Annotated in this window: 53 protein-coding genes and 1 tRNA gene (2 of these 54 cut by a window edge); 23 read left to right on the top strand and 31 right to left on the bottom strand. The window is 64.0% G+C overall.

The features are described 5' to 3' along the window. On the bottom strand, positions 1–480 hold the start of the coding sequence (locus tag DDE20_RS03570; RefSeq protein ID WP_165814409.1) for a trypsin-like peptidase domain-containing protein. Its footprint begins 1464 nt before the window's first position; the window shows 480 of its 1944 coding nt (coding positions 1–480); its start codon is at positions 478–480; its stop codon lies beyond the left edge, outside the window. A 284-nt stretch (positions 481–764) separates the two neighbouring features. On the opposite strand from DDE20_RS03570, the gene DDE20_RS03565 reads away from it, so the two are divergent. The 3 genes from DDE20_RS03565 to glyS are packed head-to-tail and all read left to right on the top strand — an operon-like array spanning position 765 to position 4473. Beyond that, positions 765–1694, top strand: coding sequence for a glycine--tRNA ligase subunit alpha (locus tag DDE20_RS03565; RefSeq protein WP_116557253.1), 930 nt, complete (start codon positions 765–767; stop codon positions 1692–1694). Further along, positions 1691–2218, top strand: coding sequence for a DUF6446 family protein (locus tag DDE20_RS03560; RefSeq protein ID WP_240607826.1), 528 nt, complete (start codon positions 1691–1693; stop codon positions 2216–2218). Before DDE20_RS03565 ends, DDE20_RS03560 begins: the two co-directional genes overlap by 4 nt. 8 nt (positions 2219–2226) lie before the next feature. Further along, complete coding sequence (gene glyS / locus DDE20_RS03555; RefSeq protein ID WP_116557032.1) at positions 2227–4473, top strand: glycine--tRNA ligase subunit beta; 2247 nt, start codon at positions 2227–2229, stop codon at positions 4471–4473. Positions 4474–4552: 79 nt separating this feature from the next. Here glyS and DDE20_RS03550 read toward each other — a convergent pair whose 3' ends face one another. From DDE20_RS03550 to DDE20_RS03525, 6 genes are all read right to left on the bottom strand, one after another. Continuing rightward, positions 4553–5527 carry a quinone oxidoreductase family protein gene (locus DDE20_RS03550; protein WP_116557031.1) on the bottom strand — a complete coding sequence of 325 codons (975 nt, stop codon included), beginning with the start codon at positions 5525–5527 and terminating at the stop codon, positions 4553–4555. A 181-nt stretch (positions 5528–5708) separates the two neighbouring features. Further along, positions 5709–6107 carry a PaaI family thioesterase gene (locus tag DDE20_RS03545; RefSeq protein ID WP_116557030.1) on the bottom strand — a complete coding sequence of 133 codons (399 nt, stop codon included), beginning with the start codon at positions 6105–6107 and terminating at the stop codon, positions 5709–5711. Next, positions 6104–7120, bottom strand: coding sequence for an acyl-CoA dehydrogenase family protein (locus tag DDE20_RS03540; RefSeq protein WP_116557029.1), 1017 nt, complete (start codon positions 7118–7120; stop codon positions 6104–6106). The genes DDE20_RS03545 and DDE20_RS03540 overlap by 4 nt, the downstream gene beginning before the upstream one ends. A 24-nt stretch (positions 7121–7144) precedes the next feature. Further along, on the bottom strand, positions 7145–8335 hold the full coding sequence (locus DDE20_RS03535) for an acyl-CoA dehydrogenase family protein (RefSeq protein WP_116557028.1): 1191 nt from the start codon (positions 8333–8335) through the stop codon (positions 7145–7147). Between the two features lie 13 nt (positions 8336–8348). Further along, on the bottom strand, positions 8349–9524 hold the full coding sequence (locus DDE20_RS03530) for an acetyl-CoA C-acyltransferase (RefSeq protein ID WP_116557027.1): 1176 nt from the start codon (positions 9522–9524) through the stop codon (positions 8349–8351). Positions 9525–9527: 3 nt separating this feature from the next. Next, positions 9528–11618: a 3-hydroxyacyl-CoA dehydrogenase NAD-binding domain-containing protein gene (locus DDE20_RS03525; RefSeq protein WP_116557026.1), complete on the bottom strand. Its 2091-nt coding sequence runs from the start codon at positions 11616–11618 to the stop codon at positions 9528–9530. A gap of 240 nt (positions 11619–11858) precedes the next feature. Between DDE20_RS03525 and DDE20_RS03520 the strand changes: the two genes are divergently transcribed. The 3 genes from DDE20_RS03520 to DDE20_RS03510 all read left to right on the top strand — a co-directional run bounded on the left by DDE20_RS03520 (position 11859) and on the right by DDE20_RS03510 (position 14510). Next, positions 11859–12428 (top strand): sigma-70 family RNA polymerase sigma factor, encoded by a 570-nt coding sequence (locus tag DDE20_RS03520; RefSeq protein ID WP_116557025.1) that lies wholly within the window; start codon positions 11859–11861, stop codon positions 12426–12428. After that, positions 12425–13078: an anti-sigma factor gene (locus DDE20_RS03515; RefSeq protein WP_165814408.1), complete on the top strand. Its 654-nt coding sequence runs from the start codon at positions 12425–12427 to the stop codon at positions 13076–13078. Before DDE20_RS03520 ends, DDE20_RS03515 begins: the two co-directional genes overlap by 4 nt. Positions 13079–13949: 871 nt before the next feature. Further along, positions 13950–14510 carry a fasciclin domain-containing protein gene (locus DDE20_RS03510; RefSeq protein WP_116557023.1) on the top strand — a complete coding sequence of 187 codons (561 nt, stop codon included), beginning with the start codon at positions 13950–13952 and terminating at the stop codon, positions 14508–14510. A gap of 90 nt (positions 14511–14600) precedes the next feature. Here the strand turns inward: DDE20_RS03510 and DDE20_RS03505 are convergent. Continuing rightward, positions 14601–14676, bottom strand: a tRNA-Val gene (locus tag DDE20_RS03505). Positions 14677–14777: 101 nt separating this feature from the next. Between DDE20_RS03505 and DDE20_RS03500 the strand changes: the two genes are divergently transcribed. Together DDE20_RS03500 and DDE20_RS18960 are read left to right on the top strand one after the other, a co-directional pair. After that, positions 14778–15095, top strand: coding sequence for a hypothetical protein (locus DDE20_RS03500; protein ID WP_116557022.1), 318 nt, complete (start codon positions 14778–14780; stop codon positions 15093–15095). Between the two features lie 124 nt (positions 15096–15219). Beyond that, positions 15220–15393, top strand: coding sequence for a hypothetical protein (locus DDE20_RS18960; protein WP_165814407.1), 174 nt, complete (start codon positions 15220–15222; stop codon positions 15391–15393). Positions 15394–16125: 732 nt separating this feature from the next. Here DDE20_RS18960 and DDE20_RS03490 read toward each other — a convergent pair. Both DDE20_RS03490 and glyA read right to left on the bottom strand, forming a co-directional pair. Beyond that, positions 16126–16902, bottom strand: coding sequence for an alpha/beta fold hydrolase (locus DDE20_RS03490; protein WP_116557020.1), 777 nt, complete (start codon positions 16900–16902; stop codon positions 16126–16128). A gap of 135 nt (positions 16903–17037) precedes the next feature. Next, the gene (gene glyA / locus DDE20_RS03485) at positions 17038–18324 is read right to left on the bottom strand and encodes a serine hydroxymethyltransferase (RefSeq protein ID WP_116557019.1); all 1287 of its coding nucleotides are present in this window, start codon (positions 18322–18324) and stop codon (positions 17038–17040) included. A gap of 175 nt (positions 18325–18499) precedes the next feature. Between glyA and DDE20_RS03480 the strand changes: the two genes are divergently transcribed. Beyond that, positions 18500–19282, top strand: coding sequence for an NAD kinase (locus DDE20_RS03480; RefSeq protein ID WP_116557251.1), 783 nt, complete (start codon positions 18500–18502; stop codon positions 19280–19282). 341 nt (positions 19283–19623) lie between these two features. Here the strand turns inward: DDE20_RS03480 and DDE20_RS03475 are convergent, their stop codons facing one another. The 5 genes from DDE20_RS03475 to DDE20_RS03455 all read right to left on the bottom strand — a co-directional run bounded on the left by DDE20_RS03475 (position 19624) and on the right by DDE20_RS03455 (position 24820). Beyond that, a complete protein-coding gene (locus DDE20_RS03475; protein WP_116557018.1) occupies positions 19624–20352 on the bottom strand; it encodes an alanyl-tRNA editing protein in 729 nt (242 codons plus the stop codon). Then, on the bottom strand, positions 20349–22841 hold the full coding sequence (locus DDE20_RS03470; protein ID WP_116557017.1) for a DUF3772 domain-containing protein: 2493 nt from the start codon (positions 22839–22841) through the stop codon (positions 20349–20351). The genes DDE20_RS03475 and DDE20_RS03470 overlap by 4 nt, the downstream gene beginning before the upstream one ends. 9 nt (positions 22842–22850) lie before the next feature. Then, the gene (locus DDE20_RS03465; protein WP_116557016.1) at positions 22851–23873 is read right to left on the bottom strand and encodes a cysteine synthase A; all 1023 of its coding nucleotides are present in this window, start codon (positions 23871–23873) and stop codon (positions 22851–22853) included. 63 nt (positions 23874–23936) lie between these two features. Continuing rightward, on the bottom strand, positions 23937–24362 hold the full coding sequence (locus tag DDE20_RS03460) for a hypothetical protein (protein ID WP_116557015.1): 426 nt from the start codon (positions 24360–24362) through the stop codon (positions 23937–23939). A gap of 77 nt (positions 24363–24439) precedes the next feature. Then, positions 24440–24820 (bottom strand): hypothetical protein, encoded by a 381-nt coding sequence (locus DDE20_RS03455; RefSeq protein WP_116557014.1) that lies wholly within the window; start codon positions 24818–24820, stop codon positions 24440–24442. 165 nt (positions 24821–24985) lie between these two features. Here DDE20_RS03455 and DDE20_RS03450 point away from each other — a divergent pair, with 165 nt between their 5' ends. From DDE20_RS03450 to DDE20_RS03435, 4 genes are all read left to right on the top strand, one after another. Further along, the gene (locus tag DDE20_RS03450; RefSeq protein WP_116557013.1) at positions 24986–25270 is read left to right on the top strand and encodes a hypothetical protein; all 285 of its coding nucleotides are present in this window, start codon (positions 24986–24988) and stop codon (positions 25268–25270) included. A gap of 54 nt (positions 25271–25324) precedes the next feature. Further along, complete coding sequence (gene hisF / locus DDE20_RS03445) at positions 25325–26086, top strand: imidazole glycerol phosphate synthase subunit HisF (RefSeq protein WP_116557012.1); 762 nt, start codon at positions 25325–25327, stop codon at positions 26084–26086. Then, positions 26083–26397, top strand: a complete 315-nt coding sequence (locus DDE20_RS03440; RefSeq protein ID WP_116557011.1) for a phosphoribosyl-ATP diphosphatase — start codon at positions 26083–26085, stop codon at positions 26395–26397. The genes hisF and DDE20_RS03440 overlap by 4 nt, the downstream gene beginning before the upstream one ends. Before the next feature lie 136 nt (positions 26398–26533). After that, positions 26534–27325, top strand: a complete 792-nt coding sequence (locus tag DDE20_RS03435) for an inositol monophosphatase family protein (protein WP_116557010.1) — start codon at positions 26534–26536, stop codon at positions 27323–27325. A 275-nt stretch (positions 27326–27600) separates the two neighbouring features. On the opposite strand, the gene DDE20_RS03430 is transcribed toward DDE20_RS03435, so the two are convergent. From DDE20_RS03430 to DDE20_RS03420, 3 genes are all read right to left on the bottom strand, one after another. Beyond that, positions 27601–28971 carry an aminotransferase gene (locus DDE20_RS03430; protein ID WP_116557009.1) on the bottom strand — a complete coding sequence of 457 codons (1371 nt, stop codon included), beginning with the start codon at positions 28969–28971 and terminating at the stop codon, positions 27601–27603. Positions 28972–28994: 23 nt separating this feature from the next. Next, positions 28995–30461, bottom strand: coding sequence for an NAD-dependent succinate-semialdehyde dehydrogenase (locus tag DDE20_RS03425; RefSeq protein WP_116557008.1), 1467 nt, complete (start codon positions 30459–30461; stop codon positions 28995–28997). 123 nt (positions 30462–30584) lie between these two features. Next, a complete protein-coding gene (locus DDE20_RS03420; RefSeq protein ID WP_116557007.1) occupies positions 30585–31064 on the bottom strand; it encodes an Lrp/AsnC family transcriptional regulator in 480 nt (159 codons plus the stop codon). Between the two features lie 89 nt (positions 31065–31153). Between DDE20_RS03420 and argE the strand changes: the two genes are divergently transcribed. Continuing rightward, a complete protein-coding gene (gene argE, locus DDE20_RS03415) occupies positions 31154–32311 on the top strand; it encodes an acetylornithine deacetylase (RefSeq protein ID WP_116557006.1) in 1158 nt (385 codons plus the stop codon). A 19-nt stretch (positions 32312–32330) separates the two neighbouring features. Here the strand turns inward: argE and DDE20_RS03410 are convergent, their stop codons facing one another. Continuing rightward, a complete protein-coding gene (locus DDE20_RS03410; RefSeq protein WP_116557005.1) occupies positions 32331–32735 on the bottom strand; it encodes a hypothetical protein in 405 nt (134 codons plus the stop codon). 66 nt (positions 32736–32801) lie between these two features. Next, complete coding sequence (locus tag DDE20_RS03405) at positions 32802–33812, bottom strand: alkane 1-monooxygenase (RefSeq protein WP_116557004.1); 1011 nt, start codon at positions 33810–33812, stop codon at positions 32802–32804. Between the two features lie 135 nt (positions 33813–33947). Here DDE20_RS03405 and ftsY point away from each other — a divergent pair, with 135 nt between their 5' ends. After that, on the top strand, positions 33948–35039 hold the full coding sequence (gene ftsY / locus DDE20_RS03400; protein ID WP_116557003.1) for a signal recognition particle-docking protein FtsY: 1092 nt from the start codon (positions 33948–33950) through the stop codon (positions 35037–35039). Between the two features lie 54 nt (positions 35040–35093). Here the strand turns inward: ftsY and DDE20_RS03395 are convergent, their stop codons facing one another. The 5 genes from DDE20_RS03395 to DDE20_RS03375 all read right to left on the bottom strand — a co-directional run bounded on the left by DDE20_RS03395 (position 35094) and on the right by DDE20_RS03375 (position 39907). Continuing rightward, positions 35094–37424 (bottom strand): tetratricopeptide repeat protein, encoded by a 2331-nt coding sequence (locus tag DDE20_RS03395; protein WP_116557002.1) that lies wholly within the window; start codon positions 37422–37424, stop codon positions 35094–35096. Continuing rightward, entirely contained in the window at positions 37424–38293 is an 870-nt protein-coding gene (motA, locus tag DDE20_RS03390; protein ID WP_116557001.1) for a flagellar motor stator protein MotA, read from the bottom strand. The genes DDE20_RS03395 and motA overlap by 1 nt, the downstream gene beginning before the upstream one ends. A 69-nt stretch (positions 38294–38362) precedes the next feature. Next, positions 38363–38953 (bottom strand): MotE family protein, encoded by a 591-nt coding sequence (locus tag DDE20_RS03385; RefSeq protein ID WP_240607825.1) that lies wholly within the window; start codon positions 38951–38953, stop codon positions 38363–38365. Beyond that, entirely contained in the window at positions 38950–39366 is a 417-nt protein-coding gene (locus tag DDE20_RS03380; RefSeq protein WP_205961608.1) for a hypothetical protein, read from the bottom strand. The genes DDE20_RS03385 and DDE20_RS03380 overlap by 4 nt, the downstream gene beginning before the upstream one ends. Before the next feature lie 10 nt (positions 39367–39376). Next, the gene (locus tag DDE20_RS03375) at positions 39377–39907 is read right to left on the bottom strand and encodes a flagellar basal body-associated FliL family protein (protein WP_116557000.1); all 531 of its coding nucleotides are present in this window, start codon (positions 39905–39907) and stop codon (positions 39377–39379) included. Positions 39908–39957: 50 nt separating this feature from the next. Between DDE20_RS03375 and fliF the strand changes: the two genes are divergently transcribed. The 4 genes from fliF (at position 39958) to fliP (ending at position 43292) form a co-directional block, all read left to right on the top strand. Beyond that, positions 39958–41619 carry a flagellar basal-body MS-ring/collar protein FliF gene (fliF, locus tag DDE20_RS03370; RefSeq protein ID WP_165814406.1) on the top strand — a complete coding sequence of 554 codons (1662 nt, stop codon included), beginning with the start codon at positions 39958–39960 and terminating at the stop codon, positions 41617–41619. After that, positions 41619–42215: a flagellar biosynthesis protein gene (locus tag DDE20_RS03365; RefSeq protein ID WP_116556998.1), complete on the top strand. Its 597-nt coding sequence runs from the start codon at positions 41619–41621 to the stop codon at positions 42213–42215. The genes fliF and DDE20_RS03365 overlap by 1 nt, the downstream gene beginning before the upstream one ends. 94 nt (positions 42216–42309) lie before the next feature. Further along, a complete protein-coding gene (locus DDE20_RS03360) occupies positions 42310–42567 on the top strand; it encodes a FliM/FliN family flagellar motor switch protein (RefSeq protein ID WP_116557249.1) in 258 nt (85 codons plus the stop codon). Next, positions 42567–43292 (top strand): flagellar type III secretion system pore protein FliP, encoded by a 726-nt coding sequence (fliP, locus tag DDE20_RS03355; protein ID WP_116556997.1) that lies wholly within the window; start codon positions 42567–42569, stop codon positions 43290–43292. The genes DDE20_RS03360 and fliP overlap by 1 nt, the downstream gene beginning before the upstream one ends. A gap of 5 nt (positions 43293–43297) precedes the next feature. On the opposite strand, the gene DDE20_RS03350 is transcribed toward fliP, so the two are convergent. Genes DDE20_RS03350 through DDE20_RS03340 form a run of 3 tightly spaced genes read right to left on the bottom strand, consistent with a single transcriptional unit; the run spans position 43298 to position 46555 of the window. Further along, positions 43298–44002, bottom strand: coding sequence for a response regulator transcription factor (locus tag DDE20_RS03350; protein WP_116556996.1), 705 nt, complete (start codon positions 44000–44002; stop codon positions 43298–43300). A 9-nt stretch (positions 44003–44011) separates the two neighbouring features. Then, positions 44012–45976 carry a hybrid sensor histidine kinase/response regulator gene (locus tag DDE20_RS03345; RefSeq protein ID WP_116556995.1) on the bottom strand — a complete coding sequence of 655 codons (1965 nt, stop codon included), beginning with the start codon at positions 45974–45976 and terminating at the stop codon, positions 44012–44014. Between the two features lie 27 nt (positions 45977–46003). Beyond that, entirely contained in the window at positions 46004–46555 is a 552-nt protein-coding gene (locus DDE20_RS03340) for an SH3 domain-containing protein (protein WP_116556994.1), read from the bottom strand. A gap of 167 nt (positions 46556–46722) precedes the next feature. Between DDE20_RS03340 and DDE20_RS03335 the strand changes: the two genes are divergently transcribed. Then, positions 46723–47709: a 2-hydroxyacid dehydrogenase gene (locus DDE20_RS03335; RefSeq protein ID WP_116556993.1), complete on the top strand. Its 987-nt coding sequence runs from the start codon at positions 46723–46725 to the stop codon at positions 47707–47709. 403 nt (positions 47710–48112) lie between these two features. Here the strand turns inward: DDE20_RS03335 and DDE20_RS03330 are convergent, their stop codons facing one another. Together DDE20_RS03330 and DDE20_RS03325 are read right to left on the bottom strand one after the other, a co-directional pair. Then, the gene (locus DDE20_RS03330) at positions 48113–50362 is read right to left on the bottom strand and encodes a DEAD/DEAH box helicase (RefSeq protein ID WP_240607823.1); all 2250 of its coding nucleotides are present in this window, start codon (positions 50360–50362) and stop codon (positions 48113–48115) included. A gap of 326 nt (positions 50363–50688) precedes the next feature. Further along, positions 50689–51648 carry an L-malyl-CoA/beta-methylmalyl-CoA lyase gene (locus DDE20_RS03325; protein ID WP_116556992.1) on the bottom strand — a complete coding sequence of 320 codons (960 nt, stop codon included), beginning with the start codon at positions 51646–51648 and terminating at the stop codon, positions 50689–50691. Positions 51649–51945: 297 nt separating this feature from the next. Between DDE20_RS03325 and dgcN the strand changes: the two genes are divergently transcribed. The 3 genes from dgcN (at position 51946) to DDE20_RS03310 (ending at position 54925) form a co-directional block, all read left to right on the top strand. Further along, positions 51946–52947 (top strand): N-acetyltransferase DgcN, encoded by a 1002-nt coding sequence (gene dgcN / locus DDE20_RS03320; protein WP_116556991.1) that lies wholly within the window; start codon positions 51946–51948, stop codon positions 52945–52947. A gap of 146 nt (positions 52948–53093) precedes the next feature. Continuing rightward, the gene (gene dgcA / locus DDE20_RS03315) at positions 53094–54056 is read left to right on the top strand and encodes an N-acetyl-D-Glu racemase DgcA (protein ID WP_116556990.1); all 963 of its coding nucleotides are present in this window, start codon (positions 53094–53096) and stop codon (positions 54054–54056) included. An 8-nt stretch (positions 54057–54064) separates the two neighbouring features. Next, positions 54065–54925, top strand: a complete 861-nt coding sequence (locus DDE20_RS03310) for a D-amino-acid transaminase (RefSeq protein ID WP_116556989.1) — start codon at positions 54065–54067, stop codon at positions 54923–54925. A gap of 128 nt (positions 54926–55053) precedes the next feature. On the opposite strand, the gene DDE20_RS19325 is transcribed toward DDE20_RS03310, so the two are convergent. Further along, positions 55054–55713 carry the final stretch of a calcium-binding protein gene (locus tag DDE20_RS19325; protein WP_116556988.1) on the bottom strand. It continues 729 nt past the right edge of the window, so 660 of the gene's 1389 nt are visible here — the last part of the coding sequence; its start codon lies beyond the right edge, outside the window — the gene reads right to left on this strand; its stop codon occupies positions 55054–55056.

Genomic DNA, 55713 nt, shown 5'->3' with positions numbered 1-55713 from the left:
TGCCAGCACCTGCGCCACCGCATTGCCGGTATCAGTGGCCGTGGTCGCGACATCTGCCGTGGCATTCGCCTCGGCCTCGGGTGCGGCAGCAAGAGCGACACTTGCGCCTTCGACGCTCAGCGGCTGCAACGCGGCGGCCTGACCGCCAACCGGCCAGAACTGCTGGCCGTAGATCGCATTGTCGGTGACATAGGCATCACCGCGGATCTCGCGCGAGGCCAAAAGCTGCGCGCGGCGGGTTTCGGCGTCATCCTCGCTGGCAAATGGTCCCATCGCCAGCGCATACCAGCCACCGGCAATGCGGAAACCGGCGATATTGCCCAGCCGCTGCTGGTAACGGGTGGCGAAATCTTCGGCGGTGCGTAATGTCGCATGTGCTTCGATCTGGACCCAGTAGGACGCCTGCGCAATTGCAGCCACCGGAGCCAGAAACAGCACGAGCAGGGCGGTGAATAAACTTCTAAAAATACGATCTGTCACGGGTGTCCCACAATTTGTTGATCTTATGATTCCCAAGCGACCGTAGCAGGGTCACGCGGTTATTACTGATAAAATCTTGGTTAGTTCGGGGCTTCAACCGTGTAATTGGCTATTTTTTATCGGCTCTGCATGAAATCGGGCAGGGGGCTGGCGTTGACCCTGCGCAGTGGCTTGCCTATTGAGGCGGCAACGCGCGTACCGCCCGCCCGCCAGTGTCTGACCAGATGCCGAGGGCCCGCCGGTGCATGACCCCTTCGCAGACCCTGCCATGGATCGAGGCTTTGATGCTTGAGAGCACCACCAAACCCCGCAGTTTTCAGGAAATCATCCTGCGCCTTCAGGCCTATTGGGCGCAAAAGGGCTGCGCGATCCTGCAGCCTTACGATATGGAGGTCGGCGCTGGCACCTTCCATCCGGCGACCACCCTTCGCAGCCTTGGCAGCCAGCCTTGGGCCGCCGCCTATGTGCAGCCCTCGCGCCGCCCCACCGACGGGCGCTATGGCGAGAACCCGAACCGTTTGCAGCATTATTACCAGTATCAGGTGCTGATCAAACCCAGCCCGCCGGACCTGCAGGAACTCTATCTCGGCAGCCTGCGCGCCATCGGCATTGACGACGCGCTGCATGATATCCGCTTTGTCGAGGACGACTGGGAAAGCCCGACGCTCGGCGCTTGGGGCTTGGGCTGGGAGGTCTGGTGCGACGGGATGGAGGTCAGCCAGTTCACCTATTTCCAGCAGGTCGGCGGCCATGACTGCAAGCCGGTGTCCGGCGAATTGACCTATGGGCTCGAGCGGCTGGCGATGTATGTGCTTGGCGTTGACCACGTGATGGAGATGCCGTTCAACGACCCCGAGGCGCCGATTGCCCTGAGTTACGGCGATGTGTTCCGCCAGACCGAGCAGGAATACAGCCGCTGGAACTTTGATCAGGCCGAGACCGCGATGCTGCTGCAGCATTTCGAGGATGCCGAGGCCGAGTGCCAGCGCATTCTTGACGCGCCGCATGACGATCCGACCACCAGCAAGCGCATCATCATGGTGCATCCGGCCTATGATCAATGCATCAAGGCCAGCCATCTGTTCAACCTTCTGGACGCGCGCGGGGTGATCTCGGTCACCGAGCGGCAGGCCTATATCGGTCGCGTGCGGGCGCTGGCCAAACTCTGCGCCGATGCCTTTGTGCAAACCGAGGCCGGAGGGTGGGCCGCGTGACCACGCCTGTCACCAAACGCGTGACCAAAGGCCAGCTTGCGGTGCTGGCGCTGGTGCTGCCAGCGGTGGTTGTCGGCGCGGGGATCTATTACACGCAGGTCTACGGCTATTACGACCGGCTCGAACCGCAGATCGGCTATGCGATCGCCACGCCCGAGGGTGTCGCCAATCTGAGTATCGCGGGTTTCGAGGGGATCGACAGCGACTCCTCGCCGCTGCGCTACCGCGCCTGTTTTGAAATTACCGGCGCGCTGCCCGAACTGGTCGATTATACGGATGCCGAACCGCTGATCTCGCCCTCATGGTTCGATTGCTTCGACGCCGCCACGATTGCCGCCGATCTCGAGGCGGGCGCCGCGCGCGCGGTGCTGGTCGAGCAAGACGCGCCCTACGGCTTCGACCATGTGATGGCGCTCTATCCCGATGGCCATGCCTATGTCTGGCCGCAACTCAATGCCTGCGGTGCGGCGCTGTTTGACGACGATCCGCTGCCCGCCCACTGTCCGCCCCCGCCTGAAAGCTGAGCCAAGCCATGCCCGATGTTCTGATCGAACTCTTCTCCGAAGAAATCCCCGCCCGTATGCAACGCCGCGCGGCCGAGGATCTGCGCAAACTGGTCACCGATGGTCTGGTCGATGGCGGGCTGACCTATGCCCATGCCCGCGCCTATTCGACGCCGCGCCGTTTGACGCTGGCCATCGAGGGGCTGTCCGAGCAAAGCCCGACGCTGCGCGAAGAGCGCAAAGGCCCGAAGGTCGCAGCGCCCGAGAAAGCCATCGAGGGCTTTCTGCGCTCGACCGGACTGACGCTCGAGCAACTGGAGCAGCGCGAGGATAAAAAGGGCGCGTTTTATCTGGCCACGATCGAAAAGCCGGGGCGTGCGGCGCCGGTGATCCTTGCCGAAGTTCTGGAAAGCGCGATCCGCAATTTCCCATGGCCGAAGTCGATGCGCTGGGGCGCGGGCAGCCTGCGTTGGGTGCGCCCGCTGCATTCGATCCTCTGCGTGATGACCCGCGACGACGGCACCGAGGTGGTGCCCTTTGAACTCGACGGCATCACCGCGGGCGACACCACCCGCGGCCACCGTTTCATGGCGCCCGATGAGATCAAGGTCACCGGCTTTGAGGATTACGCCGCCAAGCTGAAGCGCGCCTTTGTGGTGCTCGACGCCGAAGAGCGCGCGGCGAGCATCGCCCATGACATCGAGACCCGCGCCTTTGCTTTGGGGCTGGAACTGGTCGAGGACTCCGGCCTCTTGGCCGAGGTCTCGGGGCTGGTCGAATGGCCGGTGGTGCTGGTCGGCGAGATCGAAGAGCAATTCCTCGACCTGCCGCCCGAAGTGCTGCAAACCTCGATGCGCGAGCACCAGAAGTTCTTTTCCCTGCGCGATCCCAAAGACGGGCGAATTGTTCGATTTGTGACAGTCGCCAACCGCGACACCGCGGACCAAGGCGCGACGATTCTGCGCGGCAACCAAAAGGTGCTGGCCGCCCGCCTCGCTGATGCAAAGTTCTTTTGGGAGAATGACTTACGCGTGATTGCGAATGTCGGACTTTCGGGCATGGCCGAAGGTCTGACAAATGTGACTTTCCACAACAAACTCGGCAGCCAGAAAGCGCGGATAGATCGCATTTCTGCACTTGCCCGCGAGATCGCGCCCTTGGTCGAAGCTGATCCCGACCTTGCCGAACAGGCTGCACAGATCGCCAAGGCCGACCTGCAATCCGCGATGGTCGGCGAGTTCCCCGAGCTGCAGGGCACCATGGGCGTCTATTACGCGCGCGCGGCGGGGCTGCCCGATGCGGTGGCGAATGCCTGTAAAGCCCACTACCAGCCGCTTGGCCCCTCGGATGACGTGCCCAGCGACCCCATCTCCGTCGCCGTCGCGCTGGCCGATAAAATCGACACGCTCACCGGCTTCTGGGCGATCAATGAGAAACCCACCGGCTCCAAAGACCCCTTTGCCCTGCGCCGCGCTGCGCTCGGGGTGATTAGGCTAGTAGTGACCAATGCATTGCGCCTTTCGCTCTACGAGCGAGCATTTCTTGCGCTCGCGAAGCATGTGGGCCATTTAGCCGCGGAGGAAGATTTCGCCCCAGTTCGTCCTGCGATCGAAGCTCTCAGGGGCCAAGTTAATGATGACGTTCTTCAAGCTTTCGCGGCACAATTTGAAGATGAAAAGATCCGAGCCAGAGAATTGGACAAGGCGCCGACAGAGGCGCGCCCAGACGTTGCTCTGGGGCTCTCTTTGGCACAAGACCTCCTCACTTTCCTCCACGACCGCCTGAAGGTCTACCTACGCGATCAGGGCATCCGCCATGACGTCATCGACGCCTGCCTTGCCATGCCCGGCAACGATGACCTGACCTTGCTGGTCAAACGCGCCAGGGCGCTCAGTGAACTGCTGAAAACCGCGGACGGCCCGAACCTGCTGCAAGGGTTCAAACGCGCCAATTCGATCCTTACCCAAGCCGAGGAAAACGACGGCGTCGAATACTCCTTTGGCGCGGATGTGAAATACGCCGAGACCGACGAGGAGCACACCCTGTTTGCCGCCCTCGACAGCGCCGAAGCCGCGATTACGCCTGCCATGCAAGCCGAGGATTTCGCCGCGGCGATGCACGCGATGGCGGGGTTGCGCGCGCCCATCGACGCCTTCTTCGAGGCGGTGCAGATCAACACTGACAGTCAGGTGTTGCGCCGCAACCGGCTCAACCTGCTCAGCCGCATTCGCACGATCTGCGGCGGGGTGGCGGATTTCACCAAGCTGGACGGCTGACCCGCTTCATCTTGCGAAAAATACTCTGGGGGTGAGCCCGCAGGGCGAGGGGGCAACGCCCCCTCTCTTTTTCACTTGATCACAGTGTCAGGATTGTCGAACCGGTGGTTTTCCGCGCCTCGAGCGCCTCATGCGCCGCGCGCACATCTTCCAGCGCGAACCGCTGGTCGATCTGCACCCGCACCGCGCCGCTGGTGACTTTCTCAAACAGATGTTTCGCCATCGCCTGACAATCCTCATGTTTGGCGATATGGCTGAACACCGTCGGACGGGTGATTTGCAGCGAGCCTTTGGCGGCGAGTTTGGCGATATCGAAGGGCGGCACCGGCCCCGAGGCATTGCCGAAGGAAATCATCATCCCGCAGGGCCGCAGGCTGTCGAGCGAGCCCTCAAAGGTCGAAGCGCCGACCGAATCCATCACCACATCGACGCCGCGGCCTTCGGTGATCTCGCGCACGCGGGCGGCGAAATCATCGGTGTTGTAATTGATCGCATGGGCCGCGCCGTGCTCCAGCGCGCGGCGGCATTTGTCGTCGGAACCGGCGGTGGCGATCAGCTTGATGCCCTCGGATTTCGCCCATTGGCAGGCGATCAGCCCGACGCCACCGGCAGCGGCGTGAAACAGCACGGTGTCACCGGCCTTCAAGGGCACCGTGCGGTGAAACAGGTATTGCACCGTCAGCCCTTTGAGCATCATTGCCGCCGCCGTGTCGAAATCCACCGCATCGGGCAGCGGGCAAACCTGCGCGGCGGGCATCACCCGGGCCTCGCAATAGGCGCCCGGCGGCTGCGCGGCATAGGCGGCGCGGTCGCCGGGCCTCAGATGGGTGACGCCCTCGCCGACCGCCTCGATGGTGCCCGCGGCCTCCATCCCCAAAGCGGTGGGCAGTTGCATCGGATAGAGCCCCGAGCGCTGGTAGCAATCGATGAAATTCAACCCGCAGGCGGCGTGGCGGATGCGGATTTCGCCCGGGCCGGGCGCGCCGACCTCGCGGTTGCTGAGGGTGAGGACCTCGGGTCCGCCGTGTTCGGAAATGATGATTGTTCTGGCCATATCGGCTGCCTCCTGAGTTTGGCGGCAGAATGGCGGTTTGGCGGGATATTGGCAAGCAGGGCCCAGCGTCTGGCGACGGCCGGGCGGAGGGGGGCGAGGGGCTGCCGCCCCTCGCGCTCCCTGCCTTAGGGGGGCACGCCCCCCTAAGAACCCCGTGGATATTTATCGACAGATGATGGGGTTAGGGGATGGGGGCGCGTTTGAACGTGCCGGTGGCTTGGGCGATCAGGGTGTTGTTTTGGTCGTGGGCTTCGCCTTCAACGAAGACGGTTTTATAGCCGCCGCCCATGATGCGGCCGGTGGCGGTGATAATGCCCAGCGGCATCGGCGCGATGAAATTCACCGTCATCGAGATCGTCGAAAACGGGATACGCCCGCCGTCGCCCTTGAGGAAACTGGCGGTCGCACCCATCGCGGTGTCGAGCACGGTGGCGATGAGCCCGCCGTGCATATTGCCGTGACGGTTGGTGTGGTCGTCATGGACCTCCATGATCACCGCGATCCGCCCGTCGGCGCGGTCAGTCTCGATGCGCCAGTTGAGCAACCTGGCGGTGCCCGAGGCGTCGGCGGCGACGCTCATGCCGAGAGGCGGATGAAGCGCTCAAGGTGCCAGTCTTCGTCGCCAAAGCGGTGATCAGCGGCGATCAACCGGCGGGCGATGGGGGCGAGGGCGTATTCCTCGGTCATCGCGATACCGCCGTGCATCTGGATCGCCTCTTCGGCGACCAAAAGCGCGGTGCGGCCGATCAGGTTTTTCGCGGCCGAGGTCTGGCGGTCGCGCTCTTTGGGCTCGGCGTTGATCGCTCCAGCGAGGTTGATCACCGCGGAACGGGCCATCTCGATCTCGATCGCGACATCGGCCATCCGGTGTTGCAGGGCCTGAAATTTGCCGATCGGCACGCCGAACTGGGTGCGGGTGCGCAGGTAGTCGAGGGTCATGTCCTTGGCCGTATCCATCGTGCCGATGGTATCGGCGCAGAGCGCCAGCGTGGCCATGGCAATGCGCGCCTCAAGCTGCGCTTGGCCGCCGCCGAGAGGGGTGGCGGGGGCGGCGTCGAGGGTGACTTCGGAGGTCGAACCGCCCGCGAGTGAGGGCGTGGTGTGCAGGGTTACGCCCTTGGCTTTGGGGTCGACGCTGAACAGGGTGACCTCGCCGTCCAAAAGCGCCGAGACCACCAGCAGATCGCTGTCCTCAGCCGCTGTGACCACGGTTTTGCGGCCGGTCAGCGTATTGTTGTTCGCGGTGGTGGTGATCGGGCCGAGGTCATAACGCAGACCGGGTTCAAGATAGGCCGCAGTGACGCGCAATTCGCCCGCGATCACCTGTTCCACAAGGTCGGATTTTCCGCAATCGGCGAGCAGGCCGCCGGCGAGCCCCGCCTCGAGCACCGGCAATTCACAGCCGGCGCGGCCTAATTCCTCGAACACCACGGCCAGGTCAAAACCGGCGCCGCCAAAGCCGCCTTCGTCTTCCGTGAACAGCGCGCCCAAGACGCCCAATTCGGCCAGAGCCGCCCAATCGGCGCCGCGTTCCAGCGTGCGGCGCAGGCTGTCGGCCAGCATCCGGCGCTCTTCGGTATGGTTGAAATCCATGATTTTTCCTCCTCGGAGCGGCGCTTACAGGCCGAGAATCGCTTTGGTGATGATGCCGCGCTGGACCTCGTTCGAGCCGCCGTAGATCGAGATTTTACGGTTGTTCATATAGGTGTTCGAGGCTTTGGCGGCATAGTCGGGGCCGGGGTGATAGAGGTTGCTGTCGAGGTCTTCAGAGACAAAGGGCACCGCCCATGGTCCCACCGCGCGGCGTGCCAAGTCGTTGATTTGCTGGCGGATAATCGAGCCTTTGACCTTGAGCATCGAGCTTTCTGCGCCCGGGGCCGCGCCCTCGTCGGCGCCTGCAACCACGCGCAGGTTGGTGGTGGCCATCGCCATCAGGTCGATCTCGATCCGCGCCAGACGGGCGGCGAAATGAGGGTTCTCGATCAGGGGTCGCCCGTGGTGCATCTCGGTCTTGGCGACACGTTTGAGCGCATCCAACCCGGCGTTGCAAAAGCCGACGCCAGCGATACCGGTGCGCTCATGTGTCAGCAGGTATTTGGCGTAGGTCCAGCCCTTGTTTTCCTCGCCGACAAGGTTTTCCACCGGCACGCGGACATCGGTGAACCAGACCTCATTAACCTCATGCACGCCGTCGATGAGGATGATCGGGCGCACCTCGATGCCCGGAGTGTCCATGTCGATCAGCAAAAACGAGATACCCTGCTGCTGTTTCACCGATGTGTCGGTGCGCACCAGACAGAAGATTTTATTGGCGTATTGGCCGAGCGTGGTCCAGGTTTTCTGGCCGTTGACGATATAGTGGTCACCGTCGCGCACGGCGCGGGTTTTCAGGCTGGCAAGGTCGGATCCGGCGCCGGGTTCCGAATAGCCCTGACACCACCAATCCTCGCCCGAGAGAATGCGCGGCAGGTAGTAATCCTGTTGCTCTTTGGAGCCGAACGCCTGCAGCACCGGCGCCAGCATACCGACGCCAAAGGGCACGATGCGGGGCGCGTTGTGATAGGCGGTTTCTTCCTCAAAGATGTGCTTTTGCACCGCCGACCACGCGCCGCCGCCGAATTCCTTGGGCCAAGGCCCTGCCAGATACCCTTGCGCGTTCAAGCGGCTGTGCCAGAGGTCCATATCGGCTTTGTCGAGATGGGTGCCGACGGCGATTTTCGCGGCGGCTTCGGGGGCCACATTGGCCTTCATGAAGGCGCGGACTTCCTGCTGAAAAGCGCGTTCCTCGGCGGTGTAATTGAGGTCCATTTGCGACCCTCCCTCAGTAGATTTCAAACAATCCGGCAGCGCCCGCGCCGCCGCCGATACACATGGTGACCACGCCCCATTTGGCCTTGCGGCGGCGGCCCTCGAGCAGGATGTGACCGGCCATGCGCGCGCCCGACATGCCGTAGGGGTGGCCGATGGCGATGGAGCCGCCGTTGACGTTGTATTTCTCGGGGTCGATGCCCAGCGCGTCGCGGCAATAGAGGCATTGCGAGGCGAAAGCCTCGTTGAGTTCCCATAGGTCGATATCGTCGATGTTCAGCCCGTGGCGTTCCAACAGGCGCGGGATCGCAAAGACCGGCCCGATGCCCATCTCGTCGGGCTCGCAGCCCGCCACCGCATAGCCGCGGAAGGCGCCCAAGGGCTCCAGACCGGCTTTGGCGGCCTCGGAGGCCTCCATCAACACCAATGCGGCGGCGCCGTCCGAGAGTTGCGAGGCGTTACCGGCAGTGACGAAATGCTCGGGCCCGCGCACGGGGGCGAGCGATTGCAGCCCCTCCAGCGTGGTGCCGGGGCGGTTGCATTCGTCCTGCGCCAGCGTCACATCACGGTGCGAAATCTCGCCCGTCGCCTTGTCTTTGACCGCCATGGTCACATCCATCGGCACGATCTCATCGGCAAACACACCAGCCAGTTGCGCGGCGGCGATACGTTGTTGCGAGCGCAGCGCATAGGCGTCCTGCGCCTCGCGGCTGACCCCGTAGCGGGCGGCGACATTATCGGCGGTGTCGATCATCGGCAGGTAGAGATCGGGCTTATGCTCCAAAATCCACGGCTCGGGGGCGTTGCGCGGGCTCGGCTGGTTGAGGCTGATGCTCTCGACACCGCCCGCAAGGATCGCCTTGGCGCCCTCAAGCTGGATCATATGCGCGCCCTGCGCGATTGCCTGCAGCCCCGAGGCGCAAAACCGGTTCACGGTGGTGCCGGCGACGCTGACCGGCAGCGCGGCGCGGATCGCCACCTGCCGCGCGGCATTGCCGCCGGTGACATTCTCGGGCAGCGCGCAGCCGAAAATGGCATCTTCGATCAGCGCCGGATCAATACCTGCGCGGCTGACCGCATGGCTGGCGGCATGGGCGGCGACGGTGACGCCGTGGGTCTGGTTGAAGGCGCCGCGGTAGGCTTTGCCAATCGCGGTGCGGGCGGTCGAGACAATAACGGCGTCTTTCATGGCTTATCCTTCATTCAGGCTGGAGAAATTGCGGCCCTCATTGACCAGCTGTTCGAGCAGGGGCGCGGGCTGCCAGAAGAAATCATCGCTCTGCGCCTGCGCTTTGATCGTCGCCAGCACCGTATCAAGGCCGATATGGTCGGCGTAATGCATCGGCCCGCCGCGAAACCGCGGGAAGCCGTAGCCGTAGAGTTTGGTCACATCGACATCCAGAGGGCGCAGCGCGATACCCTCGCCGACGACCTTGGCGCCCTCGTTGATCATCGCGGCCATATAACGTTCAACGATCTCGGCGTCGGTGAATTCGCGCGGGGTGATGCCCTTGGCCTTGCGCTCTTCGGCGATGATCTCCTCAACTTCCGGGTCGGGGCGGCCTTTGGGCGATTGCTCATCATAGATGTAGTGCCCGCGGCCGGTTTTGCGGCCCAAGCGCCCCTTGTGATAAAGCGCGTCGCCCCATTCGCCGAAACGCTCGCGCGGATCACGGGTGGGGGCGAGGCGTTGGCGGGTCAGATAGCCGATGTCGATACCGGCGAGATCAGCGACCGCATAGGGGCCCATGGCAAAGCCGAAATCGACCAGCACCTTGTCGATCTGGAAGGGGCTCGCACCTTCGAGCACCATATGATCGCCCGCCGCGCGGTATTTCGACAGGATGCGGTTGCCGATAAACCCGTCGCAGACACCGGCGCGCACGGGGATTTTCTTGAGCGCTTTGGCCAGCGCGAAACCGGTGGCCAGCACCTCGGGCGCGGTTTTCTCGGCGTCGACGATCTCGAGGAGTTTCATCACATGCGCGGGCGAGAAGAAATGCAGCCCCAGCACATCCTGCGGGCGCTTGGTCATCGCGGCAATCGCATCGATATCCAGATAGGAGGTGTTCGAGGCCAGCACCGCGCCTTGTTTGCAGATCGCGTCGAGTTTGGTGAAGACGTCCTTTTTGACCTCCATCGATTCGAACACCGCCTCGATCACCAGATCAACCTCGGCGAGGCTGTTGTAATTATCGGATGTGACCAGAGCGTCCGCCAGCAGCGCCTCGCGCTTGTCCGCCTTCAGCTTGCCGCGTTTGACGCTATCGGCGAGGGTTTTGGCAATCCCGTCGCGGGCTTTCTGCGCGGCCTCCGTGTCGCGTTCGATCAGCGTGACCTTGAGGCCGGAGAGAAGGCAAGACACCGCGATACCGCCGCCCATGGTGCCGCCGCCGATCACCCCGATATGGTCGAGCGGGCGCGGCGTCACGCCTTTGAGTTCCGGCAGGCTGGCGGTTTTGCGTTCCGAGAAAAACGCATGGATCATTGCCGCGCGCTGCGGGGTTTGCATCAGGTCCCAAAACGCCTGCCGCTCGATTTTCATCCCCTCGGCAAAGGGCAGCTTGCCCCCCGCGACAGCCGCCTCGATGCCGCGCAGATGGCAGACATGGCCGCGCTGTTTGCGCGCCACGGCGGATTTGAGCGCCTGCAGATCGGCCTCGTCATAGGGGGCGACCTCCATTTCGCTGACGCGGCGCACCCCTTTGCCCTGATCCAGCACGCTCTGCGCAAACTCCATACCGGCGTCAAACGGTGCTTTGTCGCTCAGTGCATCGACCAGCCCCAGTTGCAGGCATTCCTCGGCGCCGACTTGCCGCCCGGAGGTGAACATCTCGCAGGCGGGGATCATGCCGATCAGCCGCGGCAGGCGCTGGGTGCCACCGGCGCCGGGGATCAGGCCCAGATTAACCTCCGGCAACCCCATCCGCGCGCCCTTCACCGCCACGCGGTAATGCGAGCCCAGAGCCACCTCGCAACCGCCGCCCAAGGCGGTGCCGTGGATCACGCAGACCACCGGCTTTTCCAGCGCTTCGATATGGGCGATGACATCGGGCAGATGCGGCTCTTTGGGGGTCTGGCCGAACTCCTTGATATCGGCGCCCGCAATGAACGTGCGCCCCTCGGCGACCAGCACCGCGACCTTTTGCGGGGAGGCGGCGAATTGATCCGCCGCCGCCACCAAGCCTTGGCGCACCGCGATGCCGGTGGCGTTGACCGGCGGGTTGTTGACGCGGATCACGCCGATTTCGCCGTGGGCTTCATAGGTGACGGGGGTGTCCATAGCGGGCTCCTTCAATCGAAACTATGCGGCTGGCCGAACCGCAGGGCGCGGCTCCGGCGCGGTCAATGCGGCGGGCACGGGCGTCATGCTCTCATCGGTCAGGCAGCGATGGTGTTGCGAAAAAAGCTACGGACCTGCGGGCGCTGTGGCAAGCGAAGAACCGCGAAACTTGTCTCTGGACACGTAGCGTCACCGCGCTAGCTCAGGGGAACGGCGCAGGGCCGCAGCGGAGGGCCATGGGTGCCGGACGATATCATCACCGAGTTGCTGTTGCGGGTTGCCCGACAGGATCGCGCCGCCTTTCGCCAGCTTTATTCCGAGGCCGCGCCGAAACTTACCGGTGTCTTGCTGCGTATCCTTGGCAATAGAGCCGAGGTAGATGATGCTATGCAGGATGTGTTTATCAAAGTCTGGCAACGTGCGGCCTCCTTTCAGCCCGACAAGGGCCGGGGGATCAGCTGGATGATTGCCGTGGCGCGCAACCATGCGCTCGACCAGTTGCGCAGGCGACCGGCGGCGGCGGGGATGTTTCGCGCCGAGGCCCGCGACGCCGAGGGGCAGGACCCGCTGGAGCAGGTGGCCGATGGCGCAATCGGCGTCGAGCAGGGGATGATCGCACAGGGCGAGGCGCGCCGCGTGGTCGATTGCTTTGCCACGCTGGAGGAGGAGCGTTCGGCGGCGGTGAAGGGCGCCTATATCGAGGGGCTGTCCTATCAAGAGCTTGCGGAACGCTTTGAAGTGCCGCTCAATACCATGCGGACATGGTTGCGGCGCAGTCTCATGCGGCTCAAGGAGTGTATGGATCAATGACGCAATCAGGTGATCATACGCCCGAGGAGACCCCCGAGCAGCGCGATGACCTCTTGGCCGCCGAGTATGTGCTCGGCGTATTGACTGGTGCCGACTGGCGCGCGGCGGCGGAGCGGGCGCAGGTCGATGGCGCCTTCGCGGCGCTGGTGGCACAGTGGGAAGAGCGGTTGGCGGGGCTGAATGAGGCTTACGCTGCGGTGCCCGCAGCGGATTTGATGCCGCAGATCGAGGCGCGGTTGTTCCCTGCACCTACGCGTGCGCGGCGGCGCTGGTTCACCGGCTTCGCGGCGGCGGCCCTCTCGGCAAGCGTGGTTCTGGCGGTGGTTCTCTGGCCGCAGGCTCCGGCGCCGGTGCAGGTGCAACTGGTCGGCGAGGACGCGCGGTTCGTGGCGGATTATGATGGCGCGGCGCTGGAATTCGCGCTGGCGCTGGATGCGGCGGGCGAGGGGCGTGACTATGAGCTCTGGGCGATCGGCGATGACGGTGTGCCGCGCTCGCTGGGTCTCTTGCGCGGGCCGGTGACACGGGTCGAGGCGGAACTACTCGCGGGGGTGACCCTCGCGGTGAGCCTTGAGCCTGCGGGCGGCGCACCCGGCGATCTGCCGACCGGACCGGTGCTGGCAACAGCGGTATTGCCGAGCGTGAACTGATCCTCAGCAGGAGGCAAGGCGTGGGTGTCGTGTATCGCCAGACCGGGACCGGTCTGGCGATTTTTGCATTCAGTGCCCCGATCAGATCGTAGATGCAGGCCGCACAATCATCCGCGCTGCTCAACCCGTGGGTCGCCAACTTGCGGTCTGGCTCTGTGCCGGAGTGCCTTCTGGTGCGGACTCAAGGCGCAGCCGCCGCACATCGCCAGACCGCCCCCCGGGCTGGCGATCCTTTGCCGCATGCGCACCGATCAGCTCATGGATGTAGGCCGCACCATAAAGCGCGTCGTTCAACCCGTGGGTCGCCAACCTGCGCTCTGGCACTGTGTCGAAGCGCCATACGTGCGGACACAAGGCGAAGCCGCCGCACATCGCCAGACCGCCCCGCGGGCTGGCGATCCTTTGTCGTAAGCGCTCCGATCAGATCATGGATGTAGACCGCACCGTAAAGCGCGTCGCTTAACCCATCGGTCGCCGACCTGCGGTCTGGCACTGTGTCAGTGGGCCTTCTTGTGCGGAATAAAGGCGCAGCCGCCGCACATCGCCAGACCGCCCCCCGGGCTGGCGATCCTTTGCCGTAAGCGTTCCGATCAGATCATGGATATGGGCCGCACCATAAAGCGCGCCGTTCAACCCATGGGCCGCCATCCCGCGGACTGGCGATGTGCGGCTTATGGTGCGCGTAATAGGTGAGGCGTGGTGCGTGGCGGGTTCGTTTTAGGCCGCGCGAGAGAGGCGAAGAAGGAGCGCTGAAAACTTTCTCGCAAAGTTTTTCATCTTTTTTCGCCCGATCTGAAACTTCCCCGAAAACCTCCCGTTTCTCAACTATGGGCCCAGAGGTTGGGCCTGAAACACCCAACGGGAGATACTTATGAAACTGACTTTTGCCGCCGCAATCACCGCCACCGCCCTGAGCACCTCGTTTGCCTTTGCGGAATCGCATAGTGAAAATCCGATGGTCGGCGGTGCGCCGATGCTGGAGAGCCGAAATATTGTCGAGAACGCGCTGAATTCGGCCGATCACACCACGCTGGTCGCCGCCGTGCAGGCCGCCGGTCTGGTGGAAACGCTGCAGGGCGAGGGGCCGTTCACCGTTTTCGCCCCGACCAACGCCGCTTTTGACGCGCTGCCCGATGGTACCGTCGAGATGCTGCTGATGCCCGAGAACCTTGCGCAGTTGCAGACCGTGTTGACCTGCCATGTGGTCGCGACGAACGCGCTTTGGGGCGATATCAACACGATGATCTCGGATGATGGCGGCAGCCATACGGTGACCACCGTCGGCGGCTGTGAATTCGAGGCGACGATGACCGACGGGGTGATCCAGATCATCGACGGTCAGGGCCGCGCGGCGAATGTCACAATTGCTGATGTCAAACAGTCGAACGGTGTGATCCATGTGATCGACAGCGTGCTCTTGCCCGCCATGTGATCACGCGATGTGATCACAAAACCCGCGCTGACATAGAGCGTTTGGCCCCGGTGGTTCGCCGCCGGGGCTTTTCGGTGTTTCGGTGGGGGATGGTGGGTGATGAGAGACTCGAACTCCCGACATCTTCGGTGTAAACGAAGCGCTCTACCAACTGAGCTAATCACCCGCGCCGCCCTGATAGACCGAAGGCGGGGCCGAGGGCAAGCCACTCGCCGGTTTTCCTGCTGGATTAATTTGTCATTAACCCTGACGGCGGATACTCGCGGCATGAAGCCTGTTGTGTTGCTCTGTCTTGTCGCTCTGATTGGCTCTGGCTGTTCCTCGCCGGGGCATGCGTATTTCGGAGTCGCCCCGCGCAGCGTCGAGATCGACGGGCGGCGCTATGATGTCTACGCGCGGCTCGACCGGCTACGGCCCGAGGTGCAGGTGATTCGCATGGGCTATGCGCGGCGTCCCGAGCATATTGCGATCCTTGAGGCGATGGTGCAGGCTGCCGAACAGGCCACCGGTTGTTCGGTGATTGCGGGCTCGGCGGTGGGCGATAGCGGGGTGATGAACGCGCGATTGTCGTGCAGCGGCGGGTGATGTCTTCGTCTAGCTTGCGTGACTTGCCTGACCTGCAGCTGCGATTTGCGCAAGATCAAGGTTGCCGCTGTCTTATGTCCTATGCTGGCCGTGAACTTAAGATAAAGGGCATGAAATGCTGAGATTGACCTCCCTGTTGTATGCCGTTGTCGGGACCACCCTGGCAGGGATCGGGGTTATCGTCGCGGTGACGATGAATATGTATGACGTGCAGTCGATTGTCGTCGCGGCGGTGATCGGCGCGATTGTCGCGCTGCCGGTAAGCTGGCTGATCGCGCGGAAATTGCAGGAGTTGTAAGGCGGAGCGATAACCCTGCGTCCAACTGCCCGCGCGGAATCAAGGCGAAGCCGCCGCGCATCGCCAGACCGCCCCCCGGGCTGGCGATTTGGTGCCGCTGGGCACGTCGTTCACACTATGGATGTAGAACGCGCCATAAAGCGCATGGTTCAGCGGTTGGGCTCGCCACCCCGCGGTCTGGCGAGGCGCTCTGTGGTGCAGAAGCTATTCCTTGCTTAGTCGCAACTTGATGTATCGACGTTGATCTTTTCGCCCCGCGCGGAGTCAAGGCGTAGCCGCCGCGCATCGCCAGACCGCCCGCACGGGCTGGCGATTTGGTGCCGCTGGGCGCATCGCTTAGCTGGTTTGCGGACTTGGCCACCATAAAGCGCATCGTTCAGCGGTTGGAACGCCATCCCGCGGTCTGGCGAGGCGCTCCGTTGTTCTACTGCTCCGCGCGGGACAAGGCGTAGCCGCCGCGCATCTTCCCGTCGACCGGCAGGTGATTATATCAAAATCTCCGAGAGGGGGACCGCCGGCAGGGCTGGCGAGGCGCTCCGTTGTTCCACTGCTCCGCGCGAGACAAGGCGTAAGCCGCCGCGCATCGCCAGACCGCCCACGGGGCTGGCGATTTGGTGCCGCTGGGCGCGTCGTTCACATGATGGATGTAGAACGCGCCATAAAGCGCATCGCTCAACGGTGGGGGCGCCATCCCGCGGTCTGGCGAGGCGCTATGGGGCGCGCAGCTCAACCCTACCCGTCGCCCAGAAACACCCGCAGGGTCTGTTCAAAAGCCCGTGGTTGTTCGGCGTGGAGCCAATGGCCAGCGTCGGGGATCTTTGCCATACGGGCCCTGGGAAACAGCGCGCGGATTTTGCTGCGGTCGCTGGGTTTGACGTAATCCGATGCCCCGCCCGAGAGGAACAACACCGGCCCCTGATAGGGCGCCGTGCCCTCGGCGTCCTCGGGCCAGCCGGTGATCACATCCATCTGCGCCTCCAGCACATCCAGATGCAATCGCCAGCGCGGAGGCTGCGCCTTAAGGTCCAGAGATTGCAGCAAAAACGCGCGCACCTGCGGGTCTTCGATCTCGCTGGCCAAGCGGCGATCCGCCTCGGAGCGGCTGGCAAGCCCCTCCAGATCCAGCCCGCGCATCGCGTGGATCAACTCGTTCTGGCTGTGGCCGTAAGCCACCGGCGCGATATCGGCGATCACCGCGCGGTTGACCAATTCGGGGCGGGTCAGCGCCAAAACCATCACCGCTTTGCCGCCCATCGAATGGCCCAGAACATCCATCTTTTGCCCCTCGGCCTCGATCACCTGCGCCAGATCCGCGGCCATCGCCGGATAATCATGGCGCGCGTCCCAGAAACTGCCCGCATGGTTGCGCATATCGACGGCCAGAACCTCGCGGCTGTCGGACATCCGCTTGGCAATCGCACCCCAATTGCGCCCCGAGCCGAACAGCCCATGGGCGATCAAGAGCGCCGGTAGCGCGCTGGGGGTTCCGTGGCGGGTGATGGTCAGCATGGCATCCTCATCAAGGTTAATTCGTTAAGCGCATATCGCCGCGATATGGTTGTCAACGCGTTCTACGCAAAAGGCAAACGCGCCCGGAGGCAAATCCGGACGCGTTGACCATGTCGCAAGGCGAAACTTCAGGGCTTAGAGGCCCGGATAAAGCGGGAAGCGGGCGCAGAGCTCTTGCACCTTGGCGCGCACCGCGGCTTCGACCGCGTCATTGCCGTCTTCGCCATTGGCCGCCAGCCCGTCGACCACCTCGACGATCCAATCGGCGATCTGGCGGAATTCCGCCTCGCCAAAGCCGCGGGTGGTGCCAGCGGGCGAGCCCAGACGCACGCCCGAGGTCACCATCGGCTTTTCAGGATCGAACGGGATGCCGTTCTTGTTGCAGGTGATATGGGCGCGGCCCAGAGCCTTCTCGGTGGCGTTGCCCTTAACGCCTTTGGGACGCAGATCCACCAGCATCACATGGGTGTCGGTGCCGCCGGTGACGATATCGAGCCCGCCCTGGATCAACTGGTCCGCCATCGCCTGCGCGTTTTTCACCACCTGCGCCGAGTAGTCCTTGAACCCGGGCTGCAGCGCCTCGCCGAAAGCGACGGCTTTGGCCGCGATGACATGCATCAACGGTCCGCCCTGAATGCCGGGGAAGATCGCCGAGTTGATTTTCTTGGCGATCGCCTCGTCATTGGTCAGGATCATCCCGCCGCGCGGGCCGCGCAGGGTTTTATGGGTGGTGGTGGTGGCGACATGCGCATGGGGGAAGGGCGAGGGGTGCTGACCACCGGCGACCAGACCGGCGAAATGCGCCATATCGACCAAGAGATAGGCGCCGACCTTATCGGCAATCTCGCGGAAGCGGGCGAAATCGATCTGCCGCGGGATTGCCGAACCACCGGCGATGATCAGCTTCGGCAGATGCTCGTCGGCCAGCGCCTCGAGCTGGTCATAGTCGATCCGGTTGTCCTCTTTGCGCACGCCGTAATGCACCGCGTTGAACCATTTGCCCGACTGGTTGGGCCGCGCGCCATGGGTCAGATGCCCGCCCGAAGCCAGATCCATACCGAGGATCGTATCGCCCGGCTTGATCAGCGCGGTGAACACGCCTTGGTTGGCCTGTGAGCCCGAGTTCGGCTGCACATTGGCAAATTCGCAGTTGAACAGTTTGCAGGCGCGCTCGATCGCCAGATCTTCGGCGATATCGACATATTGGCAGCCGCCGTAATAGCGCCGACCCGGGTAGCCCTCGGCGTATTTATTGGTCATCACCGAGCCTTGGGCTTCCATCACCGCCGCCGAGACGATGTTTTCCGAAGCGATCAGCTCGATTTCATCGCGCTGGCGGCCAAGTTCGAGGCCGATGGCCTTGGCGATCTCGGGGTCGCGACTTGCAAGCGAGTCAGTGAAAAAGCCATGTGGGGCGGTCATATGCGTCTCCTGCCGACGAAAGGGCTATTGTTCCGGCGATGTCTACCCCAGCTCATGGCCAGCTAAAAGCGTTGAAAGCGGCGTTATGCGGATGAAAGGCGAAATGCGCTTTCTGATTGCCTGCCAAGCGCGCATTTGCGAAACCTCGGGGGACGATGCGCTCAGGAGGCATTTGATGTCGGACATTTCCCATGCCCAGAGGGTGGCCATCGTGTTTTTGGCCAGCCGCACACAAGCCGCGCAGGACGCCCGCGACGCGTTGATTGCGCGCTACGGGGATGCGCCGCTGGAGACCGCCGAGGTGATCGTGGCGCTGGGCGGCGACGGGTTCATGCTGGAAACCCTGCATGCGACACAGGCGCGCGATATTCCGGTCTACGGGATGAACCGCGGCACGGTCGGGTTTTTGATGAATGAATTCGAGACCGAGGATCTGCCGGAACGGCTGGCGGCGGCGCAGGAGACGGTGCTGAACCCTTTGGCGCTGACCGCGACCACCTCAAGCGGGCGGGTGCATCAGGCGCTGGCGATCAACGAGGTGTCCTTGCTGCGCGAAGGCCCGCAGGCGGCGCGGCTCAGGATCACCGTGGACGGCAAGCTGCGGATGGAGGAACTGGTCTGCGACGGTGCGCTGATTGCCACGCCAGCGGGCTCGACGGCGTATAATTACTCGGCGCATGGGCCGATCCTACCGATTGGCGCGGATGTTCTGGCGCTGACCGCCGTCGCGGCGTTCCGCCCGCGGCGCTGGCGCGGGGCGTTATTGCCGAAGGCGGCGACGGTGCGGTTTGATGTGCTTGAGGCGCATAAACGGCCGGTGATGGCCGAGGGCGACGGGCAATCGGTGCGCGATGTGGTCAGTGTCGAGATCCGCTCGGAAACGCGGGTGCGGCACCGGTTGCTGTTTGATCCCGGGCATGGGTTGGAAGAACGGCTGATCCGCGAGCAGTTTTTCTAGGGGCGGGCAGTTTAGGCTTTACCGCCGAGCGGTCGCAGCCAAGCGCAAAGGGACGCGCCCGACCCTGGGTGGGCGCGTGCTCCCTTTCCACAACTCACTATCCGCAAAAGCATAGATGTCGCGCGAGCGATGACTGCCATCGCCAAAGCGCCCTCCCGGGGGGAGGGTCGGGCGCGGCCCGGGCTGGCGCCCGTGCCCAACAGATGGTTGGTGGCGCGACCCTATGCGCTTGGGTTTGGCGAGGGGGAAAAGGCAGGGGGCTTTGCCCCCTCGGCCTGCGGCCTCACCCCCAGGATATTTTTGGACAGATGAGGGGGTGTTAAGGTTAATTGGCGTTAGGGTTAATCGGCGAAATGGATCGAGACGCGGCGGTTTTGTTTGCCTTTCTTCTCGATCTTGCCAAGGCGCAGACGGCCGATCTCGCCGGTCGAGCGCACATGGGTGCCGCCGCAGGGTTGCAGGTCGATCTGTTCGGTCTCGCTGCCGATCCGCACCAGCCGCACGCGGCCCTGACCCGTGGGCGGGCGCACCGACATGGTTTTTACCAGACCCGGATTGGCCGCCAGTTCGGCATCCGTGATCCAGCTTTCACTAATCGCCAGATCACGCGCGACCAGCGCGTTAAGCGCGTCTTCAATCTGCTGTTTGTCCTCGGGCGCATCCACCATATCGAAATCAAGCCGCCCCTTTTCGGCAGTGATCGCGCCGCCGGTGACCGGCAGCGGAATGACCACCGACAGCAGGTGCAGCGCGGTATGGATGCGCATATGCCGGTGGCGGCGGGACCAGTCGAGGGTCATGGTCACCGCAGCACCAACGGGCGGCAGGTCGGCCCCGGCGGCGAGGATCAGCGCGATATCATCGCCGTCCTTGCGGGTGTCCGTGACCTCAGCCGCGCCGCCGTCCCAAGTCAGCCTGCCGCTGTCGCCGGGCTGGCCGCCGCCGCTGGGATAGAAGACCGAGGCCGCAACCACCACGCCGCCGCTGTCACCGCCAATCTCGCTGTGGCGGGTGACCGTGGTGGTGCAGCTTTGCGCATAGGCGTCGGACTGATAGGCGGGCTGGGTCATCTTGGGCTGTCCGGAAAATCAGGGTCAAGGTCTTCGGGGCTGTTGAGCGCCGGATCCATCGGCGGTGGTGGCGCGATCTCTTCACCCGTGACCTCATCGCCACCCGCGGGCAGGGCAGGCGGCGCCAGCGCCTCGGGGTTGCGCAGCCAGATATCGCGCTGGGCGTAGGGGATCTCGATCTCTTCGGCTTTGAACCGCGCGGCGATCTTGTGGTTGATCTCGGAGGCCACTGACATGATGTAATTCACGTCGCGCAGGATCGCGCGGATCTCGAAATCCATCGAATCCGCGCCAAAGCCGCGAAACAGCACCGAGGGCGGCGGGTTGGTGGTCACCAAAGGCTCGCTTTCGGCGATTTCCTGCAGGATCTGCGCGACCTTGCGGGTGTCGCTGCCGTAGGCCACGCCGACCGGAACGATCAAGCGGCCGGTGGTCGAGGATTTGGTGTAATTGGTCACCGCGCCCGAGATCAGATCGGCGTTGGGCACGATCACTTTCGAGCGGTTGAAGCTCTGGATTACCGTCGAGCGCACCGAGATCCGCTCGATGGTGCCGGAGGTGGCGCCGACCTCGACCCAATCGCCCTCGGAGACCGGACGTTCGATCAACAGGATGATCCCCGAGACAAAATTCGACACGATGTTCTGCAAGCCGAAACCGATCCCGACCGAGAGCGCACCGGCGACAATCGCCAGACCCGAAAGGTCGATACCGGCGGTGGAAAACGCCGCCAGCGCGGCGGCGGTGATCCCGACATAGCCGACGCCCGAGACGATGGCTTTCTGCGCGCCTTTCTCCATCTTGGTTTTCGGCAGCACCGAGGTGCCCAAGGCGCCTTGCAGCGCGCGGGTCATCAGATAGCCGATGGCGAAGGCGACAAAGAACCACAGGATGCTGGTCGGCGACAGCCGCGTCTCGCCAAGGCTCACACCCTCGCTGAACCGCGCCCAGATTTCCCAAAGATCGGTGGCGCGTGCGCCCCAGATCAGCGCCAGCGGCGGCAGCGCCAGCAGCGATAGCGCCAGACCGGCCAGCGCCGGAACCAGCCCGTCGCTGGCGCGGTCCTCATCGCCGACAATCGCGACATAGACCGCGGTGATCAGCTTATGCACCACCATCACCAGCGCGATCAGCCCCAGCGAGGCGACGGCGGGAAAGGCAATCGCCTGTGCGGCGGTCATATAGCCCGCGGCGCCGAGCAGAGGCGCGGCAATCGCGAGGCCGGTGACAAAGCGCCCGCCGAGCCGCAGGATACGGTCAAAGAAGGGCGTTGCATCGGTGGTCAGCCCCTCGACGGTGACCTGACGCGGCTCATGGCGCAGGATCACCCGGGCGAAACGCAGCAGCGCCAGCGAGACCAGCACGATCAGCGGGAACATGATCACCGCCTGCGCGGCGGCAGTCTGGGTGTCGGGGGCGACAAAGGCGGTATAGAGCGTCTGGATGCCCATCAACAGGCCGAGGATCAGCGCCTGCGTGCGCGCCGAACGGCGGTCGGCGGCGCCCAGATTGATCGCATAGCGCTGGGTGTCATGGATCGGAAACAGTTGCAGCGACAGCCAGCGGGCGACGAAAATCGCCATACCGGCGGGCACCAGCGCCTGATTGACCGCATCCAGCGTCGGGCCGGTCATCCGGGTCAGCGAGATCGCGGTGGTCAAGAGGAACAGACCGGCAAAAGCGACCAGAAGCTGCGACAGCGAGACGAAAAACGCCACCACCGTGCGGCCGCGTAGAATGCGGGTGCTGAACAGCAGTTGCGTGGTCAGTTGCTCCATCCAGCCCCGCCCGCGCAGCAGCAACAGCGCCGCCAGTGCCAAAGCGCCCAGCGTGATCGGAAGATCGGTGATCATCTCGGCATAGCTGACCGGATCATTCCAGGCGTTCTGCACCTCTGCGTTCACCGTTAGCGCCGAGGTGACCAGCGCATCGACCCCCTCGAGCCAGATCGTCGGATTGAGCGGCGTCGGGCCGAATTGCAGCAGCGCATCGGCCTGCCGGTTGCGCAATTCGCGGTCGATTGAACGAATGATCCCGTCGGCGCGGGTAAAGGCCTCATCGGCAGCCAGAAGCGGCGCCTCGCGCGCCGCCAGAGAGGTGTTGAGTTCATTGCGCCTTGCGGTGATCTCACTGGCCTCGGTCTGGCCTTCCTCGGGCGCAGGGCCCAGCGCGGCGATCTGTTCGCGGATTGCCGCGATACGGTCCTGCTGCGCGGTTTTCGCACTCAGGAAAGCGGTGCGCATTTCCACCACTTCGGCGCGCAGAGAACTGAGCATCGCCTCGGTGGCATCGCCGCTGTCGAGGGTCTGCTCGGCCAGCGCCGCCAGCGCATTCCAGACGGTGTAATTGGGCCCGTCACTCTCGGGGGTTTGCGCAGAGGCGGGCGCCGATAGGGCGATCAGCGCCGCAAAAAGAAGCGCGATAACCGGCACGAGCGCCAGCACCGGAGCGATGAAGCCGCGATTGCGATGGGTCAGAAACGCCGACATTACAGAGGTTTACCCTTCTTTGGGATCAGGCAGATTGCGCGGCGCGCGGTCCATCCAGGCGGGAACCGGCAGGTTCTTGGCGCGCAGGAACTCGGGGTTGAACAATTTGGACTGATAGCGCGTGCCGTAGTCGCAAAGCACCGTGACAATCGTGTGCCCCGGTCCCATTTCGCGCGCCAGACGGATCGCGCCGGCGACATTGACGCCCGAGGAACCGCCAAGGCAGAGCCCCTCATGCTCGAGCAGATCAAAGGTCACCTGCAGCGCCTCGGCATCGGGGATACGGAAGGCGTGATCGGGGGTGAACCCCTCAAGATTGGCGGTGATCCGGCCCTGTCCGATGCCCTCGGTGATCGAGTTGCCGGGGTTTTCCTCGCCGGTGTAGAGCTTCAGCAACCCCGCGCCCTCGGGATCGGCCAGCGCGATTTTCACGCCTTTGGACTGCAGCGCCATGCCGACACCGGCCAAAGTGCCGCCCGAGCCGACCGCACAGGTAAAGGCATCGACCTTGCCGCCGGTCTGCGACCAGATCTCGGGACCGGTGGTTTCGATATGTGCTTGCCGGTTGGCCACATTATCGAACTGGTTGGCCCAGATCGCGCCGTTAGGTTCGGTTTGTGCAAGTTCTGCCGCCAAACGGCCCGAATAACGCACGTAATTGTTGGGATTTGAATAGGGCGCGGCGGGGACTTCGACCAGTTCAGCACCCGCCAGCCGCAGCATATCCTTCTTTTCCTGGCTTTGCGTCTCGGGGATCACGATCACCGTCTTGAACCCCATCGAGGCGCCAACCAAGGCCAGCCCGATGCCGGTGTTGCCCGCAGTGCCTTCGACAATCGTGCCGCCCGGCTTCAGCTCGCCGCGCGCCACCGCGTCACGGATGATGAACAGCGCCGCGCGGTCCTTGACCGACTGACCGGGGTTAAGAAATTCGGCCTTGCCCAGAATTTCGCAGCCGGTTTCCTCACTGGCGCGGCGCAGGCGGATCAGGGGGGTGTTGCCAATGGCTTCGGCCAGATTGCGGCGGATCATGCGCAGTTTCCTTATCTTGTTCCTTGGGTCCGGCGGCGGTGATGCGCCGTGACGACGGAGGACTTAGTGCAACAGATGCTTGCGGTTAAGGGCCCGCGCGTAAATCCATCCCAGACCGGGCACAATGACCAATGTGGCCAGCACCGCGCCCATGGGCAGGGCGGTCGCGGCGGCGGGGGTGGCATAGAGCCCGGCGGAAAGCACCAGCGCCGCGATCATCGCCGCAAAGAACAGCAAGACCGAGGCATTGTCGCGGATCAGCAAGAAGAACGCCGCCGCCACGCCCAGCCAGACGGTCATCGCCCAAGCGACCTTGAGCCAGACCGCCTCGAGCGGCAGGGTGCGCATCAGCGCGGGCCAGTCGGGATCGCCCAAGGCGAAACGTTCAAGGATGTAATCGGCGCCGAGGATGCCGAAAAACAGCAAAAGCACCAAAGAGATCGGCACAAGCGTTGCGGGGGTCGGGGGCGGAGCCAGATTGCGAGCCATGATCAAAGCCTTGTGTTGATTTCTGCCAAATTGACGCGCGCGGCCTCCGGTGTCCAGACCTGCGTTGCGGCTGGGGCCTATCGGCTGGCGGCGGCAAACGCCTCACTGCTGGTCAATGCGCTGGCCATTGAGAGCGGCACACCGCGGGTGATCATCCGGCGAAACACCAGTTCAGCGCGGCTTCCGGCTTCGACGCCCGCAGGCAAAGCGGCGGCAACAGCGGCGCGCGTGGCGGCGGATTGCTGCGATAGGGGGCGGCTGTCGGTGGCGGTGGTGCCGGGGCAACCCTCGGTCAGACCGTCATCCGCGGGTTGCCCTGCGGCACCCATCTGTGCCGCGGCTTGGTCAAGCAGGGCGCATTCGGCGGCGATACGGTCTTGCGGCGCGGGCGTGCGGGCGGGCTGGCCCGAGGCGCAGGCGGCAAGCAGCATGAGAAGCGGAAGGTGCAAAATCTTCATGCCGTTTCCTACCCCTGCAGGGCGCGCAACGCAAACCCGCAAGAGCGTCGGCGGGGCTTTGCGCAGTCACATAATGTTGGCTTTGCATTCCCGCTGCACTGCGGCAGAGTCGCGCCGGATCGGGCCGCATTGGCGACCCCGTGAGCTGCGACAAGAGAGGTGGCAATGCGCTGGGCGTGGATATTGGCGGTGGTGTTGATCCTCATCGGGCTTGCGCCGGTGATCGGGATTGCCTGCGCGCAGATGCTCTCGGCGCTGGCCGATTGCCCGCTCAACACCGCCTTTCCGCAGCCCTGTGTGGTCTTCGGGGCGGATATCGGCGGCCCATTGACCACGCTTAACGGCTTGAACTGGCTGATGTTTTTGACCGCTCCGGCAGCGCTGGCAGGGTTCGCGCTGGCGATTGCTCTGGCGCTGGCCGCGCTTTTGCGCCGCGCCCGCGACCGCTAACGCCCCTTTTCGCCGCGGCCCGCAGGCGCTAGGGAAGGGGCAAGGAGCCTGCCAATGCTGAAAACCCGTATCATTCCCTGTCTCGATGTCGCCGATGGCCGCGTCGTCAAAGGCGTCAATTTCGTCGATCTGATCGACGCGGGCGACCCGGTCGAGGCCGCCAAAGCCTATGACGCGGCGGGCGCCGATGAATTGTGCTTTCTCGACATCCACGCCACCCATGAAAACCGCGGCACGATGTTCGATCTGGTGACGCGCACCGCCGAACATTGCTTTATGCCGCTGACCGTGGGCGGCGGGGTGCGCAGCCATTTGGACGTGCGCGCGCTGTTACTGGCGGGGGCCGACAAGGTCTCGTTCAACTCGGCGGCGGTGGCCAATCCCGATGTGGTGGCCGAGGCGGCGGATCGATTCGGCTCGCAATGCATTGTCGTAGCGATTGACGCGAAGACCGTGGCGCCCGGCAAATGGGAGATTTTCACCCATGGCGGGCGCAAACCGACCGGCATCGACGCGGTGGAATTCGCCCGCGATATGGCGGCCAAGGGCGCGGGCGAGATCCTGCTCACCTCGATGGACCGTGACGGCACCAAATCCGGCTTTAACCTGCCGCTGACCCGCGCGGTCGCCGATGCGGTGGAAATTCCGGTGATCGCCTCGGGCGGGGTCGGCACTTTGGATCACTTGGTTGAGGGCGTGACCGAAGGCCATGCCTCGGCGGTGCTGGCGGCGTCGATCTTTCATTTCGGCACCTATACGATTGGCGAGGCCAAGGCCCATATGGCTGCCGCCGGTATCCCGGTGAGGCTGGCATGAGCGCGCTCGAAACCCTCGCCGCGACGATTGAAGCGCGCAAATCCGCCGATCCCGATGGCTCATGGACCGCAAAGCTGCTGGCCAAGGGCCCCGAGAAATGCGCCGAGAAATTCGGCGAAGAGGCGATTGAGGCGGTGATCGAGGCGGTCAAGGGCGACCGCGCGCGGCTGACCTCGGAGGCAGCCGATGTGTTGTTTCATTTGCTGGTGATGTGCGCCGCGCGGGATGTCGCATTGGCGGATATCGAGGCGGAACTCGCGCGCCGCGCTGGTGTCTCGGGGATCGCCGAGAAAGCCGCGCGCGAGAAGTAATCCGCGGGGGATCGGGCGCGCAACGCCACCCGTTAACCCGTTTCTGACCCAATCACATGGCTTGGCACCCGCCAGGTCTTTCCTTTTTGCCGCCTTTCCCGTATGGCCGCAGACTGTTCAAACCGGAGCCGCAGAGATGCAAGGAAGCGCCAACCTCAATCTGATGATCAAAGCCGCACGCAAAGCCGGGCGCGCCTTGGTTAAAGACTTTCGCGAAGTCGAAAATCTGCAGGTCTCCTCGAAAGGGCCGGGCGATTTTGTCACCCGCGCCGACCGCGAGGCCGAGCGGATCATCAAAGAAGACCTGATGGAGGCGCGCCCCAACTACGGTTGGCTGGGCGAGGAAACCGGCGAGATCGAAGGCACCGACCCGACCCGCCGCTGGATTGTTGATCCGCTCGATGGCACGACGAATTTCCTGCACGGTCTGCCGCATTGGGCGGTGTCGATTGCGCTGGAACATAAGGGCGAGATTATCTCGGGCGTGGTCTTCGATGCCGCGAAATCCGAGCTGTTCTATGCCGAAAAGGGCCTTGGCGCCTATATGAACGACATGCGCCTGCGGGTCTCGGGGCGCAGCCGGATGATCGACTGTATTTTCGCCACCGGTGTTCCCTTTGCCGGTCGCCCGACGCTGCCCGCAACCCTGCAGGATCTGGCGCGGTTGATGCCGGTCTGTGCCGGTGTGCGGCGCTGGGGCGCGGCCTCGCTTGACCTCGCCTATGTCGCGGCGGGCCGCTATGACGGCTATTGGGAGCGTGGTTTGAACGCTTGGGATGTTGCCGCCGGTGCGCTGATTGTGCGCGAGGCAGGGGGCTTTATCGCGCCGATCCGCGAGGGGCATGATCCGGTCGCCTCGGGCAGTATGATCGCGGCGAATGGCGAGATTTTCGACGGGTTCACCCGTGTGATCCGCAACCCGCAGTAAGCGGTTGGATGGATTGAAACGCCCGCTCTTGAGTGAGCGGGCGTTTTTTTGTTGGACAGTCTGTTAAATTGGCGCCGTCATGAGCATAGCGCAAAGGGTCGCGCCCGACCCTGGGTGGGCGCTTGCTCTCTCTCCACAACTGACTGCCCTCAAAAGCATCTATGTCGTCTGCGCGGTGTATGACATCGCCATGTGCCCTCCCGGGGGGAGGGTCGGGCGCGGCCCGGCGGTGCCGCCGGGCCAGAGGGTTGAAATACCTCGCGAAAACGCGGTTCTTACCCCAGCACTTCCTTCAGCGACTCTGCAGTAACCGCGGCGATATGATCGGCCTCCTCGGTGGTCAGGCACAGCGGCGGCGCGAAGCCCAGCATATCGGCCTGCGGCATCGCGCGCGCAATCACCCCGCGTTTGAGCATCGCCGCCACCACTTTCGGCGCGACACTGCCCATCGGGTCGAAACTCGCCCGTGTCGCGCGGTCGCTGGTCAGTTCCACCGCGCAGAGCATCCCCTCGCCACGCACCTCGCCGACATTCACATGATCGCCGACCGCCTCGGTCATCGCCCTGCGCAGATGCGCGCCGACCGTGGTGGCGTTCTCAACCAGCCCCAGCTCGTCGATCAGTTTGAGGTTCGCCACCCCCGCCGCCGCGCCAATCGGATGCGCGGAATAGGTCCAGCCGTGGCCAAACACCCCATGCTCATCGGTGCCCTGACACAGAACATCCCACATCCGCTGCCCGACAATCGAGCCGGAGAGGGGCGCATAGGCCGAGGTTAACCCTTTGGCAATAGTGATCAAATCCGGCTTGATCCCGTAGTGGTCCGAGCCGAACATACTGCCCAGACGGCCAAATCCGGTGATCACCTCATCTGCGATCATCAGGATATCATGGCGCGCCAGAACCTCCTGCACCCCCTCCCAATAGCCCTCGGGCGGCGGCACGATGCCACCGGTGCCCAGAACCGGCTCACCGATGAAAGCGGCGATGGTCTCGGGGCCTTCGCGCTCGATCAGCGCCTCGAGTTCGCGGATCAGATAGGCGGTGAAATCCGCCTCGGACATATCGGCCTCGGGGCGGCGGTAATAGAACGGCGCCTCGGTATGCACGATATTGCTCAGCGGCAGATCGAATTTCTTGTGGAACAGTTCCAGACCGGTCAGCGAGCCGCTCATCAGCCCCGAGCCGTGATAGCCCCGCCAGCGGCTGATGATCTTCTTCTTCTCGGGCAGCCCGCGGATGTTATTGTAATACCACACCAATTTGATGTTGGTCTCATTCGCATCCGAACCACCCAGCCCGAAATACACCCGCGCCATGCCCTCGGGCGCGCGGTCCATCACCATTTTCGACAGGGTGATCGAGGCCTCGGTGCCATGACCAGCGTAGGAATGGAAATAGGCCAGTTCATCGGCCTGTTTGGCGATCGCTTCGGTGATTTCCTTGCGCCCGTAACCGGCGTTCACGCAGTAGAGACCGGCAAACCCATCGAGCAGCCGGTTGCCGTCGCGGTCGATGATATGGCTGCCTTCGCCGCCGGTGATGATCCGCTGCGGCGCCTCGCCGCGATCAAATTGCGCCAGATGGGTCGAGGGGTGAAAGAAATTCTCGCGGTCCCATTGTGCGAGTTGATCGTTGGCTATCATAGCTTGGTCCTTTCCAGTGCTGCTCAGGCCCAATCCCGGCAGACGTATTTGATTTCCATAAATTCTTCCATCCCGAGCCGCGCGCCTTCGCGGCCCAAGCCGGATTGTTTGACCCCGCCAAAGGGGATCGGCGCGCCGGTGACTTTGGTGCGGTTGACCGCCACCATGCCGAATTGCAGCGCGCGTGTCATCCGGTAGATGCGGCGCGGATCCTGACTGTGGAGATAGGCGACCAGCCCGTATTCCGTGGCATTGGCGCGGGCGGTGACCTCGGCCTCTGTGTCAAACGCGGCGAGGGGGGCGACCGGCCCGAAAGTTTCCTCCCGCATGATTGCCGCATCCTCGGGCACATCGGCCAGAACCGTCGGCTGGTAGAACAGCGGCCCCAGCGCATCGCGGGCACCGCCGCACATCAGCCGCGCGCCTTTGGCCAGCGCATCGCGGACATGCGCCTCTTGCTTGGCGACGGCAGCTTCATTCATCAACGGCCCGATATCGGGATCATCCATGCCGCGCCCGAGAGACAGGGCGCGTGTGGCTTCGGTGAACTTCTCGACAAAAGCCGCGTAGATCGGGCGCTCGATATAGATGCGGTTGGCGCCAAGGCAGTCCTGCCCACTGGTGGCGAACTTGGCCTTGAGCGTCTCGGAGACCGCGCGCTCGAGATCGGCGCCTTTGAAGATGATCACCGGCGCATGGCCGCCCAGTTCCAGCGTCAGCCGTTTGATCGTCGGCGCCGATTGCGCATAGAGCATCCGCCCGACCTCGGTGGAGCCGGTAAACGACAGCGCCCGCACCCGCGCATCCTTGGTCCAAGGCGTCACCACCGTTGCGGGCGCGCCGGTCACCACATTGAATACCCCCGCCGGCACGCCGGCGCGCGCCGCCAGATCGGCAAGCGCCAGCGCCGACAAGGGCGTTTCCGACGAGGGATGCGCAACCACCGTGCAGCCCGCCGCCAAAGCCGCCGCGGCCTTGCGGGTGAGCATCGCGGCGGGGAAGTTCCACGGCGTAATCAGCGCCACCACGCCAACGGGTTCCAACCAGAGTTCCACCTCGGCGTCGGGCAGATGGCTGGTGATGCCTTCGATATTCGGGCGTTTCGACTCCTCTGCGTAAAATTCGACAAATGACGCGGCATAATCAATTTCGCCGCGCGCCTCGGTGAGGGGTTTGCCCTGCTCGGCGACCATAATACGCGCCAGATCTTCACGATGGGTTAACATCAGATCAAACCAGCGGCGCAGGATCGTCGCGCGCTCTTGCGGCAGCATCGCGGCCCAAGCGTCAAACGCCCGCTGCGCCACATCCACCGCCTGCGCGCTCTCCTCTGCGGTGAGGCTGGCCACCGAGGCGATGCGCGCGCCGCTGGCGGGATCGGTGACGGCAAATTCCGCGCCGCTGTGCCCGTCTTGCCACTGCCCGCCAATGAAGGCGGCGCTGCGCAATAGCGTGGGGTCGTGTAATGCGGCGGCGAATTGCGTGGTCACTGTCCGGCCCTTTCTGGTCACCTGGCTTGCGGACAAATTGACCTGAATCGGGCCGGTGTTGGGGCCAAAATCACGCCCGATTGCAGAGAATTCCTCTGGCAAAACGGCGCGAGACCACAGGTTTCAACTGCCGGTCAGCAATTCGAAAGGCGGGGCGGATTGGGATTTCACCGGCTTGGTGACAATATAGCTGAAATACCGCGAGACCCCGAGTTTGGCCTCGAGCATCGCATCCATAAGTGACTGATAGCTCTCTATATCTTTGGTGATCACCTGCATCAGGTAATCATAGCCCCCGCCCAGAGCCCAGCAGCCGGTGACCTCGTCATAGCGCTGCACCGCCGCCTCGAATGCGCGAAAACTCGCTGCCGTATGGTCAGCTAGTTCAACGACGACAAAGACGGTCATCGAGGCGCCGAGTTTGCGCAGGTTGAACCGCGCGCCATAGCCCTCGATCAGACCGGATTTCTCCAGTTTCGCCAGCCGCTCCCAACACGGCGTCGGCGTCAACCCGACACGCGCCGCGAGGGCGGTTTTGGTGATCCGCCCGTCCTCGGCCAGCGCCCTGAGGATCGCGATATCTCTCTCGTCCAGTCTGTGCATCGTCTGCCTTGATCCCTGACGCGTCGCTTTCCTTCTAGCCGTTTCGCGCCCCCTCTGCCATCCTGCGCGGCAAGTGATAAGAGGCCGATATGACTGATCTTTCCGAAACCCGCGCAATTCTGGGCGATTTGATTTCCTATCCGACGGTGTCATGGGACAGCAATCTGGCGATGATCGGCTATCTGGCCGACCGGCTGGAAACCGCAGGCGCGCGGGTGGAAATGCTGACCGATCCCACCGGCGCCAAGGCCAATCTTTGGGCAACAATCGGGCCCGAGGGCGACGGCGGGCTGGTGCTCTCGGGGCATTCCGATGTGGTGCCCGCGGCCGAGCAGGTTTGGGCCAGCGATCCCTTCCTGATGGACGAGCGCGACGGCGCTCTATACGGACGCGGCACCTGCGACATGAAGGGTTTTATCGCCGCGACGGTGGCGATGGCCCCGCATTTCGCCGCCGCCAATCCCAAACGCCCGATCCATTTCGCCTTTACCTATGACGAGGAGGTCGGCTGTCTGGGCGGCGGCGCGCTGGTGGCGATGCTGCGCGAACGTGGTTTGACGCCCGCCATGGCGCTGCTTGGCGAGCCGACCGAGATGCGGGTCATTGAGGGGCATAAGGGCTGCTGCGAATATTCGACCTATTTCACCGGCCTTGAGGGCCATGGCTCGGGGCCGGATCTGGGCGTGAATGCGGTGGAATTCGCCGTGCGCTATGTCACGCGGCTGCTGGCGCTCAAGGATGAACTGCGCGCGCGCTGCCGTCCTGACAGCCGCTTTGATCCACCGTGGACCACGATCAACACCGGCGCGCTGGTCGGCGGGGTGGCGCATAATGTGATCCCCGGACGTGCGCGGGTGGATTGGGAGATGCGGCCGGTGCATTGGTCGGACGCGGATTTCGTCAAATCGGAACTGGCGGCGTTTTGCGAGCATGATCTACTACCGGCGATGCGGCGCATCCATCCCGAGGCGCAGATCGAAACCGAGGTGATCGGCGAGGTGATCGGACTGGAGCCGATGCAGCAAAACGAAATCCGCGATCTGGTGATGGAATTGACCGGCGCCAATGACACCGATCTGGTGGCCTTCAACACCGAGGCGGGGCTCTACCAGACGCTTGGCGTTGATGTGGTGGTCTGCGGTCCCGGCTCGATCGCGCAGGCGCATAAGCCGGATGAATTCGTCACGCTTGCGCAGTTGGAGCAATGTCTGTCACTGCTGCACCGGTTGATCCCGCGCGCCGCCTAGCACGGCGGGCGGGCCGAAATCAGACCCCGACACCCGGCCCCATACAGGCCATCGGCGCGGTGCTTTGCTCGACTTCATAGAGTTCGGTCGTCGGTCCGTCCGGCCCTTGGAACACCCCGCGCAACCCGTCTTCGGTGCGGGTGAAGGTCCAGCATTGCTCGTTATCGGGGGCGTTGTCGTAGACAAAACAGATGTTGGAATTGCGCTCATACCAGAACCCGTCCTGGCATTCGTCGCCGATAAAGGTCCAGCGCACGCGGCGGTTGGGCAGATATTGTTCGACACCGTAGGGCGTGCCTTCAAAGCTGAAACTCAGCGTCCGGCCTTGGGTATAGGCGTCAAAAGCCTCGGCATCCATTGCCTCTTGCGCGGTGGCGGGCAGGGCGAGGGTCAGGGCCAGAACGGCGGGGAAAAGGGCACGCATCGACGACTCCATTTTCAATTTTTCACACTCTGGCAGAGGCCGGGCGCGCAGGCCAGTACCCGCCACTCACGATGCCGCGAGACGGATGGATTCCACCCGCGGGTCCATCACCCGGCGCCAGAGGGGCGGCACCAAGGCCAGCACCGCCATCGCCGGCAAAGGCGCGGGCAGAAGCGGCGCATCCGCAGGCAGGCGCAACTGCGGATAGGGGCGCGCGGGGTGGGAGTGATGGTCGGAATGGCGCGGGGCATTGAGCATCATCGCCGCCGAATACCAGCCGCCCGCGTTCCAACTGTGCTGCGTGCCGATGGGTTCGATGCGGCCATCGGGCAGGGTTTTGCGCCGCAAGCCGTAGTGCTGCACATAGTCCGAGACCAGAAGTTGCGATTGCGCATGGGCGGCGAGGATCAGATAGATCAGCAATCCGAAGGGGCCAAAGACCAGCGCGGCGAGTGTGAGCGCCAGCAGCGCGCCGCCAATATAAAGGGGGTAAGGATTGCGTCGCTTGCCGCCCGAACGCGCCACCATCGACCGCTCTGCGGCGAGGCCTGCGCGAAAACTGCCGATCCAGGCGCGCGGCAAAAACCGCCAGAACCCCAACCCTTTGCGCGCCGAATTCGGGTCATCCTTGGTGCCGACATGCACATGGTGCACCAGCCGGTGCGCCGAGGTGTGATGGCCGAAGAGAAACGCGATATAGATGATTTTCCCCAGCCGCATCAGGCGTTTATCGGCGCGGTGGATCAACTCATGCGCCGCCGGATTACCGATCTGGCCGAAAAACAGGCCGAAGGCGATCAGCGCGGCGACCCATTCCACGCCGTGTAGCCGCTGGGTTAACGCCCAGAGCGCCAGCGGCAGATGGGTCAGTTGCAACACGCCCAAAAGCGCCAGCAACCCGTCGCCCGCCGGAAATTCACCCTCTGCGGGGGCCAAGAGCGTCAGCCGGTCCATCAGCAACCAGAATAGCGTGATCGCCGCCAGCGCCGCCCAGACCCAGACACCGCCCCAAAGCGCCGCCGCCACAAGTAAAACGGCGGGCAGCAATGTAGCAAAGGCGAAACCGGCAAGGCGCATTGTTCAGGACCATCCTGCAGTGCAAAGGTAAACATCGTTAGCGCGGACCACTGATGAACCGGTCGCCCCTTCCATAAACTCCTGACATGGATTAGCTGCAAGGGGAACCTAACAGCTATTGAACAGGGGGCGAGCATGTCCTTTCTTGGCAAACTCAGGGAACGCATGTTCCGCTCGTCATCCAAGCTGGATGAGGGGCTGGACGCCTTAGTCGCCGCCGATGCCGAACCGGAGGCCGAGGCCGAGGTGGAGACGCCACCCGAGGCACCCGTGGTGCCAGCGTCGCCGACAAGTGCCCCGCCAGTGGTGACACCTTCTGTCGACGTGCCGGAACCCGCCAGCGCCAAACCCTCGCTTTTGTCGCGGCTGACCGGCCGCCGCGAGGCGCCGCGCAGGGTGCTGGACGATGATATGATCGAAGAGCTGGAGGACCTCTTGGTGCAGGCCGATCTGGGCGTTGAGACCGCGCTCAAAGTCACCGCCAATATCGCCGCCACGCGCTTCGGACGGCGGGTGACCACCGCCGAGATCAAATCCGCCCTCGCCGATGAGATCACCCGCATTATGGAGCCGGTCGCGCGCCCCTTGCCGATCTATGCCAAACGCCCGCAGGTGGTGCTGGTGGTCGGCGTGAACGGCGCCGGAAAAACCACCACCATCGGCAAACTGGCCTCGCAATTTCGTGCCGCGGGCAAATCGGTGATCATCGCCGCGGGCGACACCTTCCGCGCCGCCGCGGTCGAGCAATTGCAGGTCTGGGGCGAGCGCGCCGGTGTGCCGGTGATGACCGCGCCCGAGGGTTCGGACCCGGCATCCTTGGCCTATGATGCGCTGACCCGCGCGCAGGCCGAGGGCCATGATCTCTTGATGATCGACACCGCCGGACGGCTGCAAAACCGCGCCGATCTGATGGAGGAACTGGCGAAAATCGTGCGCGTGCTGCGCAAGAAGGACGAGACCGCGCCGCATAATACGCTGCTGGTGCTGGATGCGACGACGGGGCAGAACGCGCTCAATCAGGTCGAGGTGTTCCGCCAGATGTCGGATGTCAGCGGGCTGGTGATGACCAAACTCGACGGCACCGCGCGCGGCGGCGTTTTGGTGGCGCTGGCCGACCGCTTCGGGCTGCCGATCCATGCGATCGGGGTGGGTGAGCAGATCGACGACCTCTCGCCCTTTGATCCGGCGGATTTTGCCGCCGCCCTCACCGGTAGCGACAGCGCCTGACCCTGCGGCGCCGTGACAGCGCCGCGCGAGTTGGGTTTCGCGGCGGCGCGTCGATCACTCGCTGACCGAAGCGCTATGCAGCAATGACGACAGCGAATCGCGCAGCCGCGCGCTTTCCCCGAGCAGGGTCTCGCTGCGGGTGATCAGACCCAATCTGTCGAAATCAAACACCTCGGGCGCCTCCTCGGGCTGATCCGCTGCGGTTTGCACAGGGGGCGCATCCTGCGGGCCGACGGGGGGGGCGACCGCAGGCAGCGGCTGATCCAGATACCCGGGCGGCTGCGCGATGGCGCGGCTGATCCCCTCGAGCGGCGAGCGGCCATCCTGCGCCGCATCACTGGCGGTCAAACGCTCAAGCCGGCGCCAGTCCGAGGCGGAAATCGCCGCCGAAGTGGCCTCGGGCACGCGGCTCAAGGCTTCATAGGTCTCGGCAGCGCGGGCGTTTTCTCCCAGCGCCTCAAGCGCACGGGCGCGCAGCAATGCGGCCTCGGGGCTGTCGCGATCGGTCAGGATTTCAAGCGCCGCTTGCGGATCGCCCAACTCGATATGCGCGCGGGCGCGCAGCATCTCGGAGGTGTGATCCTGCGCCTCGGGCACCAATGTCAGGGCGGTGCTGGCCAGACCCTGATCCACAAACCGTGCGGCCAGCGCCTGACGTGTTTCCAGCCGCAGCGCGCCCGTGTCGCGCCAGCCATCGCGGCCCAGCACCAATTGCATGAACGACAGATCATCGGCCTTTTGCGCCACCGAAAGCCACATCACATCCGCCAATTGCCCCATCCGTGCGCGGGTCTCGCTATGTTCGGGCCGCCAACTGGCGATCCGGTCCAGCGCCGCAAAGCCCGCCGCATGAGCGCCCGAAAACGCATGGCTGCGCACAATTACCGCCATGATTTCAATGCCCTCGGCGTTGCCGCGCTCGGTGCTGGCCAAGGCCTCGGCGGTGGCCAATAGCTCGGCGTCGGCGCGGTTGCCGGTTTCCAGCGCCAAAAGCAGCCGCGCCAACACGCCGGGGGTGTCGCGCGACTGCGCATGGGTCAGGCGGGCGAAGGCGACATCGGAAAAGCCGCGCGCCTGATCCAGACGCGCGTCGATCAGGTCCAAAACCGTCGGATCGACCCATTCAGAGCGCCGCGTGCTGCCGACGACCACGCGGGCGGCGTCGACCGCATCAGCCTCGATCAGGCGTTTGGCAAGATCGACCCCGATCATCGCCCGCATCGCGGGGGTGAAACCGGTGAAAATCAGCGCAATCGCCGGTGCGGCGCTGTGCAAATCCTCCGACGCGGCACCGGCAAGCACGGCCATCACCGAGGCCGGCCCCTCGCAGCCGGTCAATTGCGCCAGCCGCATCCGCGAGTTGGAATTGCGCCGCTCGAAGACATCGGCGAGACCGATCAGCAATTCGCGCCCATAGACCGGATCGGAGTGATTGGCGATCAGCGCCCGTGCCTCAGCGCCGAACCCCGAGGCGAGATAGAGTTCGATCAACCCGCGCCGCACCTCGGCATCGGGTTGGTCGAATTCCCCGTAAAGACCGCGCGACAAGCGGCCATAGACCTGACCGAAAGGCTCGATCATCGGGGTCTCGAGAAACGCCAGCGCATCGGCATCGCGGCAGATATCGGCGATCTGCGGCTCGGGCGCGGCATCGGGATCGCGGCGCTGGGTGACATTGGTCACGCGCATATTCGCCGGTAGATCGGCGCTCTCATGGGGGGCGTCCAGCAGTTGCACCGGCGGCGTCGTATCGCCCGGGACCGCCGCTTCCAGCAGGCCTTGCCCCAGCGCCTCGGCCAGAGAGCTGCCCAATTCGGCGGTCAAGGCGGCGGCGGCCGTGGCCGGCATCTCGGCAGCTTCGGGCGGGATGGTGATGCGCTCGGACATGTGGCGGCGGGCGAGGGTCTCGCCGATGCCGCTGGCCGAGAACCCGGGGGCAGGCACGGTGATCTCTGGCGCAGGCAGTGCCACGGCAGGGAGTTCACTGGGCGAAAGCGCGACGGCGGGCGAGCTGGCATCGGGGGCAGGATCGGCGATGTCGATGACGATCAAGCCGGGCCGTTCCTCCCATGAGCGCAGCTCGCAGTCGCAGGCAAGATCAAGGCGCAGCGCACCAGCCTCGGCCTGAACCTCGGACAGGCGGGTGCGGGCGATGCGGGTGAACACCCGAGAAATATCGAGTTGCGCGGTGTCCGGCGTGAGCCGCACCACCTGTTCGCGCGCGTCGCCTTCCAGCTCCCATCCGGTGCCGGGGGGCGCGTGGATCACCACGCGGGTGAAACCGTCATGCTCGCCAGTGGTGACCGGAAACCCCTGCGCGTGGCCGATACTGGCAAAAGAGACGCCGCAGAGCGTCGCAAGAATAGCTGGTGTAAGGCGAAGCATCAGGCGGCCTCGCGTTTGAGGCTGCGCATCGCCTCTTCGAGGTCGATATAGGTCGGGCGCACGTGATGCGGCGCATTCTGGCGGCCCACCTCGATGCACATATTCGCCGGATGATTGTGCAGATTCGCAATCAGCACCTCGCGGATCAATTGGTAAAAATGGCTGTCATCCTCAACCACGGCTTTCATTTTAACCGAGAAGGGGCCGACAAACCCGTAAGCCAGAAACACGCCCAAAAACGTGCCCACCAAGGCGCCGCCAATCAATCCGCCCAGAACCTCGGGCGGCTGGTCAATTGCGGCCATGGTTTTAATGACCCCCAGAACCGCGGCGACAATACCCAAGGCGGGCAAGCCATCGGCGACGGTTTGCATCGCATGGCTGGGGTGCAGCGCATGGTTGAGCGAGGCCTCCATCCGCTTGTCGAGCACCTCTTCAACCTGCAGCGGATCGTCATAGCTGAGCGTCATTGAGCGCAGCGTGTCGCAGATCAGTTCCACCGCCTCATGGTCCTGCTGGATCCGCGGGTAACGTCCGAATATCTCGGAACTTTCAGGGTCCTCGATATGTTCCTCAAGGGCGACGGGATTCTGCGGCGCCAGCCGGATAAGTTCGAACAACAGACACAGAAGATCGCGGTAATCCGCCGGTTTCCATGTTGCGCCTTTGAACACTTTGCCGATGTGTTTCATCGTCTGTTTGATCCCGGCGCCACTGTTGGCGATCAGGAAGGCGCCGGTTGCGGCACCGAGAATCATCGTTAATTCGAACGGCAGGGCATGGAGAATGATGCCGAATTTGCCGCCAGCGGCCAGATAGCCGCCAAACACCATGACAAAGACGACGACAATGCCGATTATACCGATCATAGAGGGCTCCGGAGTTAAATTTGATGTAGCATGGCGCAGTTAGCTTAAAAAACTGTCACCAGAACCCGGTTAATCCCGAGGAATTAACGCGTTTCGTCCGGCCAGAATCGCGCTCAGCCCATAGGCCTGTCGCGGCTCAAGACCGGCAAGGATGGCAGCGGCGCTTTCGGGGGCCAGACGGCCAAGGAAACCGGCGGCGAATTCGGGCGCCATTTCGGCGAAAACAGCGGCGGATTCCTCGGGCTTCATCGCCTCAAAGACGCTGACCAACCGGCCCAGATCATCCTCGGCGGCGGTATCGGCCAAAGCCATAGTGGCGGCCAGATCCTGTTCGGCGGTCTGCAGGGCCTGAAGCTGGGCCTCAAGCCGCTGCTGCGCTGCGGCAATCAAGGCTTCCTGCTCGCGCAGCGCCGATTCGCGGGCGGCCAGATTGACCTCGCGGCGGCGCAGATCGATCAGCATATCCGCGGGCAAATCGGCCGTTGCCGAGACCGGCTGCGGCGCGGGGTCGACGGCGGCACTGGGGGTGGCGGGCGCGGGTTCCTGCGCCAGCGCCACGCTAAGGCCGGTTGCCAGACGCAGCCCCGCCGCCACGGTGAATAAGGCGGCCAGGGTCATCAGAATCGGAGTGCGCGTGGCGGTCTTCGAGGTCCGGCTCATCCCGCAACTCCGCTATCACGGCGACGCCGTCGCACCCGCGCGCGCGCGGTATTGGCAGTCTCATCCTGTGCCGGATCGGCCTCGGCAGGATGGGCCGCGGGTGGGCGACTGGCCACAGGCTCATCCGCCGGCGGCAGATCATGCATCGAGGCCACCAACAGCTCCAGCCGCTGTGCCGCAGCCTCGGCGCGAACGCTTTGTTGTTCCAGCGATTTTCCGGTGTTGCCCGCCGCGTTTTTGGCGGTGTTGAGCAGTTTCGTCAAATCGTCGACCTGCGCCGAGAGCACCGCAATCGCGCTGCCCATCCCGCCCTCGAGCGAGGCCAGAGCCTTCAGGCGTTTGGACAATATATAGCAATAGGCGGCGGCACCGATGGCGGCGGTGGTTAACAGAATGTCAGACAGGAAATCCATGCCAACTCCTTCAATTCAAAACAAATTCCATGACCAACAGGTCATTAACGAAGCCCGGTCCGGTCACGATTTGCACACGGCGCAGCATCTGCCCGCGCAGCCGCAGCAGGGCGGCCGGTTCCTCAAGCTCATGCGGGTCGAGCGCGCGCAGGTAGATATTGAGCACATCCATGATCCGCGGCATCAGGTGGCGCACCTCCGCGGCATGCGCGGGCGCGACCTCTAGCTGTGCGGAAAACCGCAGGTGACGCGATTGGCCGCGCGGCCCCAAGCTGATGGTGATCGGCTCAAGCGGAACGAATCCCACGGCATTTGGCGCCGGAGCGGCGCTGTCGCCGGTGCCATGGCCGTCATCTGCGGCGGCCGTGGCCGAATCACCCTCGGCAGTCTGGCTGTCACCGCCAAAGAGCGACATCGCCGCGCCGGAATACATCGCATAGAACCCGCCGCCGGCCCCCGCCAAAGCCAGCACAAGCCCGATAATCAGCCCTTTCTTCGATTTACCCTCAGGTGGTTGTTCAACTTCTGCCGCAGTGCTCATGTCAGTCCCGATTCTTTTCTCGCTTTGTCTGTCTTTTTCCCTTTTCGCACATGGTGACTAACCGATTGTTAATTGCTGTCGGTCAAACATCACCCATCGGGACAGAACGTCCGCGAAGGGGAAGTGACTTGGATCAGCTGCTATCAGTCTGGAACGCACTGGAGTTGCGTCGGAAAATTATTGTCGTTGCTGCGACATTGGGAATGTTTACCGCGGTGATCGTGATGGCACGGATCGCCACGGCCCCCAGCATGGCGTTGCTCTACGCCGGGCTTGACGGGGCGCCCGCGGGTGAGGTCGTTGCGGAATTGGACCAGCGCGGCCAGCGTTATGAGGTGCGCGGTGATGCGATCTATGTCGACGCTTCGGCGCGCGATGAGATCCGCATGGCCTTGGCGGCCAAGGGCCTGCCGGCGAATTCCGCCAGCGGCTATGAATTGCTGGACGGGTTAACCGGTTTTGGCACCACCGCGCAGATGTTTGACGCCGCCTATTGGCGCGCCAAAGAGGGCGAGCTGGCGCGCACGATCATGTCGAGCCCGCATATCCGCGCCGCGCGGGTGCATCTGGCGCAGGGGGCGACGCAGCCGTTTCGCCGCGTAGAGCAAACCTCGGCCTCGGTCACCGTGACCACGGCGGGTGCGCCTTTGACCCAGACGCAAGCGCAGGCGTTCCGCTTTCTGGTCGCCGCTGCGGTCTCGGGGCTTGAGGTCGAAAACGTCGCGATCATTGATTCCAATGGCGGCGTGGTGATGGGCGAAGAAAGCACCCCCTCAACACAGGGCAGCGACCGCGCCGAGGTGCTGCGCCGCAATATCGAGCGTTTGCTCGAGGCGCGGGTCGGCCCCGGGCGCGCGGTGGTCGAGGTGAATGTCGAGACCGTCACCGACCGCGAAACGATCATTGAACGGTTGATTGACCCGAATGGGCGCGCCGCAGTCAGTCAGGAAACCGAGGAACGCAATGCCACAAGCAGCGATTCGCGCGGCGCCGGTGTCTCGGTGGCCTCGAACCTGCCCGACGGTGATGCGGCGGGCGGCGACGGACGCTCGGAATCGCGTGAGGTCACCACCCGCGAATCGGTGGCATGGGAGGTCAGCCAGACCAGCCGCGAAGTCGAACGCGGACCGGGCGCGATCCGGCGCCTGTCGGTTGCGGTGTTGATTGACGGGGTGCGCAGTGTCGATGCCAGCGGCGTCAGTCAATGGCTGCCACGTCCGGCCGAGGAACTGGAGGCGCTGCGCGAATTGGTCGCCTCGACGGTGGGCTATAATGAAGAGCGCGGCGATGTGATCACATTGCGCTCGCTGGAATTCGAATCAATCGCGCTGTCGCAGGGCTCGACCGCCGGTGTCGGGCTGATCGAACGCCTCGGGCTGGATGTGATGGGGCTGATCCGCCTCGCGGCTCTGGCCGCGGTGGTGCTGTTTCTGGTACTGGTGGTGCTGCGCCCGCTGCTGCGTCCACAGCCGCGCCAGAGCGAAATGGACCTATTGCCCGGCGTCGCTGGCGGCACCGCCGCGGCGGTCTCGGGTCCGGTGTTGACCGGCGAGATTGACGAGGATGACGCGGCGGGGCACGGCGCCAATCCAGCCGATACAGAGGAAGGGCAGTCGCCGGTTGAGCGGATGCGCAGCTTGATCGCCGAGCGTCAGGACGAGACGCTGGAGATCCTGCGCAACTGGATGGAAGAACCCGAGGAGCCGCGCTAATGGGGCAACCGCTTAAGCTCGAAGTCTTTGAGACCGTTGATGTTCCTGAAAGTCCGGTGTTTCTGCTGCCCGAGGATGTCGAAGAGATCCGCCTCAACGCCTATGAGCGCGGCTATGTCGCGGGCTGGGATGATTGCGGGCACCAAACCCAAGAGGATGACAACAGCCGCCGCGCCGCCATTGCGCGTCAGGTCGAGCAGTTGAATTTCACCTATCACGAGGCCCGCGGCCATGTGCTGCAAGCGCTTGAACCGCTGTTCGAGGCGCTGCTCGGCGCGGTGCTGCCGGTCGCCGCCCGCGCGTCGATCGTGCCGCTGGCCGTCGAGCAACTGTTGCCGCTGGCCCATGCCGCGGCAGAGGCGCCGATCACCCTGCGTATCGCCAGCGGCAGCCGCGCGGCTTACGAGGCAGCCTTTGACGGGCTGGTCCTGCCGCCACTTGAGGTGGTCGAGGTGGATGATCTGCAAGAGGGGCAGGTGGAATTCTCCTTTGGCACCTCGGAATCGCGCCTCGATCTGAACCATACCGCCGAAACCATCCAGCGCGCGGTCGAGCGTTTCTATCAAATCCAAACCGAGGAGAGCCGCCGTGCCTGACACCAGCCATGCGCCCGCTAAAACCCCCGACACTAATATCCATGCCACCAACAGCCCCGCAGGTGACGGCGTTAACCAAGCTGGCGAGGCGACCCTGTCGAATGGCGCCTTTACCAAAGTGCCGATCGAAATCATCGTTGCGGTGGGCCGCGCCCGACCTCTGGTGCGCGATCTTCTGCGGCTGCAGCGTGACAGCGTGTTGCAACTGGACCGGCGGATCGAGGATCCGGTGGAACTCTATGTCGGCGACCGGCTGATCGCGCGCGGCGTGCTTGAGGAGCTTGACGGCGATCAGGCGGGCCAGATGGCGGTGCGGTTGACCGAAGTCGCCGATCTGTCCAACGGCCTGTAATGAAGCGCAGCGCTTTTCTATTTACCCTCATCGCGCTGGCCTCGCTGCCGGCTTTGGCACAGGCGCAGGAATTAACCCTGTCGCTGGGCGATGAGGGCAGTCTGGCGGTGCGCTCGGTGCAACTGCTGGTGCTGATGACCCTGCTCAGCCTGGTGCCCGGGCTGTTGATGATGGTCACCTGCTTCCCGTTTTTGGTGACCGTGTTGGCAATCTTGCGGCAGGCGATTGGCTTGCAGCAATCGCCGCCGGGGATGTTGTTAACCACGCTGGCGCTGTTCTTAACCTATTTCATCATGGAGCCGGTGTTCACCGCCGCATGGACCGCGGGGGTCGAACCCTTGCAATCCGGCACCATCGGGCTGGATGAGGCGATGGCGCGCGCGATCGAGCCGTTTCGCACATTCATGGCCAACCGGATCGACCCGCAGACATGGGCCGGTTTGGCCGATCTGCGCCCCGAGCCTCCGGAATTCACCATCGACGGGCCGCTGTCGGTGATGGTGCCCTCGTTCCTGTTGTCGGAACTGGCGCGCGCCTTCGAGGTCGGCTTTGTGATCTTTCTGCCGTTCCTGATCATTGATCTGGTGGTCGCGGCGGTGCTGATGTCGATGGGGATGATGATGGTGCCGCCGGCGATTGTGTCGCTGCCGTTCAAACTGGCATTCTTCGTCGTCGCCGACGGCTGGTCGCTGGTCGCCAACGCTTTGGTGCGCGGCTATTTCTGAGTGGCTCACTCCCAGCTGACATCACCCAAAAAGATATAACCCGCGCCATAGATCGTCTTGATCAGACGCGGGTTTTTCGGGTCTTCATTCAGCTTGGAACGCAGCCGCGAAATCCGCACATCCATTGCGCGGTCAAAGCTGTCGCCCGCAGCGCCGCCCAGTGATTCCTGCATTTGTGTGCGTGAAATCAACCGTTTGGGCGCATCAAGAAACATCCGCAGCACCTCGCCCTCGGCATGGCTAAAGGGCACCTCGACCCCGTCATCCCCGATCAGCAGGTAGCGGTCGAAATGCGCCTGCCAGCCGTTGAAACTGGCCACCGAACCGGCGTTATCCGGCGTGGTGCGGGATTTGCGCAGACGGGCGCGGATGCGGGCGACGACCTCGGCGGGCTCGAAGGGTTTGATGATGTAATCGTCGGCGCCCAACTCCAGCCCGGTGACCCGGTCATTGAGATTGGCGCGGCCCGAGATGATGATGATCGTCGCGCCGGATTCCAGCGCCAGCCTATGCACCAGCGCCAATCCGTCGCGGTCGGGCAGCCCCAGATCCACCAGACAGACATCGGGCGCGGTGCGTTTCAGCGCCGCTTCGAATTCGGTGGCGCGCGAATAGGTCGAGGTGCGAAAACCCGCCTCGGTCAGCGCATCGGCAAGGATGCGGCGAATTTCGGCTTCGTCATCAAGGATGGCAACATGGGGCTGCGACATGCTCAAGGCCTATTGCGCGGCGCTGCAACTGGCAAGGGTGCAGCGCGCGATGAAGCGGGCAAGCGCCGCAGCGTCAAATGGTTTGGGCAGGATATCGAACTCCTGCGCGGCGCGGCGGCGCAGCGCATCCGAGGCGGGGAGCGAGGTCATTAACCCTAATGGCAGCTCCGGTTGCCGCGCGCGCAACCGCTGTAACAGCGCCACACCGGTCTCAAGCCCGCGCAATTGGATATCCGAGAGCACCATGCCAACCTCGGGCAGCGCCGCAAGCGGGTCGGCGTCGGCGGCGCTTTCGGCCTCGATCACCTGATGGCCAAGCGCCAGCAGGCTTTCGCGCACATAGGTGCGGATTTCGGCGTTATCCTCGACCAAAAGCACCAGATGCGCCTTGCTGTCGGCGGTCTCGGCGACCGGTTGCAGCGGCAGGCGCAGGGTGACCCGCGCGCCGCCCTCGGGCCGGTTGGTCACCCGCACCGAGCCCCCCGCCAAAGACGCCTGATCATAGACCATCGCCAGCCCCAGCCCCGAGCCTTCGCCGCCTTTGGTGGTGAAAAACGGCTCCCATGCGCGTTTGAGCGCCTCCTCGCTGAACCCCGGCCCGTCGTCTTCAACCGCCAGTTCCAGCCAAGTATCGCGCACCCGCCGCGCGATCAGATGCAGGGTGCCGCCGCTCGCTCCCATCGCGTCGCGGGCGTTCAGGATCAGGTTCAAAAGACTGTCATAAACCGCCGCACGGTCCAGCAGCATCGGCTGGAAACCGGGTTCGACGGTGAGGGTCAACAGGGTGCAATCGGGCAGCGACGGCGTGGTGACCATGCGCAATTCTTCCAGCAATTGCGCGATGTTGGTCGGTTCGGGACGCAACACACGGGCGCCGGAAATCTCGCCGATCCGCTGCAACAGCGTGCCACCGCGCCGCGCCGAGGCCAGCGTCGCGCCGACCAGTTCCAGCGCCTCGGGCTCTAACCCCGGCAGGTGCTGCAGTTTGCCCTGTAGCCCCAAAATAATGGTCAGCAGATTGGAGAAATCATGCGCCAGCCCCGAGGTGAGCTGCGCGGCCAATTCGCGCTTGCGGGTCTGCATCAGCGCCGCGCGGGCCTGCGTTTCCTCGGTGATATCGGTGGACAGGATATAGATGCCGCCGCCCTGCATTTGCCCCTGCGGTGAGGGGATGCCGGGATCGGGGGTGAAGGCCGCGCGCAGCCTGCGTCCGCTGGCCTCATGGGTGAATTCATGGACCGAGGCTTCACCGGCCAGCCCGCGCTCCATAAACGGCAGGATGCGCGTATAGGTCTCGGGGCCAAGCGCATCCAGAGCATGCAGCCCGACGATATTGGGCGAGGTGCCGGGCAAAAGGGAGGCCAGCCGCCGGTTGGAATAGGTATAGACCAGATCGCGGTTCACATGGGCGATATGTGCCGGCATCATCTCGGTGACCAGACGGGTGCGTGCCTCGATCTCGGTTAATTCGCGCTTGGCTTCCTCGAGTGCGGCATTGGTGGCGGCCAATTCGCGGTTGGCCTTTCCCAGACGCTCGGCATGGGTCAAAACCTGATCCGAGAGTTCCTCGGAGCGGCTGCGCAACAGGCGTTCCTGCAGCTTGATCTCGCTGATATCGGTATAGACGCTGACCCAGCCGCCCTGCGTCAGCGGCGCGCCTTCGACCGAGACCCAGCGGCCATTCGGGCGTTGGCGCTCCATATAATGCGGCTTGAAGGCGCGGGCCATTTCGATGCGGATGCGGATCGCCTCTTCGGGATCATCCTGCGGGCCGTATTCGCCGCGTTCAACCAGAAACCGGATGGTATCCTCGAAACACGCACCCGGGGTGACCAGCGCATCGGGCAGTTCGAACATCTCTTGGTAGCGCGCGTTGCACACCGCCAGCCGCAGATCATGGTCGAAAATCGACAGCGCCTGCTGGATCAGGTTCAATCCGGCGCGGGTCAGCTTGTCGATGGTATCGATGTTCATAAGCCACCCTAGCGCCGCGGATCGGGGCTAGTCCAGCACCTCGTCAGGGTCCAAACCCCAAAGCGCCCGCCGCTCGACCCAGCCGCGCGCACCATCGACGCTGAGCCGGCACCAAGCGATGGTGCATTCCATGATATGCGCCACGACATTGGCCTCAAGTAGCGCAACCTCCAGCGCCTCGGGGGCGGGCGTGCGGCGCATCGGCACCATGTCTTCGGTGACCAGAACCGTGCGCACCCCCGAGAGCAATGAGTAATGGATCCAGCCACCAAGCCCTTCGGAATCCTCGATCCGGCGCCAATGCTCGAACTCGCCGGTGACCCTGAGCGGCAGATCGCGGCGGGCAAAGATCCAGTCGACGCGGTGGCTCATGCTGGGCCCCCGCCGCGCCCGCCCGCGCGAGGTTTTCAACGACACATAGCGCGGGATCGGCAGGCCGGTTTCGGGGCCAACCTCTTGGCGCCCGGCCTCCCGCCCGGCCTCCCGCGTGGCCGCCTGCGCGTGCACCGGCAGCGCGGACCCGAGGGTCGCCACGCTTGTGATGAGCGCCAAAAGCAGCGCGATCAGCCTATCTCGCATTTCAACCTGCCCGACCCCGAGCGCGGGTCTGCTTGTGTCTCGGACCCCCAAAATGCTCTTTGGGTAATTTTCTTTCGTCTTGGTGGGTCGCGAGCGCTTGTGCCTCGTATCTCAATGCGCCACTTTGCCAGCAAGTGCCCAGATTTAAAAGTCCCAAGGAGGTTCACATGGCCCCCAAACGCCTGAGTGTTGTTGTGACGCGACGCTTGCCCGATCCGGTGGAAACGCGGCTCAAGGAATTGTTCGACGCCGAGCTGCGCGACAGCGACAAAAAGATGACAAGAGACGAGCTGGTCGATGCGATGAAACGCGCCGATGTGCTGGTGCCGACGGTGACCGACCAGATCGACGCGAGCATGCTGGCGCAGTCCGGCGACCGGCTCAAATTGATCGCCAACTTTGGCGCGGGCGTGGATAATATCGACGTGACCTCGGCGCGCCAACGCGGGGTTCTGGTCTCCAACACCCCCGGCGTGGTGACCGATGACACCGCCGATATGACCATGGCGCTGATGCTGGCGGTGACCCGCCGCATTCCGCAGGGTCTGGTCGAGATGCAGGCCGGTGACTGGAAAGGCTGGTCGCCGATGGCCCATCTGGGTGGCCGGATTGGCGGCAAACGGCTGGGCATTCTGGGCATGGGGCGGATCGGGCAGGCGGTGGCGCGGCGCGCGCAGGCCTTTGGTATGCAGATCCATTACCACAACCGCAAACGCCTGCGGCCCGATGTCGAGGCGCCGCTCGAGGCGACCTATTGGGAGAGCCTCGACCAGATGGTGGCGCGGATGGATGTGATCTCGATCAACTGCCCGCATACGCCTTCGACCTTCCATCTGATCAACGCGCGGCGGCTGAAACTGATGAAGCCGGGGGCGGTGATCATCAATACCTCGCGGGGTGAGGTGATCGACGAGAACGCCCTGACCCGAGGTTTGCGGGCGGGCGAGATCGGCGGCGCGGGGCTGGATGTGTTCGAGCGCGGCCATGACGTAAACCCGCGGTTGCGCGAGTTGCCGAATGTGGTGCTGCTGCCGCATATGGGCTCGGCGACTTTGGAAGGACGGGTCGAGATGGGCGAGAAGGTTATCTTGAATATCAAGACCTTCGCCGATGGCCACCGGCCGCCGGATCAAGTGCTTCCGGGGATGATGTAAAAGGGGCGAGGGGTGCGAGAGGTGCCAAGCCCAGCTGGCAGCGGCCGGACTCACGCCTAGCTAAACCTCCCCACCCGTCAGGCCCGTGGCCCCCACGGGCCGCGCCCGACCCAGGGTTGGCGCTAGACGGCTTTGCACAATGCCCTGCTGGCAGCGCCCAGACTTACGCCTAGCTAAACCTCTCCAACCGTATGGCCCGTGGGCACCACGGGCCGCGCCCGACCCTCCCCCCGGGAGGGCGCTATGGCGATGTCATCCACTGCTTCCACGACATTTATGCTTTTAAGCACTGCGCATTGCTCAAGGCCTGCGCAGGCGCCCACCCAGGGTCGGGCGCGTCCCTTCGCGCTTTGCTTACAGGTCAATCCGCAGTCTTAGGGGGGCCTAAGCCCCCCTCCATAACTCAGCGTTTGGGCCGTGTCGGGCGGCTGTCCGGCCCGAAATTACGCGCCGGTTTCGCCCCCGGTTTTCCACCCGGCTTACCGGCGAATTTACCCGCAGGTTTGCCATCGGGTTTGCCCGCAGGCCGCGCGGCGGATTTGCGGGGTTTGCCGCTATCCATCCGCGCCGAGGGGTTCGACGCGTCAAACTTCGGCCGCGCCGGTTTGTCGCCATATGGCTTGTCCGCACGCGGTTTGTCGGCCCGCGGTTTATCGGTGCGCGGTTTGTCACCATAAGGCTTATCCGCGCGCGGCTTGTCACCATAGGATTTCGCCGCGGGCTTGCCGCCGTAGTCCTTGCGCGGCGCGGACTCGTCACGCGAAAACGGTTTGCGTGCCGGACGGTCGCTGGCCTCGGGCCGTGGTGGCCGCGCAGACGGACGGGCATCAGGCGCGCGCGCGTCATCGCGGGGACGTTTGTCATAGCCGCGCGGCCCATCATCAGATTTATACCCGCCCGACTTATAGCCACCGGCTTTATGCCCGCCAGACTTGTAGTCACCGGATTTATTCTGGGGGCGCTCACCGTCGAATTTGCGCGGCGGACGTGCGTCGCGGGGGCCGGATTTGTGATCACGGTCGTCGCGGCGCGGGCGCGGGGCCGGGCGGTCGCCGCCGGCCGGAGCCTCTGCGGGCGTCACCGTGATATCCTGCTCCAGCGTCATCGGATCACCCATCGCATTGGTGAACCGCTCGCGGCTGTCCTCGTGCAATTGCACCAGCGTATGATCGTCGAAAATCCGGATCGCGCCAATGTCGGTCTTGGTCAGATTGCCGGCACGGCAGAGCATCGGCAGCAGCCAGCGCGGCTCGGCGCGCTCATTGTGACCGGTCGAGAGGCGCATCCAATAGCTGCGCTCGAACTCAGCGCGGGCGCGCGGTTTCGGGCTGTCGGCCGAGACCTGCTCGACATCCTCGGGGGCCGAGCGCGCGGCGAAATACATCCGCGTGACGGCGGCGGCCAATTCGCGGGCGCTGAAACGTTCGGCCAGTTGCGTGATCAGCGCGGATTCCGCGGTGTCCTCGGCTTTGGTCAAGGCCTCATCGGTCAACAGGCGTTCGGTGTCGCGGGCGCTGACATCGACGGCCGAGGGCGCGGGGCCCCATTCGGCCTCGAGTTTCGCCATATCGAGCATGCGCTCGGTGCGGCGCCGCGCCGACATCGGCACGATCAGCGCGCTAACGCCCTTGTTGCCCGCGCGTCCGGTGCGGCCCGAGCGGTGCAACAGGGTCTCTTTGTTCGACGGCAGATCGGCGTGGATCACCAGTTCCAGCCCCGGCAGGTCAATGCCGCGCGCCGCCACATCGGTGGCCACACAGACGCGGGCACGCCCGTCGCGCATCGCTTGCAGGGCGCGCGCGCGCTCTTCCTGCGCCAATTCGCCCGACAGCGGCACCACCGAGAACCCGCGGTTCAACAGCCGCGCGGTCAGATGGTTAACGGCAGCGCGGGTTTTACAGAACACCAGCGCATTGCGCGCCTCGTAAAAGCGCAGCAGATTGACGATGGCATTCTCGGAATCCTTGGGCGTGACGGTCAGCGCGCGATAGGAAATATCGGCATGCGCCTCGCGCCCGCCCTGCGTGGCAACACGTTTGGCGTCGCGCTGGTAGGTGCGCGCCATCCGCTCGATGTCTTTCGGCACCGTGGCCGAAAATAACAGGGTGCGGCGGTCTTCGGGCAGGGATTGCAGAATGAATTCAAGGTCTTCACGAAAGCCGAGATCGAGCATCTCATCGGCTTCATCCAGCGTCACCGCTTGCACTGCCGACAGGTCAATCCCGCCGCGCTCGATATGATCGCGCAGACGCCCCGGCGTGCCGACCACGATATGGGCGCCACGTTCCAGCGCGCGGCGCTCGGTGCGCACATCCATGCCGCCAACGGCGCTGGCCAGAACCGCACCGGCCTTGCCCCAGAGCCATTCGAACTCACGCCGAACCTGCAGCGCCAGCTCGCGGGTCGGGGCGATCACCAGAACGCGCGGCGCGTCGGGCGCGGGCAGTCTGCCGGTCTCCGGCATCAGCTCCAGCGCCATGGCGATGCCAAAGGCCACCGTCTTGCCCGAGCCGGTCTGCGCCGACACCAAAAGGTCGCGCCCCGCTAGCTCTGGGTCAAGCACCGCCAATTGAACGGGGGTCAAGGTATCGTAGCCCTTGTCAGTGAGCGCCTGCGACAAGGCGGCTGGCATGGACGAAAACGGGGTGTTCATGGCGGATTCCGGCAAAAAGAGGATAAGAGGGCCTCATACGCCTGCAAATCCCCTGTGTATAGGGGCAGTTTGGCCTGACTGGCGAAGAGCCGCTATGCATTTGACGCGAAATCTTTGGGTTTCGCGCGGGTATCGGGGGGGATTTGCGCGGTGTTGCAACCTCTGCGTGACCGGAGGGCGCGGCCTGCGGTGGCATTAATCCAACATCGCGTGCGGGGAATGTCGCGAATACTGGCGCTGACTGCGACTATTGCGACATCTGCTCAATGTCTGACATTAATGGCACCCACCCGCGAGCTTGCCACGCGGGTGGGCGCTGAACCGGGTTAACCCTTGGTGATCATTTCCGATTGCGTGACAATCACCTCGGCCTGTTTGATCGAGGCGATATCGACCAAACGGCCCTTATAGACCGTCGCGCCCTCACCGCGGGCTTTGGCCTCTTCCATCGCGGCGAGGATTTCGCGCGCTTCCGCGACCGCCGCCTCGGAGGGGGTGAAGACCTCATTGGCCAAGGCGATTTGCTTGGGGTGGATCGCCCATTTGCCGACCATGCCCAACGTGGCCGAGCGTCGGGCCTGCGCGCGAAAGCCCTCGTCATCGCTGAAATCACCGAAGGGGCCATCGACCGGCAAGACACCATGGGTGCGGCAGGCGGCGACAATCGCGGTCTGCGCCCAATGCCAAGGGTCGGACCAATGCCGCGCGCCGTCGCGCAGCATATAGTAGTTTTCCTGCGTGCCACCGATGCCGGTGGTTTGCATGCCCATCGAAGCAGCAAAATCCGCGGCGCCAAGGCTCATCGCTTGCAAGCGCTTGCTGGCTGCGGCGATCTCTTCGACATGGGCGATACCGGCGGCGGATTCGATGATCACTTCAAAGCTGATCGGTTTTGCGCGGTTTTTCGCGCGTTCAATCGCGGTGACCAGCGCATCGACGGCATAGATATCGGCGGCACAACCGACCTTGGGGATCATGATCTGGTCGAGCCTCTCGCTGGCGTTTTCCAAGAGGTCAACGACATCGCGATACCAATAGGGCGTGTCCAGCCCGTTGATCCGCACCGAGAGATATTTGCTATTCCAATCAACATCATGGGTGGCCTGAATGATATTCTCGCGGGCGCTGTCTTTGTCGCTGGGGGCAACCGAATCCTCGAGATCGAGGTTGATCACATCCGCCGCCGAAACGGCCATTTTCTCGAACAATGCGGTGCGCGAGCCGGGGCCAAAAAGCTGGCAGCGATTGGGACGGGCAGGGGCGGGCGGTTGGATGCGGAATGACATAGGGCCTCGGACAATGATATTACGTTCAGCGTGGCTGGATGGTTATATTGTTGCGCCGCGATCTGCAACGGGTTTTCTGCACCTGCGCGCTTTGCCCTGTTGCACTGCAGAATCATTTCCCCGGACCCAAAGCGGCAGTTTCGTGATCAATTCACCAAGCTTGAGAGTAATTATTCGGCAATTCAGGTGATTTTTCGAAGAATATTCGCGAATATCCGACAGCAAGGCACAAATGGACACAGAAATTTCCGAAAACCCCCGATAGTCTGCGGGCAAAGACCTCAAAGGATACGCGCGATGATCAAGACCCCCTATCTGTTGTTCCTCGGCGATGCTGCCGATCCACTGGCCGCCAAAGTGGCGCAGGGGATCAAGGATTGGCGGCCGGAATACGCCGTCGGACAGCTACGGCTGCCGGGCTGTCAGGCGGATATGGGCGTGCCGGATATGACCCTGCAAGAGGCCAAAGCGGCAGGCGTGAAAACGCTGGTGATCGGCGTGGCCAATCGCGGCGGGAAAATCTCGCAGGCGTGGAAAAAGGTCTTGGTTCAGGCGCTTGAAGAGGGGTTCGATCTGGCCTCGGGGCTGCACAATCTGCTGCGCGACGAGGCGGATCTGGCGGCTGTCGCCCATGCCACCGGCCGCGTGTTGCATGATGTGCGGGTGCCCTCGGTCGACTATCCGATTGCCAATGGCGAGAAGCGGCGCGGCAAACGCCTGCTGGCGGTGGGCACCGATTGTTCGATTGGCAAGATGTATACCGCGCTCTGCATGGAGCGCGAAATGCGCGCGCGCGGGATGAAGGCGAGTTTCCGTCCGACCGGCCAGACCGGCATTCTGATCACTGGCGACGGGGTGCCTCTGGATGCGGTGGTGGCGGATTTCATGGCCGGATCGGTGGAATATCTGACGCCGGACAATGACGCCGATCATTGGGATCTGATCGAGGGGCAGGGCAGCCTGTTTCACGTCAGCTACTCGGGCGTGACCATGGCGCTGATCCACGGCGGCCAGCCCGACGCGCTGATCCTGTGTCATGAGCCCACCCGCACCCATATGCGCGGGCTACCCGGCTATGCACTGCCCTCGCTGGAGGCGCTGCGCGATCTGGCGCTGACTCTGGCGCAGGTGGCGAACCCGGCCTGTCAGGTGGTGGGGATCTCGGTGAACACGCAGAGATTGGCGGATGCAGAGGCGCGAGCCTATCTGGCGGAGGTCTCTCAGCGGATGGGGCTGCCCGCGACCGATCCCTTCCGCTATGGTGCCGCTCCGTTGGTTGACGCGCTGGCGGCGGTTTAACCGGCGTCGCGCGCGGGTGAGGGGGGCGGGGCTTGGGGGCATCGAGCCCCCGCGCCCCGATGGGCTGCCGCCCAAACCCGCCCCAAGGGAGGCACGCCTCCCTTGGGAAACCCGGTGAGTATTTAGGGCAAGATGAAAGGGTGGCTATGATTTCCGTTGCGGCTGAAAGTTTTCGACTGGCCGAGGTGTTTACCATCTCGCGCGGGTCGCGGAGCGAGGCGAAAGTGCTGACCGTGCGGGTCACGCGCGGCGGGGTGAGTGGCTGGGGCGAATGCGTGCCCTATGCGCGCTATGGCGAGACTTTGGAAAGTGTCGCGGCGCAGATTGCGGGCCTGCCGGAGGGGATCACCCGCGCGGATCTGCAGGCGGCGCTGCCGGCGGGGGCGGCGCGCAATGCGGTCGATTGCGCGCTGTGGGATCTGGAGGCGAAAGCCTCGGGGCGTAGGGTTTGGGAGCTGGCAGGATTGCAAGCGCCGCAGCCCGAGGTAACCTGCTTTACCCTCTCGCTGGATACGCCTGAGAAGATGCGCGCCGCCGCCGCGCGGCATGCGCAGCGGCCGATCCTGAAGATCAAACTCGGCACGCCCGATGATATGGCGCGGCTGGAGGCGGTGCGGGCGGGGGCGCCGAAATCGACCATTGTGGTTGATGCCAATGAGGGCTGGAGCGCCGAGACCTATACCGAACTGGCGCCGCATCTGCTGCGGCTCGGTGTGGCGATGGTCGAACAGCCTCTGCCGGTGGGTGAGGACGGGATGCTGGCGGAAATCGCGCGGCCCTTGCCGGTCTGCGCCGATGAAAGCTGCCATGACCGTGCGAGCCTGCCGTCGCTGGCGGGGAAATACGATATGGCCAATATCAAACTGGATAAGACCGGCGGGCTGACCGAGGCGCTGGCGCTGAAGGAGGCGGCCTTGGCGGCGGGGTTTGAGGTGATGGTCGGCTGTATGGTCGGCACCTCCTTGGCGATGGCGCCGGCGGTGTTGGTGGCGCAGGGCGTGGCGGTAACGGATCTTGACGGGCCGCTGTTGTTGGCAGAAGACCGCGCACACGCATTGCAATTCGACGCGGCCGGGGTTCATCCGCCGTCGCGCGACCTTTGGGGATAGGAAACGAGATGACCCGCACCGTCTATGTTAACGGCGAATATCTGCCCGAGGATCAGGCCAAGGTCTCGATCTTTGACCGCGCGTTTTTGATGGCGGACGGGGTTTATGAGGTGACCAGCGTGCTCGGCGGCAAACTGATCGATTTCGACGGCCATGTCGCGCGGCTGCAGCGCTCGCTTGATGCCTTGGAGATCCGCAATCCCCTGGACCGTGACGCCTGGCTGGAGATCCACCGCCATTTGGTCTCTGAGAACGGCATTGAGGACGGGATGGTCTATTTGCAGGTCACCCGCGGCGCGCCCGGCGACCGCGATTTCGCCTTTCCCCCCGAGGATACGCCGCCGACCGTGGTCTTGTTCACCCAAAATAAACCCGGTCTGGCGGATAATCCCGCGGCGAAGACGGGAATCAAAGTGATCTCGGTCGAGGACCAGCGCTGGGCGCGGCGCGATATCAAGACGGTGCAACTGCTCTATCCGTCGATGGCGAAGATGATGGCGAAAAAGGCCGGCTGTGATGATGCCTGGCTGGTCGAGGATGGCGCGGTGACCGAGGGGACCTCGAACAACGCCTATATCATCAAGGGTGGCAAGATCATCACCCGCCAGTTGAGCAGCGATATCCTGCACGGGATCACCCGCGCGGCGGTGCTGCGCTTTGCGCGCGAGGCGCAGATGGAGGTTGAGGAACGGGCCTTCACCATCGCCGAGGCGCAGGCGGCGGATGAGGCTTTCGTGACCTCGGCCAGCGCCTTTGTGATGCCGGTGATCGAGGTGGACGGTGTCGCGCTGGGCAAGGGCACGCCGGGGCCGGTGGTGGCGCGGCTGCGCGAGATTTACCTTGAGGAAATGCGCAAAGCGGCGATCTGAGAACGGGGGCGGGTGCAATTCGGTCAGGCATGATGAGCATCAATCCGCTCTTGCCCCCCAGTCGCATAGATGTCGCATAGATAAGGGCCGCCCAAGATAGGCGGCCCTTTACCATTCGTCGAGGCTGATCAGGCCGCAACCGCGCCCAAGGTGATCGACGGATTATCCGCCGCGGTGACGCCCTGCAGCACCGCTGCGACTTCACCGTCCAGCAGCACTTCGAGCCCCGCGTCGCTGTCGCGCAGGGTCAGCACCGGATCCTCCGCCGCCTCGGCCGCGGTGGCGGGGAAGATCTGCACGCCGCTGTCGCTCGCCACGTCAAAATCGGTGATCACCACCGGCGCGTCGCCACTCTCGCCCTGCATCGAGACATTGAACTGATCCGCGCCCGCGCCGCCGGTCATCACATCGCCGTCGCCGCCGGTCAGCAGATCGTCACCCTCGCCACCGTCGAGCAGATTGTCGCCCCAGATGCCGGTCAGCGTGTCACTGCCCGCGTCGCCATTCAGCGTATCATTGCCGAAGCGCGCAAACAGCAGGTCATTGCCCGCGCCGCCGTTCATCAGGTCATTGCCGGTCAGTTCCGACCCCGCGTCCTCGGCGACCTCGCCAAACAGCGTGTCGTTACCGTCACCACCGTTCACCGTGTCATTGCCGCCGCCGCCTTCCAGCAGGTCGTTCAGCGCGCCACCGTCGAGCAGGTCATTGCCGCGCCCGCCGTCGAGATTGTCATTGCCGACACCGCCCGCAAGCTGGTCGTTGCCGCCGCCGCCAAGCAGCGTGTCAAA

It is taken from the genome of Pararhodobacter oceanensis (genome assembly GCF_003076755.1).
Classification (GTDB): domain Bacteria; phylum Pseudomonadota; class Alphaproteobacteria; order Rhodobacterales; family Rhodobacteraceae; genus Pararhodobacter; species Pararhodobacter oceanensis.
Note: the sequence above shows the minus strand (reverse complement) of the source record. Positions and strands in the feature narration are given on the sequence as shown.

Bases quoted from the DNA above. Each gene is read 5' to 3' on its own strand.
- DDE20_RS03565 (WP_116557253.1), top strand. From the start codon at position 765: ATGCTTGAGAGCACCACCAAACCCCGCAGTTTTCAGGAAATCATCCTG.
- glyS (WP_116557032.1), top strand. From the start codon at position 2,227: ATGCCCGATGTTCTGATCGAACTCTTCTCCGAAGAAATCCCCGCCCGT.
- DDE20_RS03550 (WP_116557031.1), bottom strand. From the start codon at position 5,527: ATGGCCAGAACAATCATCATTTCCGAACACGGCGGACCCGAGGTCCTC.
- DDE20_RS03545 (WP_116557030.1), bottom strand. From the start codon at position 6,107: ATGAGCGTCGCCGCCGACGCCTCGGGCACCGCCAGGTTGCTCAACTGG.
- DDE20_RS03540 (WP_116557029.1), bottom strand. From the start codon at position 7,120: ATGGATTTCAACCATACCGAAGAGCGCCGGATGCTGGCCGACAGCCTG.
- DDE20_RS03535 (WP_116557028.1), bottom strand. From the start codon at position 8,335: ATGGACCTCAATTACACCGCCGAGGAACGCGCTTTTCAGCAGGAAGTC.
- DDE20_RS03530 (WP_116557027.1), bottom strand. From the start codon at position 9,524: ATGAAAGACGCCGTTATTGTCTCGACCGCCCGCACCGCGATTGGCAAA.
- DDE20_RS03525 (WP_116557026.1), bottom strand. From the start codon at position 11,618: ATGGACACCCCCGTCACCTATGAAGCCCACGGCGAAATCGGCGTGATC.
- DDE20_RS03515 (WP_165814408.1), top strand. From the start codon at position 12,425: ATGACGCAATCAGGTGATCATACGCCCGAGGAGACCCCCGAGCAGCGC.
- DDE20_RS03510 (WP_116557023.1), top strand. From the start codon at position 13,950: ATGAAACTGACTTTTGCCGCCGCAATCACCGCCACCGCCCTGAGCACC.
- DDE20_RS03500 (WP_116557022.1), top strand. From the start codon at position 14,778: ATGAAGCCTGTTGTGTTGCTCTGTCTTGTCGCTCTGATTGGCTCTGGC.
- DDE20_RS03490 (WP_116557020.1), bottom strand. From the start codon at position 16,902: ATGCTGACCATCACCCGCCACGGAACCCCCAGCGCGCTACCGGCGCTC.
- glyA (WP_116557019.1), bottom strand. From the start codon at position 18,324: ATGACCGCCCCACATGGCTTTTTCACTGACTCGCTTGCAAGTCGCGAC.
- DDE20_RS03480 (WP_116557251.1), top strand. From the start codon at position 18,500: ATGTCGGACATTTCCCATGCCCAGAGGGTGGCCATCGTGTTTTTGGCC.
- DDE20_RS03475 (WP_116557018.1), bottom strand. From the start codon at position 20,352: ATGACCCAGCCCGCCTATCAGTCCGACGCCTATGCGCAAAGCTGCACC.
- DDE20_RS03470 (WP_116557017.1), bottom strand. From the start codon at position 22,841: ATGTCGGCGTTTCTGACCCATCGCAATCGCGGCTTCATCGCTCCGGTG.
- DDE20_RS03465 (WP_116557016.1), bottom strand. From the start codon at position 23,873: ATGATCCGCCGCAATCTGGCCGAAGCCATTGGCAACACCCCCCTGATC.
- DDE20_RS03460 (WP_116557015.1), bottom strand. From the start codon at position 24,362: ATGGCTCGCAATCTGGCTCCGCCCCCGACCCCCGCAACGCTTGTGCCG.
- DDE20_RS03455 (WP_116557014.1), bottom strand. From the start codon at position 24,820: ATGAAGATTTTGCACCTTCCGCTTCTCATGCTGCTTGCCGCCTGCGCC.
- DDE20_RS03450 (WP_116557013.1), top strand. From the start codon at position 24,986: ATGCGCTGGGCGTGGATATTGGCGGTGGTGTTGATCCTCATCGGGCTT.
- hisF (WP_116557012.1), top strand. From the start codon at position 25,325: ATGCTGAAAACCCGTATCATTCCCTGTCTCGATGTCGCCGATGGCCGC.
- DDE20_RS03440 (WP_116557011.1), top strand. From the start codon at position 26,083: ATGAGCGCGCTCGAAACCCTCGCCGCGACGATTGAAGCGCGCAAATCC.
- DDE20_RS03435 (WP_116557010.1), top strand. From the start codon at position 26,534: ATGCAAGGAAGCGCCAACCTCAATCTGATGATCAAAGCCGCACGCAAA.
- DDE20_RS03430 (WP_116557009.1), bottom strand. From the start codon at position 28,971: ATGATAGCCAACGATCAACTCGCACAATGGGACCGCGAGAATTTCTTT.
- DDE20_RS03420 (WP_116557007.1), bottom strand. From the start codon at position 31,064: ATGCACAGACTGGACGAGAGAGATATCGCGATCCTCAGGGCGCTGGCC.
- argE (WP_116557006.1), top strand. From the start codon at position 31,154: ATGACTGATCTTTCCGAAACCCGCGCAATTCTGGGCGATTTGATTTCC.
- DDE20_RS03410 (WP_116557005.1), bottom strand. From the start codon at position 32,735: ATGCGTGCCCTTTTCCCCGCCGTTCTGGCCCTGACCCTCGCCCTGCCC.
- DDE20_RS03405 (WP_116557004.1), bottom strand. From the start codon at position 33,812: ATGCGCCTTGCCGGTTTCGCCTTTGCTACATTGCTGCCCGCCGTTTTA.
- ftsY (WP_116557003.1), top strand. From the start codon at position 33,948: ATGTCCTTTCTTGGCAAACTCAGGGAACGCATGTTCCGCTCGTCATCC.
- DDE20_RS03395 (WP_116557002.1), bottom strand. From the start codon at position 37,424: ATGCTTCGCCTTACACCAGCTATTCTTGCGACGCTCTGCGGCGTCTCT.
- motA (WP_116557001.1), bottom strand. From the start codon at position 38,293: ATGATCGGTATAATCGGCATTGTCGTCGTCTTTGTCATGGTGTTTGGC.
- DDE20_RS03385 (WP_240607825.1), bottom strand. From the start codon at position 38,953: ATGAGCCGGACCTCGAAGACCGCCACGCGCACTCCGATTCTGATGACC.
- DDE20_RS03380 (WP_205961608.1), bottom strand. From the start codon at position 39,366: ATGGATTTCCTGTCTGACATTCTGTTAACCACCGCCGCCATCGGTGCC.
- DDE20_RS03375 (WP_116557000.1), bottom strand. From the start codon at position 39,907: ATGAGCACTGCGGCAGAAGTTGAACAACCACCTGAGGGTAAATCGAAG.
- fliF (WP_165814406.1), top strand. From the start codon at position 39,958: ATGGTGACTAACCGATTGTTAATTGCTGTCGGTCAAACATCACCCATC.
- DDE20_RS03365 (WP_116556998.1), top strand. From the start codon at position 41,619: ATGGGGCAACCGCTTAAGCTCGAAGTCTTTGAGACCGTTGATGTTCCT.
- fliP (WP_116556997.1), top strand. From the start codon at position 42,567: ATGAAGCGCAGCGCTTTTCTATTTACCCTCATCGCGCTGGCCTCGCTG.
- DDE20_RS03350 (WP_116556996.1), bottom strand. From the start codon at position 44,002: ATGTCGCAGCCCCATGTTGCCATCCTTGATGACGAAGCCGAAATTCGC.
- DDE20_RS03345 (WP_116556995.1), bottom strand. From the start codon at position 45,976: ATGAACATCGATACCATCGACAAGCTGACCCGCGCCGGATTGAACCTG.
- DDE20_RS03340 (WP_116556994.1), bottom strand. From the start codon at position 46,555: ATGCGAGATAGGCTGATCGCGCTGCTTTTGGCGCTCATCACAAGCGTG.
- DDE20_RS03335 (WP_116556993.1), top strand. From the start codon at position 46,723: ATGGCCCCCAAACGCCTGAGTGTTGTTGTGACGCGACGCTTGCCCGAT.
- DDE20_RS03330 (WP_240607823.1), bottom strand. From the start codon at position 50,362: ATGAACACCCCGTTTTCGTCCATGCCAGCCGCCTTGTCGCAGGCGCTC.
- DDE20_RS03325 (WP_116556992.1), bottom strand. From the start codon at position 51,648: ATGTCATTCCGCATCCAACCGCCCGCCCCTGCCCGTCCCAATCGCTGC.
- dgcN (WP_116556991.1), top strand. From the start codon at position 51,946: ATGATCAAGACCCCCTATCTGTTGTTCCTCGGCGATGCTGCCGATCCA.
- dgcA (WP_116556990.1), top strand. From the start codon at position 53,094: ATGATTTCCGTTGCGGCTGAAAGTTTTCGACTGGCCGAGGTGTTTACC.
- DDE20_RS03310 (WP_116556989.1), top strand. From the start codon at position 54,065: ATGACCCGCACCGTCTATGTTAACGGCGAATATCTGCCCGAGGATCAG.